Here is a 43,678-nt window from a genome sequence, read left to right on the forward strand (position 1 = left end):
CTTATTTCGCGGGCTACGCCTGGCCTGGCAATGTGCGCGAACTGGAGAACCTGCTCGCGCGGGCGGCCATTTTCCTGGCCGACGATACCGATGATTCAGGAAATACTTCGTTATCCGATATATTTCCGGAGTTCGCCACGCAAGACACAGCGATCGAAGCGCCGCAGCGCCGGCAGCGCGCTGCGAACGGCGAGAACCCTGCAACGGGCGCGCAGGGAGCCACTGCAGCGCGCGACGAGCACACCGCTCTCACGCTCGCCGAAGTCGAGCGCGCACTGGCCGCGCACGGCGGCAACCGCGCCGCCGCGAGCCGCGCGCTCGGCATCGGCCGCACAACACTATGGCGGCTGATGAAGGGAGCCACGGACTGAGTTACGCGTTGCGAATCCGTTGAGGCTGCGCATGCCAGCATTCGAACTGCTGCGGCACCTTGTAGCCCGCCCGCCGCTCGCGGCGGCGGCGGCGGTACGCAGAAATTCATCCGGCGCAAAAAACGCCCACGTCTCTCTACAACTGCCTGAGCGCTTCCTCGACGAAATCGAGCCGGTCCTGCCCAAAGAACATTGCTTCGCCCACGAACAGGGTGGGCGCGCCAAAAAGACCGCGCGCGACAGCCGCCTCCGTGTCCCGCTTGAGTTTCTCCTTCACCTCGGCCTGCTCGACGAACTGGAACAGCAGCGCAGCATCGAGTCCGGCGCCTTCCAGCACGGCGCGCACGTTGGCCGGATCGGCCATGTTGCAGGGGCGTTCCCACATGGCCCGGTAGACCGCGTCAACATAACGGAGGAACAGCGGCTCGTCATGCATCTGGGCCCCGGTGGCCGCACGCATCAGCATGAGCGTGTTGATCGGAAAATGCGGGTTGTGGGCATACGCCACGCCGTAGCGCCGCGCAAAGCGCGCCAGGTCCACCTGCATCCAGGCCCCCTTTGCGGGGATGGTCGCAGGAGACGCATTGTTGGTTGCCTTATGTATCCCGCCCAGCAGAACGGGCCGGTAGACGATCTCCGCCCCGCACCGGGCCGCGATGCCCGGCAATTGCGTCCACGCCAGATAGCTGGCCGGACTGCCGAAGTCAAAATAAAACTCAACCGATTTCGTCATGCCATCCTCCCTCGTCCTTGATCTTGCGGCGCTCGTTGGCGCCGGTTCGCATCGAATAAATAGTGAACTGACGTTCAGTTAACGATGGTTATGCTATTCTCGCCTTCGATCCTGTCCAAAATCGACCATGCGCTATTCAACCGCTCACAAAGAGGAAACGCGACGCAAGCTGATGGAAAGCAGTCGCGCGATTGCGAAGGAAAACGGCTTTGCGTCAACCGGCATCGACGCGCTGATGGCGGCGATCGGCCTGACGGGGGCCGCCTTCTACACTCACTTCCCCTCCCGGCAGGCGCTCTTCGATGCGCTGGTCAGCGAAGAAGCCTCCAATAGCGCCGACCTGCTTGCCGTCGACGAAAACGCCCCCGCGGGCGATCTTGCCGCGCGTCTGCGCAGCTATCTGAGCACCTACCATGTCCTGCATCCCGAGTCGGGATGCGCGCTGCCCACGCTCGGGCCGGAAATCGCACGGGCCACGCCCGAAGCGCGCAGCGAGGTCGAAAAGTCGCTCAAACGCATCGCCAGGAGCTGGAGTGCGCACCTCGACGACAAGGACAAGGCATGGGCCATCATGGCCCAATGTGTCGGCGCCCTGCTGCTTGCCCGCACCGTGGAAAGCGAGCGCACCCGCCGGGAGATGCTCGCTTCCAGCCGCCGTCTTCTCGCCGACGTGCTGGGTATCGACACCCTGAAGTAACGCGCGCGCGAGGCGAGGCGCGTGCATCCGGGGCCGCAGGTCGCGCTACCAGCGTTCCATGTAAGGACGCAGATCCAGTTCGAACGTCCACGCATCGCGCGGCTGCTGGTGCAGATACCAGTAGTTCTCCGCAATATGCCCGGGATTGAGGATGCCGTCCTGTTCCTTCAACGCGTAGCGTTCGGGGAACGTCGTACGGATGAAGTCCGTGTCGATCGCACCATCGACAATTATGTGCGCGACGTGAACGTTACGCGGACCCAACTCCCGCGCCATGCTCTGCGCCAGTGCCCGAAGCGCGTGCTTGGCGCCCGAGAAGGCCGCGAAATCGGCCGAACCCCGCACGCTCGCCGTAGCACCGGTAAACAGGATGGTGCCCCGGCCGCGCGCGACCATGCGCTTTGCCACCTCGCGGGCGTTGAGAAACGCGCTGAAGCAGGCCATCTCCCAGATCTTGAAGTACTTGCGGGCCGTCTCTTCCAGAATGCTGCATGGCACGTTCGCGCCGATGTTGAACACCATTACCTCGATCGGCCCGTGTTCGGCTTCGATACGCTCGATCAGCGCGACCACGTCCTCTTCCTTGCGTGCATCGCTCGCGTAGCCGAACGCCCGGCCGCCCGCCTCGCGTATACCCGACACGAGCGGCTCGAGCTTGTCCGCCGAGCGGCGGCTCACGCACGCGATATAGCCCTCGCGGGCAAAACGCTGTGCGATGGCCCCGCCGGTAGCATCGCCCGCGCCGATAACCAGTGCGACTTTTTGCTGCGAATCTTGCTGCGGATCGCCTGAAATCATGCCGTCTCCTTTTATCGAACGATCGTTTAGTTAACGAAAGTTAATTAAATCGGCGGCCCTTGTCAACACGGAATTTCGATTGCCCCGGTTCCGGGTTCGTGCCACAACGAAAAAAAGCCGAAGCTGGCATCCATTCCAGCTTCGGCTTCAGTGACGACGTTTTCGGCACCGGCTTTAGCGACCGTTACGAAGCGGCGCGTACCGGAAAGAGCTTGCCCTCCCACAGCAGGCCCACCGTCTTGACGACCAGCAGACCAATGATCAGGTTCGACACCGCAAACAGGGCGAAAGCCAGTTCGTGAACCCAGCCGGGGGCACCGCGCTGCGCCACGAGCATCGCAAGCGTCGGCAGGGCCGCTACGCCGAAGCTGAACGCCCAGTACGACGGCGCGAACACCTGAGCCCGAATCCAGGGCAGCAAACGCAGGAGCAATGCCGCCTGATAGAGCCCGTACCCCAACAGCGCATACGCTACGAGGTCCGCACCGCCGCTCAGGCCGGTATGAAACCCGCTGCCCGTGACCGCCATCCAGGCCACGCCGCCCACCACCGGCGGCGCCAGTTGCACGCCGAAGGTCGGACGCAGTGCGGCAGCGGTAGGTGCACCGTGCGCCGCCCGGTTGAGCAGCATCGACTCGATTGCCAGCCACGACAGCGCCCCGGCGCCGAAGAACATCGCAGCCAGTTCGGGAAAGCCGAATGAAGCCGCGGTCGTTGCGGCGACGAAGCCCGGCGCCACGGTCGGCAGGTAAATCGCCGGCGTGACGACCTCGGCATTTCGCGCGCCCTGCCAGAGCCGGCCATGCAGCATCACGCCCACCGCGAGTTGCCCGGTTGCGCCGGCCACGAACAGCGCAAGCGCCAGGTCGTATGACCAGAGCTTGACCGCCTGCGCGGCCAGCATCGTCGAGACCGGCGCCAGCGCGATAAACGACGACTGCACTTCGTGCTGCCACTCCTTGCGCGCCGCCTCGCGGTGCGCGAGCCATTTCAGCGCATACATCGCCATGACCGCAGCCCACACCACAACGGCTGCCACCGTCATGAACATTGCCGCCTGCTGCGGTACTTCCCAGAGCTTCGCCGCCACCCGCCATGCACCGGCAAGCGCCAGCATACCGACCGCGATGCCGAAAAAGCCCGCGGGCATCGGCTCATGTTTTGTGATCCAGCTGTTCATCACGCCACTCCAGAAGATAGGACGACCGGTGCCGTCTTTCGATGGATGTGACTTTAGGCGCAGGCGCCGGCCACGCGAATGCCCGGGCGCCTCAACGCTATGCCCGATCGTCTCAACCCGACGCCCGGTTCATTGCTGGATGTTTGCAAGCGAAGTCAAAATCCGGTACACCACCGCCACGCGGTCTTCGTTCGGGAAGTTCCGGTTGGCAAGCATGACGATGCCGAGGCGCTGCCCCGGAATGAAGGCCACGTACGAGCCAAAACCGTTGGTGGAGCCCGTCTTGTTGATCCACACGTCGTCGCGCGGCGCCTCGGGCGGGCTGATCCGGCTCACGGGGGTCGCCTTGAAAGCCATGTCCGGGCCGTTGCCCAGCTTGAGCGCACTCAGCGAAACGGGATAGGGATACTGCTCCCACACCAGGTCCTGCGTCATCGGTCCGGCCTTGAAGTAGCCGGTATGCGTTGCCGTGATGGCGCGTTGCAGTGGCGGGTCGAGTTCGATCAGCTTCATGTTGCTTTCCATGAAGCGAACCATGTCGGCCGCCGTCGATTTCACGCCGTACGCTTCCGGCGCAATCACACCGCCGGCCAGGCGAATCGGCTTGCCGTCCTTCGTATAGCCCTGCGCGTAGTCGGCTGCGCGCGACGCCGGCACGTCGATGAAACTGTTCTTCATCGCGAGTGCGGGAAAGAGGCGTTGCTCGACCAATGCGGTGTAGTGCTGCCCCATGCTCCTGGAAGCAGCGAGACCCAGCACGCCGATGCCGGGATTCGAATAGGTTCGATACGTGCCGGCCGCCCAGGTGGGACGCCAGGCGCCGAGATACGCGATCAGATCCGCGTCGGAGCGAACCTCGTCCGGCACCTGGAGCGGCAGGCCGCCCGGCGTATGCGTGCCGAGATCGAGCAGGCTCAGGTTGCCGAACGGGCGATCGCTCAGGGAGGGCAAGTACTTCGCCACCTTGTCGGACAAGGAAAGCCGGTGATTTTGCGCGGCCCAGGACGCGAGCGTGGCCGCAAACGTCTTGGACACCGACCCCAGTTCGAATAGCGTGGCGTTCGTCACGGGCCTGCCGGTTTCCTTCGACATCACGCCATAGTTGAACACCCGCGGCTGTCCCGCCACGACCACCCCCACCGCCATGCCCGGAATCTGGTCCTTCTGCATAAGCGGGGCTATGGCATCGTCAACCACGGATTGGACGCGGTCCGTCGCCGCGTCGGCGCCACGCGCGGCGCCCTGGAGCGCGCACGCCACACAAAGCACTTTGACCACATGAGACAAGGTGTTCCCGAGCTTCATTCCCGGCTTCCTTCTGAGAGATCGTTGGAAAGCCATCACTGTCGCGTTTTCGGAGCCTTGTGGCAAACGATGATAAATTGCCCCATGACCAAGATAAACTTATGACTCGACTATGCGCCCCCATTTACCCCTGAATGCGCTGCGCGCCTTCGAATCGGCAGTCCGGCATCTGAGCTTCACGCGCGCCGCGCAGGAGTTGAATGTCACGCAGGCCGCGGTGAGCCAGCAGGTGCGCGCGCTCGAGGAGCGGCTCGGTGTCGCGCTGTTCAAGCGCCTGCCGCGCGGTCTTGCCGTGACCGACGAAGGACTCGCGCTGCGCCCGGTGCTCAGCGACGCGTTCGATCGCATCGAAACCGTATTGCGGCAATTCGAAGGCGGCCATTTTCACGAGGTGTTGACGGTCGGCGCCGTGGGCACCTTTGCCGTGGGATGGCTCATGCCGCGGCTCAAGTCCTTTCACGCGCTCCATCCGTTCGTCGAGTTGCGCATGCTGACGAACAACAATCTCGTCGATCTGGCCTCCGAGGGCCTCGACTTTGCGATCCGCTTCGGCGATGGCGCCTGGCCGGGTTCGCACACGCTGAAGCTGTTCGATGCCCCGCTCTCGCTGCTCTGCACGCCGGAAATCGCGCAGCGCCTGCGCACGCCAGCCGATCTCGCCCACGAAACGCTCTTGCGCTCCTATCGCGCCGACGACTGGATGCACTGGTTCGCCCGGGCCGGCGTAACCCCGCGGCCCGCGCGCGGGCCGGTGTTCGACTCGTCGCGGCTGATGGTCGAAGCGGCCATTCAAGGTGCCGGCGTAGCGCTCGTCCCCGCTTCGATGTTCGGGCGCGATCTCGCCCTGGGGCGCCTCGTGAGCCCGTTCGATATCGAGGTGCAGGCGGGCAGCTACTGGCTCACCTGGCAAAAGGGCAAGCCGGCCACGCCCGCCATGCAGTTGTTCAGTCAATGGATTGCGAAGGAGGCCAATGAGGGAGCGGCAGGCTTCGGCGAGGCCGATACCGCCCGCGCGTAACGGCGAGACTCCTGGTCTTTCGATTCGGGAATACCGCCAATTCGCTTAATTAATTAGATTAACTAACCAACAAACCAATTAACTAACAAACGGCGGCTTGCTGTCCCGCGCCGCAGCCAGCATCGAGAGCGTAATCTTGCGCACTTCCAGCTTGCTCTGCGTGATATGCGCGCGCAGCACGATCGCCGCTTCGGCAAACTTGCCGCGGTCGATGAGATTGAGGATCGTGGCGTGTTCATCGTAGGTCGCGCTCGTGCGATGCGCCTTGAGAAAGTCGAGCCGGCGCACGATGCGGATGCGCTCGGTCACGTCGTTGTGAACGCGCAGCATTTCGGCATTGCCGGCCGCGCTCACGAGACCGCGGTGAAAGCCTTCGTCCAGCACGAACATGGCACCCGGCTCATGCTCGCGCTGCGCCTCGTCGATGCACCACACGGCCCGCAGCGCGGCCAGCGCATCGTGCGGCGCGGCGGCCAGCCGGTCGATGGCCGCGAGTTCGAGCACGATGCGCAGATCGTAGAGTTGATCGAGTTGCTCGAAGTCGATGTTGCAGACCTTCCAGCCGCGCCGGAATCCCACTTCGAGATAGCCCTCGCGCTGCAGGCGAAACAGCGCGTCGCGCATCGGCGTGCGCGACACGCCGTAGTGCTGGGCGATGTCGTTCTCCGAAAAGCGGTCCCCCGGAAACAACCGGAAGTTGAAGATGTCCTGCTTGAGCAGCGAATACACCTGCTCGGCGAGCGAATTCGTGCTGTAGACCATCTTCGCGGCATTGGCCACGGGCGCCTCAGCGGCCGTTTGGGGCATGTCGTCCATAGGTCGATTGCGTTGCGATCATGTTGCGGTTGGGTGGGAGCCCGGGCACGTACGCGCAGATTCAGGCACCGCACGCGTACCGGGCCAGTTTACCCCGCTTTCAGACGGGCTCGATAAGGCTCACGTGCGCCGCCACGATGGTCCATCCGCCGAACGCGTCGCCGGGCGCGCCAAGGCGGGCCCAGGTCTGCATCTGGCGGCCCGCGAGCGGCGTGGCATCGCTCGTGAACCCGGTGCTCACGGTCGCGCAGTCGAGCCCGAACGTCGTGACCACCGTGCGATGCAGCCGCCGCGAAGGCGGCACCGGCGCACAGGTCTCGCGCCAGCGGCGAATCGCTTCGCCGCCGTGCTGGATTTCGGCAATGCCGTAGCGTACCGTCTCGGGCGCGTCCCAGAACAACATGTTCATCGTGGCCACATCGTTCTCCACCAGCGCCCGTTCATAGGCCTCGAACGCCGCCGTCACCTGGGCGACGATCTCCGGGCAATTCACTTCCATCGTCATCAAACGGCCTCCAGCAAGCTATCGAGCGTCGCCGTCCAGCCGACGATACCGCCCTGTGAATGCATCATGGCAATGGCCGCGTCGCGAAACGCGGGGATATAGCTCGCGGTCGCGTCCTCGATCAGCAGGCACGTATAGCCACGGTCGTTCGCTTCGCGCATCGACGTCTGCACGCAAACTTCCGTCGTCACGCCCGCGAACACCAGGTGCGTGATTCCGCGCGCCGCCAGTTCCTCGCCCAAACGCGTCGCATAGAACGCCCCCTTGCCCGGCTTGTCGATGACCAGCTCGCCCGCATGCGGCGCCAGCGCATCCACAATCGCATTGCCCGGCTCGCCGCGGATGAGAATGCGGCCCATCGGACCCACGTCGCCGATGCGAGCGCTCGGGGCGCCGCGCAGCCGTTTTGCGGGCGGGCAGTCGGACAGGTCCGGCGCGTGCGACTCGCGCGTATGCACGACGAGCCAGCCCTGCGCGCGCGCGTGCGCCAGGAGCCGCGCGACCGTCGGCACGATGCCCGCCAGCAGCGACACATCGTTGCCGAGCGCTTCGCCAAAACCGCCGGGCTCGATGAAATCGCGCTGCATGTCGATCACGACGAGCGCGGTACGGCGCGCGTCGAACGTATAGGGCGCCGGTTTTGCGTGGGCGACGGTGGTCATCGCGACGTTTCTCCTCGATTCGGTGCGGTCTGTGTTCAGGGCGCGCTGCACGGTTCAGGCGCTCGCATGCAGCACCGGCGCCTCGCTCGCACGCGGTGCCGCCTCCTCTGCATGGCCCGCCATGTGGCGGCCGAGCACCACACGATCGGCGGTGCTGGCCGGCGTCTCGTAGACAAGCCGCCCCTCCGCCATCACGACAATGCGATCGGCAAGCTCCAGCAGTTCGTCGAGATCCTCGCTCACGAGCAGCACGGCGGCACCGGCATCGCGCGCCGCGAGGATACGCGCGTGAATATCCGCGACCGAAGCGAAGTCGAGGCCGAACACCGGATTGGCGACGATCAGCACGTCCACGGCCTGCCCCAGTTCGCGCGCGAGCACGGCCCGCTGCACGTTGCCGCCCGAAAGCGTCCCGATGGCGCGCTCGGGCAGCGGCGGCCGCACGTTGAACTCGTCGATCAGCCGCGCGGCGCGCGCACGCATGGCGCGGCGATCGAGCCACCAGCCGCCGCGCCGCAACGGCGCGCGGTCGAAGTCGCGCAGCGCGAGATTTTCCGCCACGCTCATGCCCGCCACGCAGGCGTTGCGCAGCGGCTCCTCGGGCAGTGCGAACACGCGCAGGCGCGTCATCTCCTCGCGCGTGGCGGCATAGGGCGCACCCTTCACGCGCATCGCGCCCGCCTGCACGCTGCGCTGGCCCACGAGCGCCTCGATCAGTTCCTTCTGGCCGTTGCCGGACACGCCCGCCAGCCCGACGATCTCCCCGCCGCGCACTTCGAGCGATGCTTCGCGCACAGCGGGATGCCCGCGGTCATCGACCACCGAAAGCTTCGAGAGCGCGAGCCGCACCGGCGCGTCGGGCGCGCACGGCGACCGGGCGAGCGCCACCGCGGCGCCCGCCGTGCCGGCATCCTCGGCCGCGCCGGCGCGCACCTCCGCACTCGCGTCGGTCCCCATCATCCACGCGGCCAGCCGGTCGCGGTCGGTGTTCGCCACCGCGCACGAACCGACGAAGCGGCCCTTGCGCAGCACCGTCACATCGTCGGCATAGGCCATCACCTCGCGGAACTTGTGCGTAATCATCAGCACCGTGAGTTCTCCGCGCGAAGCGAGCGTGCGCATCAGGCCCAGCACCTCGTCGGCCTCCTGCGGCGTGAGAACCGAGGTGGGTTCGTCGAGAATCAGGAAGCGCTGCTCCAGATACAGTTGCTTGAGGATTTCGAGCTTCTGCTTTTCGCCGGCCGCCAGCGACGATACCGGCGCCTCCAGCGCAAGCCGGAACGGCGTGCGCCGCATGAACGCGTCGAGCGACGCGCGCTCGCTACGCCAGTCGATGCGCCAGGGCAGGCTGCCGCGCGCGAGCAGCAGGTTTTCCTCCACGCTCAGGCCCGGCGCCAGCGTGAAATGCTGATAGACCATGCCGATGCCGAGCGCCTGCGCATCGCGCGGCGAAGCGATGCGCGCCTCGCGGCCGTCCGCGAGTATCTCGCCGCTGTCGAGCACGCCGTAGCCCACCAGCCCCTTCACGAGCGTGCTCTTGCCCGCGCCGTTCTCGCCCAGCAGCGCGTGAACGGTGCCGGGCGCCACTTTCAGCGAGACGTCGTCGAGCGCACGAAACGCGCCGAACGACTTGCTCGCGCCGATCACCTCGATGCCGAGTGCGCGCATGGCGGTGGCCATGATCACTGCCCCAGCGCGGCAATCATGGCCGCCGAACCGGATACCGTGCCGAACACGCCGCCCTGCATCAGGATCATGTTGAGCGCGGCGTCGTGGTTGCCGGGATCGGTCGCGCCGCAGCAGTCGGCCAGCACGGTGCATTCGAAGCCGCGGTCGTTGGCCTCGCGCATCGTCGTGTGAACGCACACATCGGTGGTGATGCCCGTGAGCACGAGATTGACGATGCCGCGCGTGCGCAGGATCAGTTCGAGGTCGGTGGCGCAAAACGAGCCCTTGCCGGGCTTGTCGATGACGATTTCGCCGGGCAGCGGCGCCAGTTCGTCGATGATCTCCCAGCCCGGCTCGCCGCGCACGAGAATGCGCCCGCAGGGCCCGGCGTCGCCGATGCCGATGCCGTCGGTGCCTGCGCGGCGGCTGCGCCAGCGCTTGTTGGCCGGCAGATCGGAAAGATCGGGGCGATGCCCTTCGCGCGTGTGGATGATCGTGAAGCCCAGCTCGCGCATGAGGCCCAGCACCTTTTTGATCGGCTCGATCGGCGCACGCGTGAGCGAGAGGTCGTAGCCCATCTTGTCGACATAGCCGCCGTAGCCGCAGAAGTCGGTCTGCATGTCGATGATGACGAGCGCCGTGTTGTCGGGGCGCAGGTTGCCGTCGTAAGGCCAGGGATAAGGACGGGCTTCGATATGGCGGGTCATGGACATTCTCCGGGACGCATGGTGCGAGATCGGTCGTTTGGGTCGTGGTGGTCGCTGCCGTTCGAGCGGCGGGCGCTCAGCGCGTGAGGCTCAATTCGCCCGGCGCACCCGCGAGCGTGCGATCCGGGCGGCAGTTCGCGATCATGAGCGCCAGCGTCAGCACGTAAGGCGCGGCATTGAAAAGGTAGTAGCCCGTCGTCACGCCGATGGCCTGCAACGCAGGGCCGAGCGCGCCGGCCGCGCCGAACAGCAGCGCTGCCCAGAGACATCGCAGCGGCTGCCAGCGCGCGAAGATCACGAGCGCAACGGCCATGAGGCCCTGCCCGCTCGAGAGACCTTCGTTCCAGCTGCCCGGGTACACGAGCGAGAGGTACGCGCCGCCCACGCCCGCAAAGAGGCCGCCCACCGCCGTCGCCATCACGCGCACGCGCGTGACGGGATAACCCATCGCGCGGGCGCTTTCGGCGTTCTCGCCAACGAGGCGCAGCGTCATGCCCCAGCGCATCGAACGCAGGCCCCATTGCAGCGCGACCGCGAGCACCACGCCGATCACGAACAGCAGATTGATATGCAGCGCGTTGTGCAACTGCGGCGAAGCGGACCAGGCGCCGAGATCGATCGACGGCAGCATCGGCGCCTGCGGTTCGATGAACGGCTTGCCGAGATAGAACGCGAGCCCGGTGCCGAACAGCATCAGCGCAATGCCGAACGCGATATCGGACACGCGCGGCAGCGAGCAGACGAGCCCGTGCAGGCAGCCGAGCACGAGGCCGGCGAGCGCCGCGCCCAGCACGCCGATCCACGGCGAGCCCGAGAGGTACGACACGGCATAGCCGGACATCGCCCCGGAAACGAGAATGCCTTCGAGGCCGAGATTGACGCGGCCGCCCTTCTCCGTGAGGCATTCGCCGAGGCTCACGAACAGATAAGGTGTACTAACACGAATGGCGCCCGCGAAGAGCGAGAGCAGCAGCACGGCTGCGGGGGAGTGAAGATCAGGCATGGTGGGTACGCTCCGGCGAAACAGGAGGAACGGCAGCGCGGGCGAGCGCGGCGGCCTGCAGCTTGACGCGCCACGCGGCAATGCGCGGACCGAGCGCTTCCCACGCGAGCAGATTGGCGAAGAGCAGGCCCTGCAGCACGAGCGTGGCGGCATCGGGCAGATCGAGGCGGCGCTGCAGCAGGCTGCCGCTCGATTCGATGCCGCCGATCAGCATCGCGCAGACGATCACCGCGAACGGATTCTGGCGCGCCGCGAACGCCACGAGAATGCCCGCATAGCCATAACCCGAGAGCAGCGAGGCATTGGCGCTGCCCTGCACGGCGGCCACTTCGAACATGCCGGCCAGTCCCGCCGACGCCCCGCCCATTGCGCAGGCCGCAAGTGCGAGCCCGCTCACGGGCAGGCCGACAAGGCGCGCCGCGCGCACGTTGCCGCCCGTCACGCGCATCGCGAAACCGGGCGTGCTGTGGCGCACGAGCCCCCAGGCCGCGAGACAGGCCAGCACGCCCCAGAAGAGCCCCCAGTGCACGTCGAGTCCGGGCAGCGAGCCGATCGTCATGGCATCGGGAATCGGCGGCGTCGAGGGCTTGTTCAGACTCGCGGGATCGCGCAGCGGCCCTTCCACGAGAAACTTGAAGATGGCGATGGCGATATACGACATCAGCAGGCTGCTGATGGTCTCGTTCACGCCGCGCCACTGTCGCAGCGCGCCCACCGCGCCGATCCACAGGCCGCCCGCGAGCATGGCCGCAAGCGCCATCAACGGCGTGGCGACGAACCAGGGGGTGGTCTGCGGCAGGCATTGCGGCAGCATTGCAGCGGCGAGGCCGCCCAGCGCGAGCGCGCCCTCGCCGCCTATCACGATCAGCCCGACCTGCGCCGGCAGCGCCACGCACAGCGCCGTGAGCATGAGCGGCGCGGCGCGCAGCAGCGTGTTCTGCCACGCGAACGACGAGCCGAACGCACCTTCGGCGATGAGGCCGAGCGCATCGGCAGCGGGCTGTCCCTGCACGAGCAGGAACGCGCCGAAGAGCAGCAGCGTGCACGCGAGCGCGCAGAGCGTCGGCAAGGCCGGCAGCACGGCCAGCGCCACGCGCGCCAGGCCCGCGGACGGACTGCGAGCAAAGGGAACCGAAGCAGAAGACATCGCAACTCCTCGCGGGGACGCGCACCGGCGCGCCGCCGCACACCGCTCAAATCTGGCCGACGACGCCGGCCACGAGATAATTCATGCTTTCGAGCGCGATGTCGGTCTGCACGTGACTCGTGCCGGCCGGGATCACGTCGGCGCCCTTGTTGTCCTTCATCGGCCCCTTGAAGATCACGTACTGGGCCGCCATCATCTGCGCCTTCACGGCGTCGGCATTCGCGCGCGCCTCGGCCGTCACCTTCGGGCCGTACGGCGACATCTTCACGAAGCCTTCCTTGAGGCCGCCGCGCAGAATATTGGGCTGGGGCTTGCCGGTCTGCGCATCGGCCACGAGCGCCTTGTACGGCGTGGCCCAGTCCCATTCGGCACCGGTGAGATACCCCTTGGGCGCGAGCGCCGCCTGGCTTGCGTGATAGCCGCAACTCATCGCGCCGCGCTTCTCGGCCGTCTCGATCACGACCTTCGGGCCATCCACGTGGCACGTGAGCACGTCGCAGCCCTGATCGACGAGACTGTTCGTGGCTTCCGCCTCCTTCACCGGCATCGACCAGTCGCCCGTGAAGATCACGTGCGTGGTGATGGACGGATCGACGCTCTGCGCACCCAGCGTGAACGAGTTGATGTTGCGCAGCACCTGCGGAATGGACTTGGCCGCAACGAAGCCGATCTTCTTCGACTTGCTCGCATGACCGGCCACCACGCCGCTCAGATACTGGCATTCGTCGATATAACCGAAGTAGCTCGCTATGTTGGCCGGATCGCCGCTTTTCCAGAGGCCGCCGCAATGGGCGAAGCGCACCTTCGGGTACTTCGCGGCCATCTTGAGCACGTGCGGATCGAAGTAGCCGAACGAGGTCGCGAAAACGAGCGTCGCGCCGTCCTGCTCGATCATGGCCTCCATGGTCTTTTGCACGGCCACGGTCTCGGGCACGTTCTCTTCCTCCACTACCTTCACGTTCGGCAGCTTCTTGATGACCGCGGCGGCCTGCGCCTGGGCCTGGTTATAGCCGTAGTCGCCGCGCGAGCCGACATAGATGACGCCGACCGTGAGCGGCTCGGCACCGAAAGCGAGATCGAACGGCAGCGCACTGCCTAGCGCGAGCGCGCCGGCGCTCTTCAGAAAATCACGGCGTGTGGACATGATGGGGCTCCTCGTGGAATCGCCAGCGGAATACAGTCAGGATGAAATTTCGGGTTGCGCCTCGGCCGCGACTGCCAGCCACGCGCGCCAGCCGCCATACGACGTGATGTCCCGCGCGCCGCTGCCGGCTTCGACCGCCGCCGGCTCGCAGATGAAACCCTTGACGGTGCGCCCATCGACGGTCTGCACGCTGCCGATGCCAAGCGGTGCCGGCACGCCCGCGACGAACGCGCCGAACGTCCGCAGCGGTACTTCCCAGAGTTCGACTTCGATTGGCAGTCCTGTCTGGTTGGGCGTGTGAACCAGCCCCGGCTTGGCCGGCGCGGTGCCGGCAAGGGCATATAGGCGGTAGTGGCCGGAGGTCGTGGTCGTTTCGACAAAGCGCGCGCCGGCTTCGAGCAACTGCCAGCACAGCGGCTGGCCGCGCAGATGCGCACCGGCCACGGCGAGCACGACGGTCGGCTCCTCGAACGGCAGCGGTCGTGCCGCGATAGCGGCGGCGGCGCCGGCTGCCGCATCGGCCATGAAGAGCGCCTGGATCTGGGCGCCGAGCACGGCAAGCTGCTGATCGGCGCCTGCGGGCGCAATCAGGGTGACGCCGGCCGGCAAGCCGTCTGCGCGGCGCACGCCCGGCACGGCCAGCGCGCACAGGTCCAGCAGATTCACGAAATTCGTGTAGAGGCCTAACTGACTGTTCGCGCCGACCGGGTCCGCCCGCACCGCGTCGAAGGTCGGATGCGTGGGCGCGGTGGGCACGATCAGGACATCGAACGATTCGAAATACTGCTCGACTTCGCGGCGCAGCGCGGCAAGCGCGTACTGGCCGTTGAAGGCATCGACGGCACTGTAGCGATCCGCCTGCGCGATCACCCGGGCGACCACCGGGTCGATATCGGCACGATGGGTCTCGAAGAAGCTGCCGAGCGCGGCACGCCGCTCGGCCACCCACGGGCCCTCGTAGAGCAGCGCCGCCGTGCGCTGCAACGGCTCGAACGGCATGCGTGCGGGAACGAGGCCAAGACGCGAAGCGATCGTGTCGAGCGTGGCGGCGAAAGCCTGTTCGGCTTGCGCGTCGCCGAAGAAGCCGAGCGGATCCGGTACGGCCACGCGCAGCGGCGCATGCGCGAGGCCGCGCGAGGGCACGTGGCGTGCGTAGCCATCCAGCGCGTCGAAGCCGGCCATCTGCTGCAGGACTTCCCATGCGTCGCCCACGTCGTGCGCGAAGATCGACACGCAATCGAGGCTGCGGCACGCCGGAACTACCCCACGCTTGCTGACGAGCCCCGGCGTGGGCTTGAGGCCGACGAGTTCGTTGAACCCCGCGGGCACCCGCCCCGAGCCGGCCGTATCGGTGCCCAGCGAAAAGGCGACGAATCCCGCGGCAACGGCCACCGCCGAGCCGGAACTCGAACCGCCGGAAATATGCAAGTCGGACTCGAACTGGCGCACGCCCCCATGCGGCGAACGCGTGCCGACAAGGCCCGTGGCGAACTGGTCGAGATTCGTCTTGCCGACCAGCATCGCGCCCGCCTCCAGCAACCGTGTCACCACCCAGGCGGATTGTTCCGGCGTGTACGCGAACGCATCGCAGGCCGCGGTGGTGGGCAGCCCGGCGACATCGATGTTGTCTTTCACTGCAAACGGCACGCCGAAAAGCGGCAACCGTTCGAAGACCGCCGCGCCATCGCGTGCGAACGCCTCTTCGAGCGAGGCAACGCGGCTCGATAGCGCCGCGTCGCTCACGCGCGCAATCCAGACCTCGGGGCGGCCCGCGGCTTCGATGCGGGCGGTCACGGCCTGTGCGACCTCGCGAGGCGTGGTCGCGCCGCTAGCATAAGCATCGAGCAGCGCGCGAACCTTGAACGGGAGTGTGCTCAACATGAGTTCCATCTTGAATACAAGTTGGAACTCATCTAGCAGCAACTGTGCCAGAGCCCGTTTATTGCTCCAGAAAGCCCGCTGGGCAGGGCTTGCGCGGCAAGATCGGCGCGCGCAGAAGGCGCCGCCCGTGATCCAGAGTGGGTCACGGATCGTTCAGGCTGGTGCAAAGGCCCGCGGCGAATGGTGCACGGCGCAAACCCCAGGGCGCCTATTCTTCGAAGGTGTGCATTCCGTCAAAGAACTGCGGCGCGATCGACTTCGAAGCTTGCTAGTCTTCACCCATGCAGATCGCACCGGCTCGCTCGCCATCGAGCAGATGATCGCCATGCTGGATATCGGCATCCGCCTTGCGCGGCGCTTCGCGTTGCGCCGGGAGCACGGAGCCGGACGGCGTGCTCGGCACCCCCACCTGCAACGGGCGCTCGGGATGCACGAACAGCCATAGCAGCGCTCCGCACGCTGCTGCCGTTCCGATCACGACCATGCCGCTTTCCCAGCTATGGGTGAGTTTTACGGCGAACGCCACCGTCATCGGGCCGGCGACGTTCGAGAGTGCGCCCCACACATTGGTCCAGCCCGACATGACGCCGGTGTACGCCCGCCCGAGATCCTGGGTGGTGGACCACACAACCACCTGCACGAACCCCACGGCCCCGAACGACACGCACAGCAACGCCATGACAGTCCCGATCGTCTGTGCCCGCGAAGCCGCGATCAGCGCCACCGCACTCGCGATAAACCCCGCAATGGCAACCGGCGTGCGTGCCCAGTAGATCGAACCTGTGATCCTGAGCAACCGGTCGCACAGTGCCCCGGCCACGAATACCGCTACGAACACGGCGCCCCACGGCAAGGACGCATACACGCCCACCGCCTTGAGCGAAAGACCGCGCGCGCGCATGAGGTAGGTAGGCAGCCAGGTCGTGTAGAAACTCTGGATCAGCACAAGCAGAAAGTACTGGACGCCGAACACCCAGAAGCGCGGCAGCTTCAGGCACTTCAGGAACTCCCCCTTCACCTGCGGGCTTTCCGGCAATTGCCCCGCGGCGATGTGCCCGGCCTCGGCCTTCGTGATGAGCGGATGGGCCTGCGGCGTGTCGCGATAGCCCAGCCACCAGATCGCGCCCAGCAGCAGACCCAGCGCGCCAAAACCATAAAAGGCGGCATGCCAGCCGAACCGCAGCATGATCCAGGCCGTGAGCGGCGCGGAAACGATCGGGCCGAGGTAAAGGCCCGCAAGCAAAATGGCATTGCCCTTCGCGCGCTCGCTGTGAGGAAACCAGCGCTTGAGCGCGACGATACCGCTCGACCAGTCCGCCGATTGCGCCCCGCCCAGCAGAAGACGGCAGCCGAAGAGCCACGCAAACGACTTCCCGAACGGCATGACGATCATCATGAGCGACCACAGCGCGCTCGTGCCGAACAGCACCTTGCGCGAGCCGAAACGTTCTGCCGCGCGTCCCGCCGGCACCTGCCCGATCGAGTAGGTCCAGAAGTACACGGTCAGGATCATCGACATCTGCACGAGCGAAAGGCCCAGCTCGTTCTGGATCGTCGGAGCGGCCACGGCCATGGCGGCGCGATCGAGCGCCATCACGAACGTCATCGGCGCGACCAGGAAGGCGACGATTTTCCAGCGGAGATGGTTCATGGTGTTCAACATCGGGGATTCCGTGACTCGTGCGGGAAGCGCGCCTGAGAGCCGCAATTGCCGCAATTGCCGCATCGATGCCGATGATCGCATCCCCGGCGAAAATGCGCTGGCGACTTCCGCGCCGGTGCGTGCTTGTGTGTGCTTGTGCGTTTCGGCGAGATGCATCCAGATGGGCACATGCGATCCCGTTACGCTTTACTTTTTAAAGCATGGTGCCCAAGCTGTCAACCCATACCTATGGCGGCTACTTTGGCGGTGCGGACGTATGCGCCGAATCGTCCACTTCAATCGACACGGTTCCCATAACCGGGCCCCGGAGTTCGGGCACGTACGTTTGAACCGTATCGTCGATCGACCGGATTTTCCTTTCGGCAACGGCAATGCCCACGAGCATGGACACAAACGTCTTGGCCATCGAATCGGACATCAGGCGGTCCCGATCGGTGCGGCCATACTGGTAATGCTCGAACAGGATGGCCTTGCCCTGCGCGATCAGCAAGCCCGTTGTGGGATTGTGGGCCAGGTAGCCGGCGATCGTGCGCGCCTCGCCGTCGTAGCGATAGATGACGCTGAGTTCCGAAGGTGCGCAAGCGCGCCTCGCGGGCGTTACGCCGCATTACCGTTGCCTTACCAATCGATTCCCCACTCCGGGTGCGAAATGAACGCACCGGAATGGGCTTTTTCGCGGTGCGGTCCCGCTTCACACTGAGCTTGTTCGCCGACCTCCCGGCGATTCATCACGAGGACCACCATGACACGCGCCCTTCTTCCCAGAGACGATACCTACGCACGAGGCTTTGCCCTCTTCGAGCAATTGCACGGCAAGCACAGCGGCAAGCAACTGGTCGAGTCGCGCGAAGACCTGTGCCCCGACTTCGTGACGATGACCATGCAGTGGGCACTCGCCGGCGTAATGGATCGCCCGGGACTCGACATGGCGACGCGCGAACTGGTCGTGATTGCCTGTTGCGTGACACAGGGTTATCTGCTGCCTCAACTGCGGGCGCATATCGAAGCGGCACTCGTTGCCGGCGCCGCCCGCGAGCAGATCATCGAGGCGATCCTGCAAACCCTGTTCTATGCAGGCGGCGGCGCAGTCAACAACGCGCTGGGCGTGGTTGCGGAGGTCTTTGCCGAACTCCCCGAAACCGCTCAAACCTGATCGACCAGCCGGCTGCCCGGGTCCGCAACGGCAAAGCAGTCGAGCGCGAACTCGACAAAGGTCCGCAGCTTGGCAGGCGCAGCCTTGTCCCTTGCGTAGAGCAGGTACAGGTCGCGCCCGTGCGAACGGTAGTCAGCCAGCAGAAGACGCAGCCGCCCGGCTTCGAGGTCGGTCTTGACGAGGCTGAGCGGTTGCCGGATGATGCCGCCGCCCGCCAGCGCGGCCTCCCGTAGCGCGGGGCCGCTGTCGATGCGCAGGCGGCAGGTCACGGGAACTTCGATCGGGCCGTCCGGCCCGTCGAATCGCCACGCATGACCCGGTCCCCAGCGCGTATGCCCCAGGCAGTCGTGGCCCTGCAAATCGCGGGGCGCGGCAGGCGTTCCGCGCCGGGCCAGATACTCGGGCGATGCACATACGACCATGCGGTAATACGAAGGCAGCGGCCGCGCAATCCATGACGAATCGGCAAGCGGCCCGATACGAAAGGCAAGATCGACGCCATCGCCCACCGGATCGACGCTCGCATCGGTCAGCACCAGTTCGATATCGATGCCGGGGTATTGCGCGAGGAATCGGGAAACCGCGGGCGCCAGTTGAGTGACGCCGAACGAAATGGGCGCCGCGATACGCAGTTGTCCAACCGGATTGCCGCGCCATGCCGACGCCTCGTCGTCAGCGGCCTTGACTCGTTCGAGAATGTCGCGGCATCGCTCCAGATAGACCGCGCCCGCTTCGGTCAGTTGATGGCGCCGTGTCGTGCGATGCAGCAGCTTCACTCCAAGGCGCGCTTCGAGCGCGTTCAGATGCTTGCCGACCATGCTCGACGACAGCCCCAGCCGCTCGGCGGCCGTGCTCAGATTGCCGGTGGTCACGATCTCGACGAACACCGACATGCTCTCAAGACTATCCATTTCGCAACGGTAGGGGTTGTGACGAGGTAAGGCCGCGCAGATCCTGCCCTGAGCGGGTCATTGCGAATCGCCGCGCCGCGCGCGCGTTTGCTCCAGCCGCCAGTGCACGAGATCGTCCGCATCCGGTCGCGCCTTAACTCGCAGGTCCGACGATGCAACCGGCTCGCCGCTCTCGGCATCGACGAGAGCAAGCCGCACCGCATGACCCGTTCGCGTATCCGCGAACTTCAACGGCGGTCCCTGCCGTTGCGCGAGATTCCAGACGTCCCCACCTGCGCGAGCGCCATCAGGACGACGCCAATGTCCTTGCCGCGCGGTGTCAGGTGGTGTTCGTACCGATCGGGGCGAGACTGGTAGAGCCGCCGCTCGATCAGCCCGTTGTCTTCCAGCGTTTTCAGCCGGCTGGACAGTGTGGCGTGAGTCGCGCCGGTGGACCGGCGAAAGTCGTCGTAGCGACCGAGACCGAGCGCGAGATCGCGCACGATCAGCGTGCCCCATCGATCGCCCAGCGCGTCGAGCACGCTGGCGACCGAACAGGTCATGCCATCAAAACGCCTGGATCATTGCACCCGGCCTGGGTTGAACCGGACGCGTCGCCAATCGCTCTGCGCCGCGCTGCCATCGTAACGCATCTGGAGACGCTTGACGGCGCCTCCCCCTCACTTACTCCAGGAATCAAAGTTACAAGCCTGCAGCCATTGATCCCTTGTGAAGGTTCACGCCTGAAGCCAGCTCAAAGTGTGGCTATCGTTACCGGTGTTACCGCTGCGTCGTCGGGCATCGGCGCCGTGTATGCCGACCGTCCTGCCGCCCGCGGGCACGACCTGATCCTCGCCATCGCACTCGCCTACGAAATCGACTGCCGCTTGATGGACGCAGCAGCCATCAGTCCACGCGGGTGGGACCACACGTGCTACATCGTGGCGCGCGCGATGCTCGACGACGACATCACGACGGCAAGCTACACGCCCGAAGCCCTGCGCGACCCGAAGCCGCGCGCCATCTCCCTCACACCGCCCGCGCACGCCTCACGAACAAACGCCGCGTCAAATCGAACGCTACGAGATTGCCCGCCAGCACCAGCAGGAGACCCACAACGGTCAGCCACGTCCATCGATACCCCTCGAACACAGTCGAAGCCGCCAGTGCGACGATCGGAAACAGGACCGTGCAATAAGCGGCCCGCTCGGGTCCGATCCGCCCCACCAGCATCAGATACGCGGTAAAGCCGATCACCGAACCCGCGACTGCGAGATACACGAGCGCGCCCAGATAGCGCGCATCCATCTCGATGCGAAACGGCAGGCCCGCCAGCGCGCTGCCGGCCAGCAGCACGGCCGTGCCGATCAGCATGGCCCAGCCGTTCGTGAGGAGCGGATGCAGGCCCATCGACTGCATGCGGCTGGAAAGCAGGTTGCCGGCCGAAAAGCACAGCGTGCCGAGAAATGCGACGGCCAGCCCCAGCCACACCGTCTCGTTGCCGATATTCCCGGCCATCTGCTGCAGGAACAGGCACACGATACCGATCAGGCCCAGCACGGCGCCCCCCACGGCGGCAGGCTGGAGCGGGCGGCCCATGAAGAGGCGTCCATTGATCGAGTTGAGCAGCGGCGCCGTAGAGAACACCACGGCCACGAGACCGCTCGGCACGATGTTTTCGGCGTAGTAGAAGCACAGGAAGTTGAGGCAGAAGAGCGCGAGCCCCTGTGCCACCAGATAGCGCCATGCCGCGCGCGGCGGCCAGACGGGCCGGCGCATCACGAGCAGCAGCCCGAACATCAGGATGGCCGCGAGCCCGAAGCGCCAGGCGATCGAAACGGGCGCCGCGACCACGCCGAGTTGCCACTTGATGGCGATCCACGTGGTCCCCCAGATCAGAACAGTAAGCACGTAAAGGAAAAGATTCATGGCTGGAACGTGGCCTGGACTCGATACGCCTACTATGGCGTGCCGCGGCCACCCGCATTTGTCCAGGATTGCGCATTTCTTGCCGTGGGACGCGCCGGCTCGAACGCGGGTGCGGGCCTCGGCGTATACTCCGCTCTCCTGCTCTGCTCAGGCTCTCTCCCGCTGCCAGCCATCGCCCCATGAAAGCCCAGCCTTCCCTCGCCATGCCCGACATCGCCGATGCGCCCTTCGGGCTGCATTCGGTGGGCCGCACGCTGAGCGAGGCCAATGCGACGCTGGAGCGGTTTGCCTGGCTGGGCGACCAGCTCGCCGTGGCGGTCTGGACTCGCGAGACGCGCGAGGCCGAAACCATCTACGACCGGCCGGGCCATCACACGCTGTCGTGCTACCTCGACGGCGGCTACCGCACGGAGCGGCAGAAACTTCCGGGGGTGTACGGCGCGCCGAGCCGCCTGTGTGCGCTGCCGGGCGATCACGAATCGCGCTGGTGGGTACGCGGCCACATGCACTTCATGCACCTGTATTTCCTGCCCGGGCATTTCACGCAGCGCGCCATTCGCGAACTCGACCAGGAGCCCCGCGAACTCACGCTGGCCGACCGCACCTATTTCGAAGACGAACGGATTGCCGCGCTTTGCCAGACGATTGCCTACGAGGATTGGGCCGATCCGGCCGCCCTCCTGCGCAGCAATGAAACGGCCCATGAAGTCCTGAGCCTGCTGCTGAAGAGCCAGGGCATCCGCCGTCCGGGCGCGCAGGTGAAAGGCGGACTTTCAGTGGCCACGCGCCGGCGCATGCGCGACTATGTCGACGCCCATCTCGGCGAAACCATGACACTCGGCGAACTGGCGGAGATCGCCTGCCTCTCCGAATACCACTTCGCCCGCATGTTCCGCGCCTCGTTCGGGCAATCGCCGCAAGCGTGGATTGCAGCCCAGCGTCTCGAACGCGCCCGCGCCCTGCTGCGCGCGGGCGACCTGCCGCTCGCGAAGGTCGCCGCGGAGTGCGGCTACGCGAATGCGAGCCACTTCAGCCATCGCTTTCGCGACGCGCTCGGCGTTGCACCGAACGCTTACCGGCAGGCGCTACAGCCTCAACACGGCTAACGCGCCTTACTGCCCCACGCGGAACTCGATGCAGCGGTTCCGCGCCCGCCCATCGTTCGTATCGTTCGACGCGACAGGCTGGTCCGGTCCCAGGCCCGTGGTGGTCATCTGCTGCGGCGCGATTCCCTTCGAAACCAGGTAGTCCTTCATCGCGTCCGCACGCGCCTGGCTCAGCGCGACGTTCACGGCGCGGCTGCCGTGGCGGTGCGGTCCTCCTCATCGCGCGCGGCCAGGCGATCCAGCAGGACCCGGCGCAACGGCGCATCTTCTGCGGCGTGACGCTCGCGCGGGCGCGGCGTCGTCACATGCAGTTCGTGAACGATACCGCCGCCGGTTCCTTCCGCGCCGGGCTGCATCACCAGCACGCGGTCGGACAGCAGCAGCGCCTCGTCGATATCGTGGGTAACGAGCAGCGCGGCCATGCCGTGCGCCCGCGTCACCGCCAGCAGCAGATCCTGCAGGCGCGCGCGCGTAATCGCATCGACGGCGCTGAACGGTTCGTCCAGCAACAGCATGCACGGCCGCGAGAACAAGCCGCGCGCAATGGCAACGCGCTGCGCCATGCCGCCCGAAAGCGCCTTCGGCCACGCACCCGTAATGCCTGGCAGTCCTACCTCATCGAGCAGCACCGCAGCTTGCTGTGCGCCCGCGCCGCGTGCGTGCTGCGGAAAGCTGATGTTGTTCGCAACGTCGAGCCAGGGCAAGAGGCGCGGTTCCTGAAAGATCACGCCCAGCTCCGGCGACGGACCGTCGAGCCGCACGCCACGCAACGCAACCTCGCCCTCGAAGTCGCGGTCCAGGCCCGCCACGATGCGCAGCAGCGTGCTTTTTCCGCAGCCGCTCGGCCCGAGCAGGCTCACGATCTCGCCCGCGTGAATCGCGAGCCGCGTATTCGCGAGCACTGTGCGGCCGTCGTATCGCTTCGCACGCACCCGCACGTCGAGCAGCGGTTCGCTCATGCCGGCCTCCCGCCTGTGCCCGTATCGCGCCAGACCAGCACGCGCGCTTCGACTGCCTTCATCAAACCGTCGGTCAGCTTGCCCATCAAAGCCAGCAGGATGATGGCGCCGAACACGATATCGGGGCGCCCCGTCTCCCGGCCATCGCTCAGCAGATAGCCGAGGCCGCGCGTCGCGGCAATCAGTTCGGCGGCCACCACGAACATCCAGGCGAGGCTCAGGCCCGTGCGCAAACCGGTGAAGAGTTGCGGCAACGCAGCCGGCAAGAGGATGCGCGCGAGCATGCGCACCGGGCCGAGACGATAGACGGCGCCCAGTTCGATGAGCTTGCGATCGACGTTGCGAATGCCGGCCACGACCGCGAGATGCACCGGGAAAAAGGCACCGATTGCGACGAGCGCGATCTTGGGCGCCTCGTCGATACCCATCCACAGCAGCAGCACCGGCACCCAGGCGAGCGAGGGAATCGCGCGCAGGGCCTGAAATGAAGGGTCCAGCAGCGCGTCGAGCCTGCGGCTCAGACCCATTGCGCCGCCCACCACGAGCGCGAGCGCCGCGCCTATGCCGAAGCCGGCGAGCACGCGCACGGTGCTCGCCGCGACGTGGCGCAGCAATCGCTCTGCGCCCATCTGCGCCAGCGTCTGCGCAATGGTCGATGGCGCCGGCACCAGATTGTCCGGCAGCACATGCAGACGAACGAGCCCTTCGACCACGCCGAGAAACACCGCAGGCAACGCGAGTCCGGCCCAATGCCAGCGGCGCAGCGAGCGGCCGGCCACAGGTGCGTCATGCGCCCGAGGCGTAGCCTCGCGCCTGCGTAGTGCCAGGGACTCGTCGGCCGCCATCGCACGCTCCATCATTGCGCCCCTGTGGCCGCGATCACGGCCCGGGCGGGCTGCGCGTCGATCAGCGCGTCGATCACCTGATCGAGATTCGTGCCCGGCTTCACGAGTTCTTCCTGCGTGAGGATCGGCGCGGCGGCCTTGAGCGCCGCGATCTGGCGCGGCCCCGGCTGCGGCTGGCTGAAGTCGTTGCGGCTCAGTTGCAACTTCGCAACCGCGAGCGAGACCTTCGATTCGTCGGCAATGATCTGCGCGGTCTCGTCGGGGTGGGCGGCAATCCACAGTCGCGCCTTCTCATAGACCTTCAGCACGCGGGCCAGCGCGGCAGGATACTGCGCGATGAAGTCCTCGCGTGCGTTGAGAAAGCCCCAGGTGTTGAAGTCCACGTTCCGGTACAAGAGGCGTGCGCCGTTGTCGATCTGCGCGGCGGCCATATGCGGATCCAGCCCCGCCCACGCATCGACCTGGCCGTTGATCAGCGCGGTGCGGCCGTCCGGATGCTGAAGGTTGACGATCTCCACGTCGTCTGCGGAGAGACCCGCCGTGTGCAGCGCGCGCAGCGTGAAGAGATACGGATCGGTGCCCTTGGTGGCGGCGATCTTCTTGCCCTTGAGTTGCGCGAGCGACTGGATAGGCGAATCCTTGCGCACGACGAGCGCGGTCCATTCGGGGCGCGAAAAGATATAGACGGTGCGGATGGGATTGCCGTTCGCCTTGCCGAGCACGGCGGCGAGGCCCGCGGTGGAGCCGATCTGGATCGCGCCGCTGTTGAGGTATTCGAGTGCCCGGTTGCTGCCGAGGCTCAACACCCACGTGACCTTCGTGTGATCCGGCGCGAACGCCTGCTCGAGCCAGCCATTGCGGCGAATCACGAGACTTTCCGGCGAATAGTACGCGTAGTCGAGCTTCAGTTCGGCGGGCACCGCGTCCGCGGCTTGCGCGATGCGCGGCGCGACAGTCGTCAGCGTAGCAACGAAGGCGATGGCAAGAACGCTCGCGCAGGCGGCGAGAGTCCGTCTGAGGTGTTTCATGGTGTTTCCCCGGTCGGTCGTTGTCCCGCATCGGCAACGCATGCCCGTGGCGGTGAAACTCGCCATGCTACCGGCGGGCCTTCTGGCGGCGAACTGACGATTCGAGCAAAGCAAATCACGCCGCGCGCATAAGAAAACCTCACGCCGCGATGAATAGCCGTGCCGCCCGTGGGGACATCGGATGGGCTTCTGCAGACAGGCGTAGGCACGGATAACCTTATGGCGATTGCTTCGTTTTCTCCTGGACTCTCACGGTATAGGGTTGACTATCATGACCAGCACTTCCTCCCCCCATTCGGCGGCGCTAGCGTGGATTGCAGGCGTGGGCGCCAGCGCGGGTCTCGGCGCGGCACTGGCCCGGCGCTACGCACACGGCGGCTTCACAGTAATGCTCACCGGGCGCACCGCGGAGCGCGTTGAAGCCGTCGCCGCGCAAATCCGCGAGCAAGGCGGCCGCGCGCACGCGCTGGCCGGCGATATTTCCAGCGAACAGGACGTTGCCCGCATCGCCGGCGAACTTCGTCAGTTCGGACAACTACGCAGTGCGGTCTTCAACGCGGGTAATGCCGTGCGTGCGCCAACGCTCGAACTCACTGCAGAGCAGATCGAGTCGGCATGGCGCACGAACGTGCTGGGCGGCTTCGCCTTCGCGCGCGGCGCGGTGCCGCTGCTGCTCGAAGCACCGGATGCGCCGGAAGCACCGGCGGGCGCCGGCAGCCTGATCTTCACCGGGGCGACGGCATCGTTGCGCGGGCGTCCGCCATTCGCCGCATTCGCCGCCGCAAAGGCAGGCTTGCGCTCGCTGAGCCAGACGCTCGCACGCGAGTTCGGCCCGCGCGGCGTGCATGTCGCGCACGTGGTGATCGATGGCGGCATCGACGGCGAACGGCTGCGCACGGCCGCGCCGCAGCGCGCGGAACAGGCGGGCGCAGACGGCCTGCTGCAACCCGAGGCAATCGCCGAAAGCTACTGGCAACTGCATCATCAACACCGCAGCGCATGGACTCAGGAACTGGATCTGCGGCCGTATCGCGAAGCGTTCTAGGAGAAAATCGATGGCCACCGTACTCGATGAAGCGCCGCGCACCCAGGCGGGTGCCGTAGTCGTCGCCGAGCTCAACTATCTCGCGCGCGGCGAAAGCCGCCCTGTTTCCTATACGTTCGAGCCGCCCGCCGGCACGCCGTGGACCACGGGCGAACTCGAGCCCACGCGCGTCACGATACGCGATGCCCGTCCGCTCGCGGCGTCCGGGGCGTGATCGCTGGATGCAAGCGGCTTTCAGCTCGTCTCGCATCGCAGCGCCGTCGCCCCCGAAGACTTCGGTGACGAGAGCGTGATCCGGCTCGCCTACTACCCCGAGGCCGAAGCGCTGCTGCGGGAGGCAACGGGCGCCGCCAAGGTGGTGATCTTCGATCACACGCTACGTGATAGCGAATCGAAGATCCCACCACGCTGCCGGATGCGCCGCCCCGGCGCAGTATCGAACTGCGTGCATTGCTGTTCTGGAATCCTTAATAAGACATAACGTCAGCCAGATCGTTGCTCGTTCCGTCAAACCGCCTGCCCGGCGGTCTCGCCAGAGGCCGCCGGATTCGCCAGACACGACCTCGCTCCCCCGCCCCTCGGCCAACGGCCCCTCTTCCCTCTGCGCCGCCAGCCCGCCTCTTCGTGACAAATTCGCGTCACGACCCGAAATAACCGTTAATCATCCGCTTAATTGACAAAAAAAAGCCGTCCCAAAGGGACGGCTTAAAGATTCTAGCAATTCCGAGGGCCGTGCTAGAACCTGAGAGAACCGCATTATAGACATAACGAAATCTCGTGCATTCGAAATGTATGCGTAACGAGTCAAGATTTTCATTGGCAAGCTTTTTTCTTTCATGCGGAAAGCTTTTCTGCCGTAAACCCGGATAGAAAAGCGGCTGCCGCGTGCCGATCAAGCCTTGATCGGGCCTGCTTCGCAGCCTGGCTGGCGCCTGGCACGGCGGCTAATTTTGAAAGATCATGTCGGCAACATACCTGGGCTATGCTTGGGGCGGCCCCGCCCCCGCACCGGCAACCGGAATGCATCGAAAGGATCGAAAGGCACAGGATCGTTGTGCCGTCTCTCATCGCGCATTTCCGGGGTAATGCTAATTGATAAAAGATCACACGCTGGTTATCTGGAGCCCACCCTGCAATGAGTTCTTCCCCCGTCGTTCCGTTTATCCGAGACAAGGCGGATCCCGGCGCATTCATTGGTACGGCGCCCGCGTTTCGCCAGTTGGTCCGGATGATCGATCGCGTTGCGCCCACCGATCACGCCCTGCTCGTCTTTGGGCCTACCGGATCGGGCAAGGAACTCGTCGCGCGCCGCGTGCACATGCGCAGCCTGCGCCAGGACCAGCCGTTCGTCGACGTGAACTGCGGCGCCATTCCGGAACATCTCGTGGAAGCCGAGTTGTTCGGCCACGTCAAAGGCGCCTTCACGGGCGCAGCCGAAACGCGCCCGGGCCTCTTTCAGCAGGTCGGCAAAGGCACGCTGTTGCTCGACGAAATCGGCGAGCTGCCGCTCGCGTTGCAGCCGAAACTGCTGCGCGTGCTCGAAACGCGCACCTTCCGTCCGGTCGGCTCCACAACCAACGTTCGCTTCGAAGGCCGCGTGGTCGCCGCAACGCACCGCGATCTGCGTCAACTCGCGCGCAACGGCGAGTTCCGGGAGGACCTCTTCTACCGGCTCGCGGTGTTCGTGCTGGCCGTTCCCGGGCTCGAACAGCGGGTGGAAGACATCCCCGCGCTCGTCACGCACTTCGCTTCGCTCCAGACCCGCCGCCTCGAATTCTCCCCGGCCGCCATCCGGCGGCTGAGCCAGCATAGCTGGCCCGGCCATATCCGCCAGTTGCGCAACCTGGTCAGCCAGTTGAGCGTGCTCTCCGAAAGCACGCTTATCGACCTCGACGCGCTCGAACCGTTTCTCGTCAACGAAACGACCGGATCGGTCTCGCGCGCGAGCCTCGCCGACATGCTGCTGCAACTCGAAGGCCGCGACAAACTCGCCGCCGCCGAAGACCTCCTGATCGACCGCGCGCTCGAACGCACGAGCGGCAACAAGAGCGCGGCGGCCACCCTGCTGGGCGTGGGCCGCAAAACCATCGAGCGACGCCTGAAGTCGCGCGAAGAGCACCACCGCGAGGCGCAGAAGTGCCTGGAGCACGCGACTGCGCTGGTCGAGGCCTCGACCTTCTCCGAAGCCATCCCGCTGCTGCGCCGCTGCCTCGACGTGCTGCAGACGAGCCATGAACAGGAAGCCGCGCGGCGCCTGCAGTTCGATGCTTACCGGCTGCTCGGCATGAGCCTGCGCAGCGTGCACGGCTGGCTGCATGCGGAAGCCACCGCCTGCTACGCGGCCGCGCTCGCCATTGGCGAAGGCATTTGCGAGCCGACCGAAATCGCCGCGATCCAGTTCGGCATCTGGACCACCCAGCTCACCACGCTGCAGCTCAAACAGGCGCGCGCGACCGCGCAGGACATGCTGCAGCGGGCGCAGAACAGCGCCGACCGCGTGTCGCTCGACGAAGCCCACTTCGCCATGACCAACACGCTCTTCTGGCTCGGCGACAGCGAAGAAGCGCTCGCCTGCCTCGCGCGCGGCAATCTGCTGGGCGTGGCGCGCAACGACGTGCGCACGGGCTCGCAGGGCATCGACCTGGCCAGCCTCGCGTTGACCTTCGAAGGACTCGCCGCGTACCAGATCGGCGCCTTCGTACAGGCCCGGCGCGCGATGGAAATGCTGATTCTGCGTGCGTCGGAGCCGGGCACGCATGCGCTCGCTCACGCAGTCAACCTGCAGGGCGCCGCCTGGCTCGCCTGCCTGTTCGACGACCGCGAGCGCCTCGGGCCGCTCGCGAGCGAACTCGAAACCGTATCGATCTCCCATGGCTTCGCGTTCTATCGCGGCGTCGGCCAGATATTGCGCGGCTGCCATCTGACTTCGATTGGCCAGTTCGAAGAAGCCGAATTTGTCATGCTCGATGGTTACGATAACCATCTGATTTCCAACGGCGGCGCGCTGTTCTATTCGTTCAAGACATGGCAGCACGGCGAACTGTTGCTGCGCGCCGGCCAGGCGGGGAAGTGCGCGAAGATTCTCGCCACTGCCGTCGACGAAACGCTCGCCCGCCAGGAGCGCACCTACCTGGGCGAGCTGCTCGTCACCCAGGCCCGCGCGCAATGGGCGCTCGGCGACCTAACGGCCGCCGAGCAGGGTCTGCGCACGGCGCTCTCCACGGCGCTCGCCTTCGGTTCGGTGCCCGCGCGCGTGGATGCCGCGCGCTACCTCGCCGGCCTGCTCCACCACACCGGCCGCCACGCCGAAGCGATCGACACGCTCGAACGCGGCTTGCGCGAGCTGCCACCAGGTTCCACCACCCGCATTGCCGATGCGGGCGCATTGCTGGATGAACTTCGGCACGACGTTTCCATGGACCCACACAAGAAAGGAACTGCAGATGGCCTATGAATTAACCAGGGATGACCTGGAACCCCTGCTGCTCGGGGCAGCATTTTTTGGCAGCGGGGGCGGCGGCACGATCGAATCCGCCCGGCATCTCGCAGAAAAATTCGTCGCTGGCGACTACTACCCGACCGACAAGGTCAAGGTCGTTTCGGTGGACGAAGCAACCGATGGCGAAGCCGTCATGGTCGCCTACCTCGGCGCACCCGAAGCGATCAACAAGGCCACCCATCCGGATGGCCCCGTGATCGCCGTGCAGAACGTGCAGGCGCGTCTTGCTTCGCAGTCCAGAAGACTGGCCTATGTGATGCCGCCCGAAAGCGGCGCGCTGGGCTTCACGGTGGCCGCGCTCGTAGCCGCGAAGCTCGGCCTCGCCGTGATCGACGCCGATGGCGCAGGCCGCGCCGTGCCCTCCCTGCCCATGCTCACCTTCGCGGCCGAGGAAATCGACCCGCGCCCCGCCTTCATCGTGAGCCAGGGCGGCCTGTGCGTCGAACTCGACGTCACGCCGCGCCAGGGCAACCACGGCGGCAAGACGCACCAGCGCGACGTCTCGGCGATCGTCGAGCAGATGCTGCGGCCCGTGGTGGCCGACCCCGAGTTCGGCCAGTTCGGCGGCCTCGCCATGTGGGTGATGACGCCGGCCAACCTCGGCCGCGCCACGCCCATTCGCGGCACGCTCAAGCGCGCGCTCGATCTTGGCCGCGCCTTGCAGGCCGGGGACATCCGCAGCGTCCCGCAGATAATCGGCTATCTCGCCGAGCATTGCGGCATCGCCGCGCGCGCTATTTCCGAACCGGGCACGCTGGTTTCGGCGAAGGTCGATACGAGCGGCGGCTTCGACGTGGGCAAGGTGGCCATCGACGCCGGCGACCACACCTACACGGTGATCTACCAGAACGAGTCGCTGCTCGCGTGGGACAGCCGGCGCGCCCAGCCCATCGTGCTGGCGCCGGACAGCATTGCCTACTTCGTGGGCGGCGAAGGTCAGTCGATCTTCAGCAACGGCGACCTCGTGCAGGACAACGGCAAGCTCAATCCCGCCATCGGCAAACGCCCCGTGACGCTGATCGCCTGGCGTGCCGAACCGGAACTGCAAAGCGGCCTGATCCTCGACAGTTTCATGGAACTGCTCAATTCGCTCGGCTATCTGGGGCCCTACGTGCCGCTCGAAGCGAAGCAGTCCGGCCGCGAAGGAGGTGCCGCATGAGCGCTCCGCTTCGCATCTGCGTGCTCGTGCCGGTGAACACGTCGCAGTACAACGACCGCATCATGAAGGCCCTCGCGCCGGTGGTGCCGGCGGACGTGCAGGTCGAGATCCGCAATATCACCTCGGGCCACCCCGACATTGAGAACCGGACCAACTGGCTGCAGAACGGCATGCCCGTGGTCGAACTGGCGCAGGCTATCGAGAAGGACGGCTTCGACGGCATCTGGCTGACCGACTTCGACATGTGCGGCGTGGAAGCGGCGCGGGAGGTGATCGACATCCCCATCATCGGCGGCTTCCCGGCGGCGGCGTTCGGCGCGCTGATGCTGAGCCAGCGCTTCTCGATCATCACGATCCTGCAGAGCACGGTCGCCATGCAGCGCGCGCATCCGCAGACCTATGGCATTGTCGATACGTTCGCGTCGATCCGCGCGATCGACTGCCCGGTGGCGCAGCTCGACAACGTGGACGTGGTGGTGGCGCGCACCTTCGAGGCCGCCGTGAAAGCCATCAAGGACGACGCCGCGCAGTCCATCCTGCTCGGCTGCACGGGCTTCGTGGATGTCGCGAGCCGGGTTTCGACGCTGCTGAGCGAAGCGCTGGGCAGCTACGTGCCGGTCATCGACCCCAACCAGGCCGGCTTCAGCTTCCTCGTCTCGCTCGTGCGCATGAAGGTGCGCCCGAGCCGCCTTACCTATAGCAAGGTCAGCCTCCAGTCCTGACCTCGCAGCGGCCTTTGCCCTGCTCCCGCCGGCGCTTTTTCGAGCACCGGCGGGGCCTGCCCGTCTTTCGTCTCCCCTCCCGCTCGCCCCTCCTGCCTTCGCTAACGGTCGACTCTGCGGCCTAGCCCGAATTTTGCATTCCCCTTGTTTCGATATATCGCGGCGAATACATCACGCCCGCCCGCCCAGCCGCCACCCGATTGAGCGCCGCAACATGGACGGATCGGGCACTCTGCCGATGCGCCATGCGGCAATTGGACGAAATCGTCCAAATTAAGGGATAAGCAAGGTCGAAATCGTCCCATGATGCTTCTCCGGGCGGCGCCTGGTCCCGGCTGTCACGGCTTGCGGGGAGTTGGCACGCCGATTGCTACATAGTCATGGAATTCGGGGACGAGGAAGACCAACCCACATGGACCGGCAAGTTCGCGACGTTAGTCATCGAGCGCCCGCATCGAGCAGCAGCATCGGCGGGTCAGCAAGGTGCCAGCGTGGCGCTCCTGAGCCGGTCGCCGGGTCCGTCGAGCCTCGGCGGGATTATGCAGTCAGCAAGAGAGTTTGAAACCGGGATATTCGATTCGTCATCCTTACTATTAAATTACACGAATACCGGTTTCGTGAATTCAAAGAGGGCCGTGTGCAGGTAGTACCCGTAGTGATGTGTCGATGGTTCAAGACCGGCGCAACGATAAAGCCCGGCACGAACGCCTGACACTGAAATGGCGGAACATCGTCTGGCCATGTACCGAACGAGCCGTCCACTGGGCCGTCGCTGCTCGCATTCCGAGAGCAAGCGGCGTCGGCCCATTTTTACTGGCCTCAAGCCAGTCCGTCTTCCGGGGTCGCTTTTTACTTCTCTCGAATCGCAAATCAAAACGCTGCTTTTAGCCGCACGCGGTGCAGTGTGCCGTGCAGCGTCTCTTCAACGATGTCACGCATTTTCGTCGCAACGCCCCCCTGTGGTGGCACGCTCACCGGCAGCAGCAAAGCTGCAACGGTGAACGATGCCAGGCACGGGACGTGCGCTCGACGGATTCTACGATCGCAAGGCGAAGCAACCATGATGGGCGAAATCGAACAGGACATGTACGGACAGCAAAAATGCGCGAGCGCCGGAGGAAGACGCAGTGCAACGGGCCGCAGCGCGAAAACGCCGCCGCCGGGCGAAAGCCCCTATACCGTGAAGAACCTCGACGGTGCCATTGCCCACCTCGAAGTCGCCATTGCCGTGGACGACAACATTGCGGTCTTCGGCCGGCGCTATTGGCTCGACCGTGTACAGCAGATCGCGCTGACGCCCGGCATCATGCACGCCCAGGCGCGCCGCCTCAAGCGTCTGCTCGATCAGTTGATGGGGAACCAGTAGCACGCGAGGGCGCGTGCGGTCTCGCTCCCGTCGTGCAGGCGTGCGATCACCACGGCACGACGCGGCCCAGATAGTCGAGATAATGCAAGCCCGATCGCCCTTCATAAGCCTCGATCGTGCTCACCAGACCCGGAATGCTTTCGTCGATGCCCAGGCGTGCCTCGGGGCCGCCCATGTCGGTGCGAACCCATCCCGGCGCCATCAGCAGCAGGGTTCTCGCATCGTCCCGGTGGCGCGCCGCGAAACTGCGCATGAACATGTTCAGCGCGGCCTTGCTGCCGCGATAGACCTCGTAGTTGCCATTCGTATTGTTGGTCACGCTGCCCTGTCCCGACGACATCACGCCTATCGTTCCGGATAACTGAACGATTTCCGAGAACGCCTCGACCACCCGCATGGGACTCAAGGCGTTCGTCACCATCACGCGCACGAACTCCTCGGTCGAGACATCGGCAATCGTTTCGCCGTCGTCGTTCTTGACACCGGCATTCACGAACAGCAGATCGATGCGCCGGCTTTCAAGGCGGCCACGCAATGCGGCAACCTGCTCGCGACTGTTGATATCGACCGTTTCCGTTTCGAGTGCGCCGCCGGAAGACTGCGCGAGTTGCAGCAGTCTCTCCATCGAGCCCGCCCTGCCGGTGGCGATCACGCGCCAGCCGCGCCTGAGGTATTCCTCGACCATGGCGAAGCCCAGTCCGCGGGAGGCGCCGATCAGAAGCGCGGTCTTTTGTTCAGAGGTGTCTTGCATGGGTCATATCCTGTCAATGAGGCTGAAAGCAAGGCCGAAAGCGAGGCTGAAAGCCGACACGGAAAATATATCGACGCACCGTCCACAGCGGAAGGCGCGCCGGCTGCATGGATACCTTGCTCCGAACGCCATGTGCCAATGTGGCCATGTTAGGATCGGGCATGTCCGAACCCGACTTGAATCTGCTGATTGCGCTCGATGTATTGCTTGCCGACGGCAGCGTGGTCGGCGCCGCGCATCGGCTGGGCCTGAGCACCTCGGCCATGAGCCGGACCCTGACCCGCCTGCGCGAAGCGACGGGCGACCCGTTGCTCGTTCGCGCAGGCCGCCACATGGTGTTGACGCCCCACGCAGAAGCCCTGCGCCAACGCACGCGCCACGCAGTCGACGAAGCGCGAGCCCTGCTTCAGCCCTCGGCAGCCGAGCCCGACTTCCCCACCTTGCAGCGAACCTTCACACTGCGCACCAACGAGGGCTTCGTCGAAGCCTTCGGCGCTGCGCTCATCGCCGCCGCAACGGCCATCGCGCCACTCGTACGCGTGCGTTTCGCCCCCAAGACCGAAAAGACCGCCGCGCATTTGCGCGACGGTTCGGCCGACCTCGAAATCGGCGTGCTCAGTGAAATGGGCCCGGAAATCCGCGTGCAGGCGTTATTCCGCGACCGCTTCCTGGGTGTGGTCAGACAGGGCCATCCGCTCGAGCGGGACGGCAACATCACGGCAGAACGCTATGCATCGTTCGGTCACGTAGTAGCCGCGCGCCATGGCGACGGCAGCGGCCCCGTGGATGAAGCGCTGGCAACGCTGGGGCTGGAAAGAAGCATCGTCGCGGTGGTGCCGAGCTTTCATACGGCGCTGGCCGTGGCACGCGCTTCCGATCTGATTGCGCTGGTGCCCGCATCTTTTCTGGGCCATGCCCCCGATGATCGGGCATCGCCGCTCTCGGCCGGCATCCACCCGTTCGAGCTTCCCGTGACAACGGGCACCATTACCGTATCGCAGATGTGGCATCCGCGCCTCGAGGTCGATCCCGTTCATCGCTGGCTCAGGCAACTCGTTCTCAACGTCTGCCGCCAAAGGGTGCCGCTGTGAGCGGCTACGGGTCCACGATCGCACTCACTGTCGCGATCTTCGTGAGCGCGAGCATCGACGATTTCATGTTTCTCGTCTGCCTGTTGACAGGCGCGAGAACCCGGCCTTATGGGGTGATGCTGGCCAAGTTCGTGAACGCTTCGGTGGTTGTCGCGTGCGCCGCGGTGCTGGCCGCCGTGCTGGCAAGCAGCGCGGCAAAAATCGGCAACGCGTTGCTCGTGGGCAGCGTGCCGCTTGCCCTGGGTCTCTACCGGCTCGTTCAGGCGAGGCTCAGTCCCAGGAATGTCGCTCCTGCGCAGCAGGAGCCTCTGGCCGGCGAATCGTTCTGGCGCTGCTTTGTCGTGTTCGGCGCCGGCAGTCTCGACAATGTCGCCGCCTACACGTCGTTATTCGCCGCCAGCGCGGCGTCCGTTGCGGCCACAAGCATGGCGACGATTCTTGCCCTGACTGTCGTGCTGTGCGGCGCGGCCTGGCTCGTCGTCACGCAGCAGTGGCGCATCTTCCGCAGTGCGTGGCGGCTGGACGGCTTCGTGCCTTATCTTTTGATCGGCCTCGGCATTCGTGCGATCGCCGCCGCGCATTGACGGGTTTGCAGGTTGCGGGCCGGACTCGCTCCGGCCACGCGCCGCGCGCCACGTTACGTCCCGTTACGCCGCTTTCGCCAGTTCCGCCTCGATAGCCGCCACGAGCGCCGGATCGTCCGCCGCCACGTTCGGTGCGAATCGCGCCACGACTTTGCCCTCGCGGTTCACGAGAAACTTCTCGAAGTTCCATAGCACGTCGGGCGCCGGATTGGGTGCGATGCCATAGCCCTTCAGCCGTTCGCGGAACGGCCCGTCGCCGGTGGCCTGCGGCTGGGCATGGGTCAGCGTGTGATAGAGCGGGTGCTGATCCTCGCCCACCACCGAGATCTTCGAGAACAACGGAAATTTCACACCATAGTTAGCAGTGCAAAATTCCTCGATCTCGACATCCGATCCCGGCTCCTGGCCCTTGAAGTTGTTGGCCGGAAACGCCAGCACTTCGAACCCGCGCTCGCGCTTGTCTTCGTAGAGCGATTCGAGCCCTTCGTACTGCGGGGTCAGCCCGCACTTCGACGCCACGTTCACCACCAGCAGCACCTTGCCTTCGAAACGCCGCAGCGTGGCAGGCGTGCCGTCTATTGCGTTCACCGGAATGTCGTAAATCGCCGTGCTCATGTTCGTCTGTCCTGTTGAGTTAGGGGGGTGAAGCAAGCGCTCCGCCACGCTCGCGCGACAATCCGCGAGATACGAAAACCGGCAGCGTCATTCAGTTCGCGGTTGCGCGAGCAGATTCGTTTGAAGAAACCGAGCATCAAGGCGGGTTGCCGCTCGAACAACTCTAGCATGGTAGCCCACAGAATGTGGAAGAGCTCGCTCGTGCCATACGCGTGCGTATCGCACCGGAACTCCTTCCGGTCGAGCAGCGAAAATTCTGCAATCACCACGACTTCAAGGTAGGCCCTCGCGAGGGAAGGGAAAACCGATAGTCGATCATGCCCGAGCCACCCATTTCATTCGATATTTCAGCCCGACCCGAAACGTTCGTACCCACGTCGCGCTCATACTTCGGCACGCTCGCGCATGAAGGCCGCGCGAACCTCATCCCATTCCCTCAGGCAGAGGAGCCCATGAGCGGCAACCCCGGCACGGCATCTCCACGTCACAACGCTATCGTCGATCTGCTTTTGCTGCTGACGTTATCGACCCTCTGGGGCGCGTCGTACACCTTCATAAGGATCGGTGTCACGACGATTCCTCCCATCACGTTCATGGCGGCGCGAACCTTCATTGCGGGCATGCTGCTTGTAGTCTGGATGAGCCTGCGCGGCGCGAGGCTACCCCGCGACCCGGCCCTGTGGCGGCGCTTTCTCGTGCAGGCGTTCCTGAACAGCGTGGTGCCCTTTACGCTCATCGCCTGGGCCGAGCGTTCGGTCGAGGCGGGTCTCGCCACCATCCTCAACTCGACCTCTCCGGTGCTCGCGTTCCTGGGCACCTGGCTCATCACGCGCCACGAGAAAGTAACCGCACGCAAGCTGCTGGGCGTCGTCGCCGGGCTTGCCGGAACCTGCCTCGTGGTGGGCGCCAGTGCATTCGAAGGACTGGGCCGGCAACTCGTGCCGCAACTGGCCATCGTGGCCGCCACGGTCTGCTACGCGGGGGCAGCGCTCTATGGGCGCGCTTTCAAAGGCATGCCTGCCGCCGTCCCCTCCGCGGGTTCGCTGCTCGCGGGAACGGTGCTGCTCACGCCCATCAGCCTTGTCGTCGATCATCCGTGGACGCTGACTCCCTCGCTACATTCGGTGCTGGCACTCATGGGACTCGCCGTATTCTCCACAGCACTGGCTTTCCTCGTCTATTTCCGGCTCATTCAAACCTTGGGATCGGTGGGCACCACCGCTCAGGCTTATTTAAGAGTCCCAATTGGTGTGGGAATCAGCATGGCCTTTCTGGGCGAAACGCTGTCGCCGTCGGCATGGGCAGGACTCGCGTGCGTCGTTGCCGGGGTCGCCGCCATGACCCTACCCGCACCGAGACCGCGAACCGAAGCCGCCGCCTGATTACACGCGTAATTTGACGTAAACGTTCAGCATGCTTGCCGTTAGCTGCGATGGGCAGAATCGCTCCCATGAGCAGATTTCACGGCCGTATCCACACCTTTGCGCGCGCCCTGCCGCGGCTCGCGCTCAAGCCGCTGCGGCGCAAGCCCGCTGCGCTGCCGGCGCGCATTCTGATTGCGCAACACATGCTGTTGGGCGACGCGCTGCTGCTGGCCGCCTTGATGGCGAAACTGCGCGCGCTGTACCCCGAGGCACAGATCGTGTTGGCCTGCCCGAAAGCGATGGCGCCGCTCTACGCGAAGCACCCCTTCGGCGTCGATGCGCTTGCCTTCGACCCGCGCGACAGCGCCTCCGTGCAGCGTGTGCTGGCTTCGGGCCCCTACGATCTAGGCATCGTGGCGGGCGACAATCGTTACAGCTGGCTTGCACTCGCGGCGGGTTGCCGCTGGATCGTCGCGCATGCGGGCGACCGCCCGGCATGGAAAAACTGGCCAGTTGACGAGCCGATGCGGTATCCCGCTGCGCCGGCCGCCTGGGCGGATATGGCGGCGGGACTCGTGGAGGGTCCGGCGCCGCGGCCGTATCGTCCAACCGACTGGCCCGCGCCGCAGGCGAGCACAACCCTCCCGGCCGAGTTGCACAAAAAGCCTTATATCGTGCTGCATCCCGGCGCGAGCAGTACGGTCAAACGCTGGCCCGCCGAACGCTGGCGCGAGATTGCGGCGCGTGTCGAGGCCGATGGCTATCTGCCCGTGTGGAGCGGCGGTCCGGGCGAAGCCGGACTCGTCGACGAGATCGCCCCGGATCCGGCACAACCCAATCTGGCGGGACGCTACGGCCTCGCCGACATGTGGCACCTCTTGAGCGGCGCGCGCGCCCTGGTGTGCCCGGATACCGGCATCGCCCACCTCGCGCGCCTCGTGGGTGTGCCCACCGTTGCGCTGTTCGGCCCCGGCAATCCGCTGATTCACGGGGCGGGCCGCTATTGGCAGGACGCGCCGTTCATCGCGCTGGCCGCGGAAGTGCCTTGCCGCGACCATGTCACGCTGTTCCGGCGCCCCGTTACGTGGGTGCGCCGCTGCAGCCGCAGCGAGGCGACCTGCCTCGCCTGGCGCGACGGCCACGCCGGCTGCATGACCGGCAACTCCGTGGAGGCCGTCTATCGCGCGCTGCAGGACATGCTGGCGCTCGCAGCGGTGCACTGATCTTGCGGGATCAGGCGCACGTCTAAAGCGTGATGCAATATGAGCGAGCGGCAAGGGCACGGGGCGCGCATTCGCTGCGCACACAGGGCGTATGGAAGTGAAAGAAAATCTCCATGCCGCCCGGGCCCGGCATGAGCGGCAGCAGGGTCGGCGATGTGCCGGCGCTTTCCCAACTCCAGTAACGGTCGATGAACGGTCGCAGCGCAATATCGGGCAGGCGCTGATCGATACGCATGATTGTTGTGGCTACATCCGCTGCACGATCCCGGCCAGTTCTCCAATGTGTTGCGTCACCGACTGCTTGCCCAGGCGCGACCAGCCATCGAACGAAGTCGTGCCGCTCACCGCGCCGACAAACGGAATACCGGCCTGCTCCGCCGCGAGTGCATCGACGGCATGATCGCCCACATAGATTGCAGCGTCCGCGGGCAAGCCCAGCCGCGCGAGGGCGCAGACGAGCCCTTCGGGATCGGGCTTGTGCCGTGCGACGTCCTCGCCGCCCACGATCACATCGGCATGCGACTGCAGGCCCGCGACGGCGAGAATCGCTTCGATGCGATAGCGGAACTTGCTCGAAACGATACCGATGGCGATTCCCCACTCGCGCAGGCTGGCAAAAAGATCGGGCACTTCAGGATAGATACGTGTGGACGCAACCATCACTTCGTCGGCCCGCTCGACGAAATAGCGTGCAAACGCGTCCGCGCGCGCCGGTTCGTCCTCGCCGGTCAGCGTGCGAAACATGGCGGGCAGCGCCAGTCCGATCACGCCACGAATCTGTTCGGGCGGCACGGGCGGGCAGTCGAGCCGCCGCAGCGCGTGCGCCGTGCAATCGGCGATGCCCGCGGACGAATCGGCCAGCGTGAGATCGAAATCGAACAGGACAGCGCGAACAGGCATCGACGGACTCCGTTAAATGACGAGGCGCCCCTGCGACGCCCGGCAAGCGATATCGTTGAGCCCGCAATCATGACGCGAAGCGGGCGGTGGGTCATTCAGACTGATCGCGTTCGGCCGCCTCGAATCCGGCCGGGTCGCGCGAGGCCCATTGACCGGCCCAGGCAAGCAACGGCTGCAGCGCCGCTTCGAGCCGCCGGCCTTCGGCCGTCATGCGGTAGCCACCCTCGCCGTGCTCCACGAGCCCGGAGGCTCTGAGTTCCGCCAACCGCGTATTGAGCAGGCGCGCGTTGGTGCCGCACGCTTCCTGAAGCGCGCGAAACGTCAGTGCCTCGCCGCGCAACTCCCAGAGTATGCGCAGCGCGGTGCGGCGCCCGAGCAGATCCAGCACGACCATGATGGGTCGCCCGGTCTTCGAGCCCCGCGCGGACTGTCCGATCTTTGGAATCTTCATGCTTTACTTTTTAAAGCAAAATACCCAGGCTGTCAATCGGCACCCACCTTGCCGCCGACTTCGATGCAGAGGAGTTCATATCCTATGTCTCAACGTATCGCTTCCGCCGTCCCGCCTTTCGCTCCCGAAATCGCCACGCAGATCGAACGGATCATGAAGGGCCGCCCTCCGCTGCGCCTCTTCACCACGCTCGCCCGCGACGCGCGACTGTTCGGCAAGCTCTTCGGCGCCGGCCTGCTGGACAAGGGGCATCTCGACATCCGGCAACGCGAGATCGTCATCGACCGGACCACGGCGCTGTGCCGCTCCGAATACGAATGGGGCGTCCATATCGCCGTTTTCTCGCGCACGGCGGAACTGACCGACGAACAGATCCGTTCGCTAGCTCGCGGCTTTGCGCAGGACGCGTGCTGGCAACACGAGGAGCGGCTGCTGATCCGCCTGTGCGACGCGCTGCACACCCACTGCGATATCGACGATAGCCTGTGGGATGAGCTGCGCGCGGCCTTCAGCGAAGAAGCCCTGCTCGAACTGCTCATGCTCGCGGGCTTCTACCGGACCGTCAGCTATCTGACGAACGCGTTACGGTTGCCACATGAGGAGCATGCGGCGCGGTTTCCGGCCTGAGTGACGAGATGCTGCGTGGACCCGTTCCATGCCTGGGGGAGAAGTCGATGCGTGTTGTGGAGATTCTTGAAAGGCTTGCGACCCGCTGGACTTCGACACACAAGCGGAAGTGACGCGCCTCTACACCGGGCGCGTGGCGGCCGGAGAAGCGCTGTTCTCGTTGCAGGAAGCCCGCCTGCTGCGTCGCTATGGCGGCCTGCGCAAAAACCGCGACGTACTGCTGTTCGACCCCGTGCATTGCTACGGACTCACGGAGTTCGCGAGGATCGTCGACGATTTCGTCGGCGCGGGCTGGCCGGCACAGGCGTTCTGGCCGCATGGCGGGCATCTCTTCAGTCTGCATGTAGTCGCAGCACTCGGGCTCGGCGGCGCAGAACTGAACCCGTTCGCGTTTCATCCGTTCAACGGGACCATCGACGGCGCGCGGGTCGAGAACGGCATGGTGGCGGTACCGCAAGTGCCCGATATCGGCTTCGAACCGCGCGGCGAGGTCATGCAGGTATTTCGCCGGGCCTTCGGCGATTGGCTATCCTGACAAAACAAAAACGGCACGCTCAGGCATTCCCCCAGCACGTGCCGCACGTCCCCCAGCGTCAGGCGTACCGATACACCCCGTGCTTCGTCTTGCGACCGAGCCGCCCGGCCGTGACCAGTTCGCGCAGCAGCGGGCACGCGCGATACTTCGTGTCGCCGAAGTCCTTGAGGAACACCTCCATCACCGAAAGGCACACGTCGAGCCCGATCAGGTCCGCAAGCGCGAGCGGACCGATTGGATGATTCGCACCGAGCTTCATCGCGGCGTCGATGTCCTCGGCCGTCGAGGTTCCTTCGGCGAGCACGAAGAACGCCTCGTTGATCATCGGCACGAGAATCCGGTTCACGACGAAGCCCGGCGCATTGCGCACCGTGACCGGCGTCTTCCCGAGCCGCTCGCTCAATTCGCGCACGGCCGCGAGCGTCGCGTCGTTCGTTTGCAGCGCGCGGATCACCTCCACGAGTTGCAGAAGCGGCACCGGATTGAAGAAGTGCATGCCGATAAAGCGCTCGGGGCGGTCCAGCACGGCCGCGAGCGCCGTGATCGAGATCGACGACGTATTCGAAGCGACAATCGCATCTGCACCCACCACCGACTCGATCTGCCGCAGAATGCGCAGCTTCAGATCGAGGTTTTCGGTTGCGGCTTCGATCGCGATATCGACGTCCGCGAGTTGGGCATAGTCGGTCGAGGTGCGGATGCGCGCGAGCGCCGCGTCGCGTGCGGCCGCATCGATCTTGCCCTTCTCGACGAGGCGCGCAAGGCTGCCCGTGAGCGTTGCCACGCCCTTCTCCAGCGCTGCATTGGACACGTCGATCAGCACGACGTCGAGCCCCGCGACCGCCGCAACCTGCGCGATCCCGTTGCCCATCGTGCCCGCGCCGATAATGCCTGCCGTACGGATCGTCATAGCCGTCTCCTTCGTGGGCTGCGCGGCCATCAGGCGAGGTTCTCGAACACGGCGGCGATCCCCTGGCCGCCGCCGATGCACATCGTAACGAGCGCGTAGCGCCCGCCAATGCGCTTCAGTTCATAGAGCGCCTTCACGGTGATCAGCGTGCCCGTGGCCCCCACCGGGTGGCCGAGCGAAATGCCCGAGCCGTTCGGGTTGACCTTCGCCGGATCGAGGCCCAGTTCCTTCGCCACGGCGCAAGCCTGTGCGGCGAACGCTTCGTTCGATTCGATCACGTCGAGATCGGCGGCGGTGATGCCCGCGCGCTCCAGCGCGAGACGCGAGGCCGGCACCGGGCCAATGCCCATATAGGCCGGATCGACGCCCGCGTGCGCATAGGAAACAAGCCGCGCGAGCGGCTTCGCGCCGCGCTTTTCCGCCACGCTGCGCTCCATCATCAGCACGGCCGCCGCGGCGTCGTTGATACCGGACGCGTTGCCCGCCGTCACCGTGCCGTTCTCCTTCGCGAACACGGGCTTGAGCTTCGCGAAGTCGTCGAGGCTCGCCTCGTGGCGCACGTGCTCGTCGGTATCGAACTGCACCTCGCCCTTCTTCGACTTGATCGCGATGGGCAGGATCTGATCCTTGAAGCGGCCTTCGGCAATCGCGCGCGCAGCACGGTGGTGCGATTCGAGCGCGAGGGCATCCTGCGCGTCCCGCGTGATGCCGTACTTCTTCGCGACGTTCTCGGCCGTCACGCCCATGTGGATGGTCTGGAACGGGTCGTGCAACGCGCCCAGCATCATGTCGATCAGCTTGCCGTCGCCCATGCGCTGGCCGAAGCGCGCGGCGGGCACCGTGTAAGGCGCGCGGCTCATGCTTTCCGCACCGCCGCCGATGGCGATATCGGCATCGCCCAGCAAGATGGTTTGCGCAGCCGAAACGATTGCCTGCAGACCCGAGCCGCACAGGCGGTTCACGGTCAGCGCCGGCGTATGCTGCGCAACGCCGCCTTCGATCGCCGCGACGCGCGCGAGATACATATCGCGCGGCTCCGTGTGGATCACGTTGCCGAACACTACGTGGCCCACTTCGTCGCCGGAAACGTTCGCACGGGCAAGCACTTCGCGCACCACGCGCGCGGCCAGATCGGTCGGCGCAAAGTCCTTGAGACTGCCGCCGAAATCGCCGATCGCGGTACGCACGCCGCTCACCACCACCACTTCCTTCGCTGCATTGCTCATCGTATTGCTCCAGTTCGTTCGCGCTCGTCGCGCGTTCAGGCATTACATGTTCGGATAATTCGGCCCACCGCCGCCTTCGGGCGTGACCCACACGATGTTCTGCGTCGGGTCCTTGATGTCGCAGGTCTTGCAGTGCACGCAGTTCTGCGCGTTGATCTGCAAGCGGTCGCTGCCGTCGTCGTTCTTCACGAACTCGTACACCGCCGCCGGGCAGAAACGCCCTTCCGGGCCCGCGTAGGTGCGCAGGTTCACGTCCACCGGCACACTCGCATCTTTGAGCGTCAGGTGCGCCGGCTGGTTTTCCTCGTGGTTCGTATTGGAAATGAACACCGAAGAAAGACGGTCGAACGTGAGCTTGCCGTCCGGCTTCGGATACTCGATCGGCTTGCACTGCGAAGCCGG

45 protein-coding genes and 4 pseudogenes (1 of these 49 running past the window's edge) are annotated in these 43,678 nt (G+C 65.5%); 18 read left to right on the forward strand and 31 right to left on the reverse strand.

Features of this window, described 5'->3' with window-relative positions; genetic code table 11:
* Positions 1-371, forward strand: partial view of a propionate catabolism operon regulatory protein PrpR gene (gene prpR / locus BFE01S_RS30460; RefSeq protein ID WP_028228760.1) — the final stretch only. The gene continues 1,627 nt to the left of window position 1, outside the view; the window shows 371 of its 1,998 coding nt (coding positions 1,628-1,998); the start codon falls outside the window, past its left edge; the stop codon is at positions 369-371.
* Between the two features lie 136 nt (positions 372-507).
* Here the strand turns inward: prpR and BFE01S_RS30465 are convergent, their stop codons facing one another.
* The gene (locus BFE01S_RS30465; protein ID WP_028228761.1) at positions 508-1,104 is read right to left on the reverse strand and encodes a 2-hydroxychromene-2-carboxylate isomerase; all 597 of its coding nucleotides are present in this window, start codon (positions 1,102-1,104) and stop codon (positions 508-510) included.
* 172 nt (positions 1,105-1,276) lie between these two features.
* Between BFE01S_RS30465 and BFE01S_RS30470 the strand changes: the two genes are divergently transcribed.
* The gene (locus BFE01S_RS30470) at positions 1,277-1,801 is read left to right on the forward strand and encodes a TetR/AcrR family transcriptional regulator (protein ID WP_245621235.1); all 525 of its coding nucleotides are present in this window, start codon (positions 1,277-1,279) and stop codon (positions 1,799-1,801) included.
* A gap of 45 nt (positions 1,802-1,846) precedes the next feature.
* Here the strand turns inward: BFE01S_RS30470 and BFE01S_RS30475 are convergent, their stop codons facing one another.
* From BFE01S_RS30475 to ampC, 3 genes are all read right to left on the reverse strand, one after another.
* The gene (locus BFE01S_RS30475) at positions 1,847-2,599 is read right to left on the reverse strand and encodes an SDR family oxidoreductase (protein WP_028228763.1); all 753 of its coding nucleotides are present in this window, start codon (positions 2,597-2,599) and stop codon (positions 1,847-1,849) included.
* 184 nt (positions 2,600-2,783) lie between these two features.
* Positions 2,784-3,779, reverse strand: a complete 996-nt coding sequence (gene tehA, locus BFE01S_RS40780) for a dicarboxylate transporter/tellurite-resistance protein TehA (RefSeq protein ID WP_042339088.1) — start codon at positions 3,777-3,779, stop codon at positions 2,784-2,786.
* A gap of 129 nt (positions 3,780-3,908) precedes the next feature.
* The gene (gene ampC / locus BFE01S_RS30485) at positions 3,909-5,084 is read right to left on the reverse strand and encodes a class C beta-lactamase (protein WP_028228764.1); all 1,176 of its coding nucleotides are present in this window, start codon (positions 5,082-5,084) and stop codon (positions 3,909-3,911) included.
* Between the two features lie 112 nt (positions 5,085-5,196).
* Between ampC and BFE01S_RS30490 the strand changes: the two genes are divergently transcribed.
* Complete coding sequence (locus BFE01S_RS30490; RefSeq protein ID WP_028228765.1) at positions 5,197-6,102, forward strand: LysR family transcriptional regulator; 906 nt, start codon at positions 5,197-5,199, stop codon at positions 6,100-6,102.
* A 78-nt stretch (positions 6,103-6,180) separates the two neighbouring features.
* Here the strand turns inward: BFE01S_RS30490 and BFE01S_RS30495 are convergent, their stop codons facing one another.
* The 11 genes from BFE01S_RS30495 to BFE01S_RS30545 all read right to left on the reverse strand — a co-directional run bounded on the left by BFE01S_RS30495 (position 6,181) and on the right by BFE01S_RS30545 (position 17,788).
* The gene (locus BFE01S_RS30495) at positions 6,181-6,909 is read right to left on the reverse strand and encodes a GntR family transcriptional regulator (protein WP_407668254.1); all 729 of its coding nucleotides are present in this window, start codon (positions 6,907-6,909) and stop codon (positions 6,181-6,183) included.
* A 109-nt stretch (positions 6,910-7,018) separates the two neighbouring features.
* Entirely contained in the window at positions 7,019-7,417 is a 399-nt protein-coding gene (gene hpxZ / locus BFE01S_RS30500) for an oxalurate catabolism protein HpxZ (protein ID WP_028228767.1), read from the reverse strand.
* Positions 7,418-7,422: 5 nt separating this feature from the next.
* A complete protein-coding gene (locus BFE01S_RS30505; RefSeq protein ID WP_028228768.1) occupies positions 7,423-8,085 on the reverse strand; it encodes a cysteine hydrolase family protein in 663 nt (220 codons plus the stop codon).
* A gap of 54 nt (positions 8,086-8,139) precedes the next feature.
* Positions 8,140-9,765, reverse strand: coding sequence for an ABC transporter ATP-binding protein (locus BFE01S_RS30510; protein WP_028228769.1), 1,626 nt, complete (start codon positions 9,763-9,765; stop codon positions 8,140-8,142).
* Positions 9,766-9,767: 2 nt separating this feature from the next.
* Complete coding sequence (gene biuH, locus BFE01S_RS30515) at positions 9,768-10,460, reverse strand: biuret amidohydrolase (RefSeq protein ID WP_028228770.1); 693 nt, start codon at positions 10,458-10,460, stop codon at positions 9,768-9,770.
* 76 nt (positions 10,461-10,536) lie between these two features.
* Positions 10,537-11,463 (reverse strand): ABC transporter permease, encoded by a 927-nt coding sequence (locus BFE01S_RS30520; RefSeq protein ID WP_028228771.1) that lies wholly within the window; start codon positions 11,461-11,463, stop codon positions 10,537-10,539.
* Positions 11,456-12,610, reverse strand: a complete 1,155-nt coding sequence (locus BFE01S_RS30525; RefSeq protein WP_028228772.1) for an ABC transporter permease — start codon at positions 12,608-12,610, stop codon at positions 11,456-11,458. Before BFE01S_RS30525 ends, BFE01S_RS30520 begins: the two co-directional genes overlap by 8 nt.
* A 46-nt stretch (positions 12,611-12,656) precedes the next feature.
* The gene (locus BFE01S_RS30530) at positions 12,657-13,754 is read right to left on the reverse strand and encodes a BMP family ABC transporter substrate-binding protein (RefSeq protein ID WP_028228773.1); all 1,098 of its coding nucleotides are present in this window, start codon (positions 13,752-13,754) and stop codon (positions 12,657-12,659) included.
* 36 nt (positions 13,755-13,790) lie between these two features.
* On the reverse strand, positions 13,791-15,635 hold the full coding sequence (gene atzF, locus BFE01S_RS30535; RefSeq protein WP_028228774.1) for an allophanate hydrolase: 1,845 nt from the start codon (positions 15,633-15,635) through the stop codon (positions 13,791-13,793).
* 268 nt (positions 15,636-15,903) lie between these two features.
* Complete coding sequence (locus tag BFE01S_RS40785) at positions 15,904-17,298, reverse strand: MFS transporter (RefSeq protein WP_052421029.1); 1,395 nt, start codon at positions 17,296-17,298, stop codon at positions 15,904-15,906.
* 235 nt (positions 17,299-17,533) lie between these two features.
* On the reverse strand, positions 17,534-17,788 hold the full coding sequence (locus tag BFE01S_RS30545) for a serine hydrolase domain-containing protein (protein WP_028228775.1): 255 nt from the start codon (positions 17,786-17,788) through the stop codon (positions 17,534-17,536).
* A 252-nt stretch (positions 17,789-18,040) separates the two neighbouring features.
* Between BFE01S_RS30545 and BFE01S_RS30550 the strand changes: the two genes are divergently transcribed.
* Positions 18,041-18,451, forward strand: coding sequence for a carboxymuconolactone decarboxylase family protein (locus tag BFE01S_RS30550; protein ID WP_028228776.1), 411 nt, complete (start codon positions 18,041-18,043; stop codon positions 18,449-18,451).
* Here the strand turns inward: BFE01S_RS30550 and BFE01S_RS30555 are convergent.
* From BFE01S_RS30555 to BFE01S_RS46075, 3 genes are read right to left on the reverse strand one after another with little or no spacing between them, the layout of a single operon-like run.
* Entirely contained in the window at positions 18,442-19,362 is a 921-nt protein-coding gene (locus BFE01S_RS30555) for a LysR family transcriptional regulator (protein ID WP_028228777.1), read from the reverse strand. The two genes, BFE01S_RS30550 and BFE01S_RS30555, sit on opposite strands and share 10 nt — an antisense overlap.
* Before the next feature lie 57 nt (positions 19,363-19,419).
* Complete coding sequence (locus tag BFE01S_RS46070; RefSeq protein ID WP_245621236.1) at positions 19,420-19,593, reverse strand: hypothetical protein; 174 nt, start codon at positions 19,591-19,593, stop codon at positions 19,420-19,422.
* Entirely contained in the window at positions 19,590-19,904 is a 315-nt protein-coding gene (locus BFE01S_RS46075) for a winged helix-turn-helix transcriptional regulator (protein ID WP_245621237.1), read from the reverse strand. Before BFE01S_RS46075 ends, BFE01S_RS46070 begins: the two co-directional genes overlap by 4 nt.
* Before the next feature lie 180 nt (positions 19,905-20,084).
* Here BFE01S_RS46075 and BFE01S_RS46080 point away from each other — a divergent pair.
* Positions 20,085-20,195 (forward strand): annotated as a pseudogene (locus BFE01S_RS46080) (SDR family NAD(P)-dependent oxidoreductase); the annotation flags it as partial.
* Between the two features lie 175 nt (positions 20,196-20,370).
* On the opposite strand, the gene BFE01S_RS30565 reads toward BFE01S_RS46080, so the two are convergent.
* A complete protein-coding gene (locus BFE01S_RS30565; RefSeq protein WP_028228778.1) occupies positions 20,371-21,270 on the reverse strand; it encodes a DMT family transporter in 900 nt (299 codons plus the stop codon).
* A 179-nt stretch (positions 21,271-21,449) separates the two neighbouring features.
* Here BFE01S_RS30565 and BFE01S_RS40795 point away from each other — a divergent pair, with 179 nt between their 5' ends.
* Complete coding sequence (locus BFE01S_RS40795; RefSeq protein ID WP_042339090.1) at positions 21,450-22,376, forward strand: AraC family transcriptional regulator; 927 nt, start codon at positions 21,450-21,452, stop codon at positions 22,374-22,376.
* 6 nt (positions 22,377-22,382) lie between these two features.
* Here the strand turns inward: BFE01S_RS40795 and BFE01S_RS30575 are convergent.
* The 4 genes and pseudogenes from BFE01S_RS30575 to BFE01S_RS30590 form a co-directional block, all read right to left on the reverse strand.
* A pseudogene (locus BFE01S_RS30575) lies at positions 22,383-22,568 on the reverse strand (OmpA family protein); the annotation flags it as partial.
* On the reverse strand, positions 22,559-23,335 hold the full coding sequence (locus BFE01S_RS40800) for an ABC transporter ATP-binding protein (protein ID WP_042339093.1): 777 nt from the start codon (positions 23,333-23,335) through the stop codon (positions 22,559-22,561). The gene BFE01S_RS40800 and the pseudogene BFE01S_RS30575, both read right to left, overlap by 10 nt.
* Positions 23,332-24,192, reverse strand: a complete 861-nt coding sequence (locus BFE01S_RS30585; RefSeq protein WP_028228780.1) for an ABC transporter permease — start codon at positions 24,190-24,192, stop codon at positions 23,332-23,334. The genes BFE01S_RS40800 and BFE01S_RS30585 overlap by 4 nt, the downstream gene beginning before the upstream one ends.
* Entirely contained in the window at positions 24,192-25,208 is a 1,017-nt protein-coding gene (locus BFE01S_RS30590) for an aliphatic sulfonate ABC transporter substrate-binding protein (protein WP_028228781.1), read from the reverse strand. The genes BFE01S_RS30585 and BFE01S_RS30590 overlap by 1 nt, the downstream gene beginning before the upstream one ends.
* 268 nt (positions 25,209-25,476) lie before the next feature.
* On the opposite strand from BFE01S_RS30590, the gene BFE01S_RS30595 reads away from it, so the two are divergent.
* From BFE01S_RS30595 to BFE01S_RS43585, 6 genes and pseudogenes are all read left to right on the forward strand, one after another.
* A complete protein-coding gene (locus BFE01S_RS30595; RefSeq protein ID WP_407668255.1) occupies positions 25,477-26,253 on the forward strand; it encodes an SDR family NAD(P)-dependent oxidoreductase in 777 nt (258 codons plus the stop codon).
* 10 nt (positions 26,254-26,263) lie between these two features.
* Positions 26,264-26,680, forward strand: a pseudogene (locus BFE01S_RS46435) (CmcJ/NvfI family oxidoreductase); the annotation flags it as partial.
* Between the two features lie 708 nt (positions 26,681-27,388).
* A complete protein-coding gene (locus BFE01S_RS30605) occupies positions 27,389-29,707 on the forward strand; it encodes a sigma-54-dependent Fis family transcriptional regulator (protein ID WP_028228784.1) in 2,319 nt (772 codons plus the stop codon).
* Positions 29,697-30,911, forward strand: coding sequence for a DUF917 domain-containing protein (locus BFE01S_RS30610; protein WP_028228785.1), 1,215 nt, complete (start codon positions 29,697-29,699; stop codon positions 30,909-30,911). The genes BFE01S_RS30605 and BFE01S_RS30610 overlap by 11 nt, the downstream gene beginning before the upstream one ends.
* Positions 30,908-31,633 (forward strand): aspartate/glutamate racemase family protein, encoded by a 726-nt coding sequence (locus BFE01S_RS30615; RefSeq protein WP_028228786.1) that lies wholly within the window; start codon positions 30,908-30,910, stop codon positions 31,631-31,633. The genes BFE01S_RS30610 and BFE01S_RS30615 overlap by 4 nt, the downstream gene beginning before the upstream one ends.
* Positions 31,634-32,693: 1,060 nt before the next feature.
* A complete protein-coding gene (locus BFE01S_RS43585) occupies positions 32,694-32,999 on the forward strand; it encodes a hypothetical protein (RefSeq protein WP_052421030.1) in 306 nt (101 codons plus the stop codon).
* A gap of 46 nt (positions 33,000-33,045) precedes the next feature.
* Here the strand turns inward: BFE01S_RS43585 and BFE01S_RS30625 are convergent, their stop codons facing one another.
* The gene (locus tag BFE01S_RS30625) at positions 33,046-33,750 is read right to left on the reverse strand and encodes an SDR family NAD(P)-dependent oxidoreductase (RefSeq protein WP_028228787.1); all 705 of its coding nucleotides are present in this window, start codon (positions 33,748-33,750) and stop codon (positions 33,046-33,048) included.
* A gap of 161 nt (positions 33,751-33,911) precedes the next feature.
* Between BFE01S_RS30625 and BFE01S_RS30630 the strand changes: the two genes are divergently transcribed.
* Both BFE01S_RS30630 and BFE01S_RS30635 read left to right on the forward strand, forming a co-directional pair.
* Positions 33,912-34,841: a LysR family transcriptional regulator gene (locus tag BFE01S_RS30630; protein ID WP_028228788.1), complete on the forward strand. Its 930-nt coding sequence runs from the start codon at positions 33,912-33,914 to the stop codon at positions 34,839-34,841.
* On the forward strand, positions 34,838-35,425 hold the full coding sequence (locus BFE01S_RS30635) for a hypothetical protein (protein ID WP_028228789.1): 588 nt from the start codon (positions 34,838-34,840) through the stop codon (positions 35,423-35,425). Before BFE01S_RS30630 ends, BFE01S_RS30635 begins: the two co-directional genes overlap by 4 nt.
* Positions 35,426-35,488: 63 nt before the next feature.
* On the opposite strand, the gene BFE01S_RS30640 is transcribed toward BFE01S_RS30635, so the two are convergent.
* Entirely contained in the window at positions 35,489-36,040 is a 552-nt protein-coding gene (locus tag BFE01S_RS30640) for a glutathione peroxidase (protein WP_028228790.1), read from the reverse strand.
* Between the two features lie 452 nt (positions 36,041-36,492).
* On the opposite strand from BFE01S_RS30640, the gene BFE01S_RS30650 reads away from it, so the two are divergent.
* Both BFE01S_RS30650 and BFE01S_RS30655 read left to right on the forward strand, forming a co-directional pair.
* The gene (locus tag BFE01S_RS30650) at positions 36,493-37,422 is read left to right on the forward strand and encodes a DMT family transporter (protein ID WP_042339095.1); all 930 of its coding nucleotides are present in this window, start codon (positions 36,493-36,495) and stop codon (positions 37,420-37,422) included.
* 68 nt (positions 37,423-37,490) lie between these two features.
* The gene (locus BFE01S_RS30655; RefSeq protein ID WP_028228793.1) at positions 37,491-38,627 is read left to right on the forward strand and encodes a glycosyltransferase family 9 protein; all 1,137 of its coding nucleotides are present in this window, start codon (positions 37,491-37,493) and stop codon (positions 38,625-38,627) included.
* 22 nt (positions 38,628-38,649) lie between these two features.
* Here BFE01S_RS30655 and BFE01S_RS30660 read toward each other — a convergent pair whose 3' ends face one another.
* The 3 genes from BFE01S_RS30660 to BFE01S_RS30670 form a co-directional block, all read right to left on the reverse strand.
* Entirely contained in the window at positions 38,650-38,862 is a 213-nt protein-coding gene (locus BFE01S_RS30660; protein WP_028228794.1) for a hypothetical protein, read from the reverse strand.
* Between the two features lie 11 nt (positions 38,863-38,873).
* Positions 38,874-39,527, reverse strand: coding sequence for an HAD family hydrolase (locus tag BFE01S_RS40815; RefSeq protein WP_042339097.1), 654 nt, complete (start codon positions 39,525-39,527; stop codon positions 38,874-38,876).
* A 91-nt stretch (positions 39,528-39,618) separates the two neighbouring features.
* Entirely contained in the window at positions 39,619-39,978 is a 360-nt protein-coding gene (locus BFE01S_RS30670; RefSeq protein WP_042339101.1) for a winged helix-turn-helix transcriptional regulator, read from the reverse strand.
* An 84-nt stretch (positions 39,979-40,062) separates the two neighbouring features.
* Here BFE01S_RS30670 and BFE01S_RS30675 point away from each other — a divergent pair, with 84 nt between their 5' ends.
* The gene (locus BFE01S_RS30675) at positions 40,063-40,605 is read left to right on the forward strand and encodes a carboxymuconolactone decarboxylase family protein (protein ID WP_028228796.1); all 543 of its coding nucleotides are present in this window, start codon (positions 40,063-40,065) and stop codon (positions 40,603-40,605) included.
* A gap of 76 nt (positions 40,606-40,681) precedes the next feature.
* Positions 40,682-41,140, forward strand: a pseudogene (locus tag BFE01S_RS30680) (enolase C-terminal domain-like protein); the annotation flags it as partial.
* A gap of 58 nt (positions 41,141-41,198) precedes the next feature.
* Here the strand turns inward: BFE01S_RS30680 and BFE01S_RS30685 are convergent.
* The 3 genes from BFE01S_RS30685 to BFE01S_RS30695 form a co-directional block, all read right to left on the reverse strand.
* Positions 41,199-42,050 carry a 3-hydroxybutyryl-CoA dehydrogenase gene (locus BFE01S_RS30685; protein WP_028228798.1) on the reverse strand — a complete coding sequence of 284 codons (852 nt, stop codon included), beginning with the start codon at positions 42,048-42,050 and terminating at the stop codon, positions 41,199-41,201.
* 29 nt (positions 42,051-42,079) lie between these two features.
* On the reverse strand, positions 42,080-43,276 hold the full coding sequence (bktB, locus tag BFE01S_RS30690; RefSeq protein ID WP_028228799.1) for a beta-ketothiolase BktB: 1,197 nt from the start codon (positions 43,274-43,276) through the stop codon (positions 42,080-42,082).
* A gap of 42 nt (positions 43,277-43,318) precedes the next feature.
* Positions 43,319-43,678, reverse strand: a 360-nt coding sequence (locus BFE01S_RS30695; protein WP_028228800.1) for a 4Fe-4S dicluster domain-containing protein, incomplete at its 5' end; no start/stop codon positions are given.

This window comes from Paraburkholderia ferrariae NBRC 106233, from assembly GCF_000685035.1.
Taxonomy (GTDB): domain Bacteria; phylum Pseudomonadota; class Gammaproteobacteria; order Burkholderiales; family Burkholderiaceae; genus Paraburkholderia; species Paraburkholderia ferrariae.

Coding starts and splice junctions, on each gene's coding strand:
- BFE01S_RS30640 (WP_028228790.1), bottom strand. CDS start 36,040: ATGAGCACGGCGATTTACGACATTCCGGTGAACGCAATAGACGGCACG.
- BFE01S_RS30625 (WP_028228787.1), bottom strand. CDS start 33,750: ATGCAAGACACCTCTGAACAAAAGACCGCGCTTCTGATCGGCGCCTCC.
- BFE01S_RS30650 (WP_042339095.1), top strand. CDS start 36,493: ATGAGCGGCAACCCCGGCACGGCATCTCCACGTCACAACGCTATCGTC.
- BFE01S_RS30565 (WP_028228778.1), bottom strand. CDS start 21,270: ATGAATCTTTTCCTTTACGTGCTTACTGTTCTGATCTGGGGGACCACG.
- BFE01S_RS43585 (WP_052421030.1), top strand. CDS start 32,694: ATGATGGGCGAAATCGAACAGGACATGTACGGACAGCAAAAATGCGCG.
- BFE01S_RS30555 (WP_028228777.1), bottom strand. CDS start 19,362: ATGGATAGTCTTGAGAGCATGTCGGTGTTCGTCGAGATCGTGACCACC.
- BFE01S_RS30590 (WP_028228781.1), bottom strand. CDS start 25,208: ATGAAACACCTCAGACGGACTCTCGCCGCCTGCGCGAGCGTTCTTGCC.
- BFE01S_RS30520 (WP_028228771.1), bottom strand. CDS start 11,463: ATGCCTGATCTTCACTCCCCCGCAGCCGTGCTGCTGCTCTCGCTCTTC.
- BFE01S_RS30670 (WP_042339101.1), bottom strand. CDS start 39,978: ATGAAGATTCCAAAGATCGGACAGTCCGCGCGGGGCTCGAAGACCGGG.
- BFE01S_RS30525 (WP_028228772.1), bottom strand. CDS start 12,610: ATGTCTTCTGCTTCGGTTCCCTTTGCTCGCAGTCCGTCCGCGGGCCTG.
- ampC (WP_028228764.1), bottom strand. CDS start 5,084: ATGAAGCTCGGGAACACCTTGTCTCATGTGGTCAAAGTGCTTTGTGTG.
- BFE01S_RS30660 (WP_028228794.1), bottom strand. CDS start 38,862: ATGCGTATCGATCAGCGCCTGCCCGATATTGCGCTGCGACCGTTCATC.
- tehA (WP_042339088.1), bottom strand. CDS start 3,779: ATGAACAGCTGGATCACAAAACATGAGCCGATGCCCGCGGGCTTTTTC.
- BFE01S_RS40795 (WP_042339090.1), top strand. CDS start 21,450: ATGAAAGCCCAGCCTTCCCTCGCCATGCCCGACATCGCCGATGCGCCC.
- atzF (WP_028228774.1), bottom strand. CDS start 15,635: ATGTTGAGCACACTCCCGTTCAAGGTTCGCGCGCTGCTCGATGCTTAT.
- BFE01S_RS30505 (WP_028228768.1), bottom strand. CDS start 8,085: ATGACCACCGTCGCCCACGCAAAACCGGCGCCCTATACGTTCGACGCG.
- BFE01S_RS30675 (WP_028228796.1), top strand. CDS start 40,063: ATGTCTCAACGTATCGCTTCCGCCGTCCCGCCTTTCGCTCCCGAAATC.
- BFE01S_RS30655 (WP_028228793.1), top strand. CDS start 37,491: ATGAGCAGATTTCACGGCCGTATCCACACCTTTGCGCGCGCCCTGCCG.
- BFE01S_RS30530 (WP_028228773.1), bottom strand. CDS start 13,754: ATGTCCACACGCCGTGATTTTCTGAAGAGCGCCGGCGCGCTCGCGCTA.
- BFE01S_RS30630 (WP_028228788.1), top strand. CDS start 33,912: ATGTCCGAACCCGACTTGAATCTGCTGATTGCGCTCGATGTATTGCTT.
- BFE01S_RS30605 (WP_028228784.1), top strand. CDS start 27,389: ATGAGTTCTTCCCCCGTCGTTCCGTTTATCCGAGACAAGGCGGATCCC.
- biuH (WP_028228770.1), bottom strand. CDS start 10,460: ATGACCCGCCATATCGAAGCCCGTCCTTATCCCTGGCCTTACGACGGC.
- BFE01S_RS40815 (WP_042339097.1), bottom strand. CDS start 39,527: ATGCCTGTTCGCGCTGTCCTGTTCGATTTCGATCTCACGCTGGCCGAT.
- BFE01S_RS40785 (WP_052421029.1), bottom strand. CDS start 17,298: ATGTTGAACACCATGAACCATCTCCGCTGGAAAATCGTCGCCTTCCTG.
- BFE01S_RS30610 (WP_028228785.1), top strand. CDS start 29,697: ATGGCCTATGAATTAACCAGGGATGACCTGGAACCCCTGCTGCTCGGG.
- BFE01S_RS30685 (WP_028228798.1), bottom strand. CDS start 42,050: ATGACGATCCGTACGGCAGGCATTATCGGCGCGGGCACGATGGGCAAC.
- BFE01S_RS30495 (WP_407668254.1), bottom strand. CDS start 6,909: ATGCCCCAAACGGCCGCTGAGGCGCCCGTGGCCAATGCCGCGAAGATG.
- BFE01S_RS30475 (WP_028228763.1), bottom strand. CDS start 2,599: ATGATTTCAGGCGATCCGCAGCAAGATTCGCAGCAAAAAGTCGCACTG.
- BFE01S_RS40800 (WP_042339093.1), bottom strand. CDS start 23,335: ATGAGCGAACCGCTGCTCGACGTGCGGGTGCGTGCGAAGCGATACGAC.
- BFE01S_RS30615 (WP_028228786.1), top strand. CDS start 30,908: ATGAGCGCTCCGCTTCGCATCTGCGTGCTCGTGCCGGTGAACACGTCG.
- BFE01S_RS30465 (WP_028228761.1), bottom strand. CDS start 1,104: ATGACGAAATCGGTTGAGTTTTATTTTGACTTCGGCAGTCCGGCCAGC.
- BFE01S_RS30510 (WP_028228769.1), bottom strand. CDS start 9,765: ATGGCCACCGCCATGCGCGCACTCGGCATCGAGGTGATCGGCGCGAGC.
- bktB (WP_028228799.1), bottom strand. CDS start 43,276: ATGAGCAATGCAGCGAAGGAAGTGGTGGTGGTGAGCGGCGTGCGTACC.
- BFE01S_RS30550 (WP_028228776.1), top strand. CDS start 18,041: ATGACACGCGCCCTTCTTCCCAGAGACGATACCTACGCACGAGGCTTT.
- BFE01S_RS30490 (WP_028228765.1), top strand. CDS start 5,197: ATGCGCCCCCATTTACCCCTGAATGCGCTGCGCGCCTTCGAATCGGCA.
- hpxZ (WP_028228767.1), bottom strand. CDS start 7,417: ATGGAAGTGAATTGCCCGGAGATCGTCGCCCAGGTGACGGCGGCGTTC.
- BFE01S_RS30470 (WP_245621235.1), top strand. CDS start 1,277: ATGGAAAGCAGTCGCGCGATTGCGAAGGAAAACGGCTTTGCGTCAACC.
- BFE01S_RS46075 (WP_245621237.1), bottom strand. CDS start 19,904: ATGACCTGTTCGGTCGCCAGCGTGCTCGACGCGCTGGGCGATCGATGG.
- BFE01S_RS30585 (WP_028228780.1), bottom strand. CDS start 24,192: ATGGAGCGTGCGATGGCGGCCGACGAGTCCCTGGCACTACGCAGGCGC.